Below are 52,792 nucleotides of genomic sequence, written 5' to 3'. Positions count from 1 at the left end.
GGGCCGCCCGCGCGGGCCGGCGGCGTCCTGCGGGGGGCGGGCCTGCCGCGGCCCTGCCGGCTCACCGGCGCTCCGCCGCGGCCGCGGCGCGGGTCATCGGGGTCCACGGGCGCGCAGACTACCGCCCGCCGGCCGGTGACGCGCCCGCGCGCGGGCCGCTCACTGACCGGTCCTTCCGCCGGAAGCCAGGTCGAGCCGCCCGTAGAGGAAGTCGGCGGCGTTCTCGATGACGAGGCTCACGTCGATCATCTCGTTGAGCGAGGCGGGCTGCGCGCCGCCGGCCCGCTCCACCCACGTGATCACGGCGTAGTGGCCGTAGGTCTTGGCGTAGGCGGCGCTGAACCCCTGCCCGAACGCGGGGACGTCCGGCGCCTTCAGCGGCGTCACCCAGCCGGCGCCGGTCGCCGGGTCGAGGTCGCGGAGGACCTGCTTGACGCCGTCCTCGGTCGCCATGTTCAGCACGATGAACTGGCCGACGTGCTTCTTGTCGCCGCTCACGTAGGCGGCCCGGACCAGCTGGCTGCACTGGTACTTGGCGAGGTCGCCGTGCAGGCGCGCGCCCCACGTGCCGGTCTTGCAGTCGTTCGACAGCTCGGACGCGGCCAGCGTGAACGCGTACTTGCCGGTCTTGAGGCTCTTGGCGCCGAACGCCTCGCCCTCGGTGATCGCGCGGCCGTCGGCGGTGCGGGCCGCGATCTGGGCGAAGCCCTCGCCGAGGTAGTCGGGCGTGTAGGCGGTCGGCGCCGCCGTCTTCGCCGCGGACTCCTCGCTCCCGCCGCCGGTCAGCAGCACCGCGGCCACGGCCGCGACGATCACCACGACCAGCGCGGCGGCGCCGCCGAGCAGCAGCTTCGGACTGGGGCGCTTGCGGCCGGACTTCTCCTCCGGCCAGAAGTCCTGCCCGCCGCCCTTCTGCGCGGCCTGGGCGGAACCTGGGTCACGAGCCTCGATCACGCCCCGGAGCTTAGCGGGCCGGGTCGCCCTCGCGCGCCCAAAAGGGCTTTTCGTCCAGATTCCTTCGAGCTACAGGCCGTTGGTCCCGATCAGCGCGCCGACGCCGTAGGTGATCCCGGCGGCGGCGGCGCCGAACAGCAGCTGCCGCGCCCCGCCGAACCACCAGGGGCGGGTCGTGATCCGCGACACCAGCGCCCCGGCGAGGAACAGGCCGAGGCCCGCGACGATCGCCGCAGGCCACAGCGACGTGGCGCCCAGCAGGTACGGCAGCACCGGCAGGATCGCGCCGACCGCGAACGACAGGAACGACGAGCCCGCGGCCAGCACCGGCGACGGCAGGTCGCCCGGCGTCACCCCGAGCTCCTCCCTGGTGTGCACCTCCAGGGCCTCGTCGGGGTCGCGCGACAGCTGCCGCGCGACCTCGGCGGCCGTGTCCGGGTCCACGCCGCGCGCCTCGAAGACCTCGGCCAGCTCGCGCTCCTCGGCGACCGGGTGCCGGGCGAGTTCCAGCCGCTCGACCTCGATCTCCGCCTCCGCCAGTTCCGACTGGGAGGCCACCGAGATGTACTCCCCCGCCGCCATGGAGAACGCGCCCGCCGCCAGGCCCGCGAGACCCGCCAGCAACACCACCTGCTGCTCCGCCTGGCCGCCCGCGACACCCGCGATCAGCGCGAAGTTGGACACCAGCCCGTCCATCGCGCCGAACACCGCGGGCCGCAGCCAGCCGCCCGTCACATCGCGGTGCCGATGGTGCTGCTCGGACGTCCCGCTCGTCTTCTCACTGGTCATCTCGCCCCCGCGTTCCCCCGCCGCCGCCTGCCTCATTTCCCATCGGGGATGGGCTCCCCCTTGGCCGGCCGGGTGAGCTCGGCGGTGCCGTCCTCCTCGGCCGCCCTCTCGGCCTTGGTCCCGCCGCCGGCCTTGGTCTGGTCGTCGGCCTTGGTCTGGTCGTCGGCCTTCGTCTCGGGTGCGGCCTCGGGCTCAGCCTCGGTCTCGGAGTCGGCCTTGCTCTCGGGTTCCGTCTCGGCCTCGGGCCCCGCGGCGTCCTCGGGGACGTCCGCCGGGGCATCCTCCGCCCGGGCGGCCGCTTCGGGGCCTGCCTCCAGTTCGTCCGCGTCCTGCGCGTCCTCGGCGGCGGAGACGGGCTCGTCGTCCGCGGGTCCGGCTGCGTCCGCGGCGGTGTCGGAGGCTCCCGGCTCGCCCTCCGCCCCGCCCTTCGTCTCGGCCTCGGTCCCGGCCGTGCCGGGGACGGAGCCCGCGCCGCCGGAGGCCGCCTCCGCGGGGATGCCGACGTTCTCCGGGCCGGTGCTGTTCCGGGCCAGGTACAGGTACGCGACCGCGCCGAGGAACAGGACGATCGACGTCCAGTCGTTCAGCCGGAGGCCGAGGATGTGGTGGGCGTCGTCGATGCGCAGCGCCTCGATCCAGCCGCGCCCGACGGTGTAGGCGGCGACGTAGAGGGCGAACGCGCGGCCGTGCGTGAGCTTGTAGCGGCGGTCGGCCCAGATGACGAGGACCGCGACGCCGACGCACCACAGCGACTCGTACAGGAACGTCGGATGGTACGTCGCGATGTCGGCGTACTTCGGGTCGAGCGCGGGCCCGCCGTCCAGCATCGGCCGGTGGTTCTCGTCGATCTTCAGCGCCCAGAAGGCGTCCAGCGGGCGGCCGTACAGCTCCTGGTTCCAGTAGTTGCCCCAGCGGCCGATCGCCTGCGCCAGCGCGATGCCGGGCGCGACCGCGTCGCCGAGCGCCAGCACCGAGATGCCGCGCCGCCGGCAGCCGATGACCGCGCCGACCGCGCCCAGCGCGACGGCGCCCCAGATGCCGAGGCCGCCCTTCCAGATCTCCAGCGCCCGGACGGGGTCGCCGTCCTCGCCGAAGTACCGCTGGTAGTCGGTGATCACGTGGTAGAGCCGACCGCCGACCAGGCCGAACGGCACCGCCCACACGGCAACGTCGACGATCACGCCAGGCGTGCCGCCCTTGGCCGCCCAGCGCCGCTCGCCCAGCCAGACCGCGGCGACGATGCCAAGAATGATCATGATGGCGTAGGCGCGCACCGGGACGGGCCCGAGGTGCCAGACGCCCTGCGAGGGACTCGGGATGGAGGCGAGCTGGTGCATGACCGTTGACGTTACCGCCTCCCGGGCGCGGTGCGCGCCCTCTCTACGACCGAGATGGAACCGCCGTCCCCGGTGCGCCGCCGGACCGGTCGGCGGCGGTGCCGCTCGACCGCGTGCCGGTGGGCGCGGGCGTGCTCCCGCCCGCTTCGGCGACGGCCTTCCTGAGGTCGTCGGGCGAGCCCAGGACGTCGTTCCCGACCTTCTCGCCGTCCAGCGCGAGGAACGGGGTGGAGTCGACGCCGGCCTTGCCCGCCTGGATGCTCGCCTGGTCGACGGCCTTCATCTTCTGCTCGCCGTTGACGCAGGCGGCGAAGGACGGGTCGGTCACGCCGAGGTCGGCCGCCCACGCGATGAGGTCCTTCGGGAGGAACCCGTCGTCGCCCTCCACGGGCTGCTCGGCGTAGAGCCGGTCGTGATACTCGACCCAGTGGTCGGCCGGCATGCAGGCGGCGGCGTTCGCGGCCCGCCGCGAGTTGGACATGAGCGGCTCCTGCTGGAACAGCTGGAACGGCCGGTAGACGACCTTGAGCCTGCCCTCGGCCGCGAGCTGCTTCATCGTCCCGCCGAGCCGCGCCTCCATCGTCTTGCAGGCGGGGCACTGGAAGTCCTCCCAGACGTCGAGGACGGGCGCGCTCACCCCCGGCTGCGCCATCGCGACCGAGCCGTCCTGCTGCCGGGTGGCGGGGGCGAGCGCCCCCTTGTAGCCGTCGATCGCGGGTTCGGTCCCGTCCCGGGACATCAGCACCACGACAGCGACGACCGCGACCGCCGCCAGCGCGACGGCGCCGAGGACGACCAGCAGCGCGCGCTGCCGGCGTCCCCGGGCCGCCGCCCGTGCCCGTTCGTCCGCGAGGCGCCGCCGCGCGGACGGACCCCTCCCCTGCTCGCTCATCGATCCCCCGATCGCCACCGTGCGTGCTCTGAGCTATCACGAGCGTAGCGGTGACGGCCGGGGAGGTCCTCAAGAAGCGCCGGGGGCCGGTCTCACTCGCCGCCTGTGCGGGCAGGCGTCACTTGCCCGCCGCCGCGGCGGCGTCGATGGTGGCCCGCAGGGCCGCCGGGTTCATGAACTGGGTCTGGTCGAGCTTCTGGCCGTTCAGGAAGACCGTCGGGGTGCCGTCCACGCCGCGCTGCTGCAGGGCGTAGTTCGTCATCTGGTCGACCTGGGGCTTCTTCTGCTCGTCCCGGACGCACTTCTCGAAGTTCGCGTCGGTGATCCCGATGTCCTTGCCCCACTTCACGAGGTCGTCGGGCGAGAAGCCCTCCGAGCCCTCGGCGGGCTGGAACTTGAAGAGCGCGTCATGGTAGGAGATCCACTTGTCGGCCGGGACGCAGAGCGCCGCCTCCGCCGAGCGCAGCGAGTTGATCTTGATCGGGTCCTTCTGCTGCCCGAACAGGTGGAACGGCCGGTAGACGACCTTGACCTTGCCCTCCAGCGCGAGCTTCTCGACCGTCTCGCCGGTGGCCTCCTCGAACTGCTTGCAGATCGGGCACTGGAAGTCCTCGAAGATCTCCAGCTCCGGCTTGGTCACCCCGGCCTTGGCCATCACGATGGAGCCGTCGTCCTGGCGGCTGAGGGGGGCCAGCGCGCCCTGGTGGACCTCGGCCCGGCCGTTCTTGTCCTTCTGGTCGATGACGAGGACGGCGCCGACCACGATCACCGCCACGGCCACCACGGACCCGATGACGATGGCGAGCAGCCGCCGCTGCTTCTCCCGCGCCGCCTGCCGCTTGCGCTCGGCGGCCAGGCGCTCCCTCGCGGACCGCTCTCGTGCGGCCTTGCTCATTGGTTCTCCTAGTGCGTGCGGACCCGGCGCCGCCGTCGCGCGGCGCGGTAACGGGAGGTTAGTCGACCTGACCGATACGTCGGAATTCGTCGGCCAGGACGAGGAGGAACAGCAGGACGGTGACGACGTGGACCCCGGTGCACCACAGGCAGATCTTGTGCAGGACCGCCAGCTCGACGGTGACCAGGTAGACGACCATGAGCACGCCCACCGAGACGGCCGCCACCCGGCCCCAGCGCAGCGGCGGCCACGTGGCGCGCAGCGCCCACGGCGTCAGCAGCGCGCCGAACCCGACGAAGAACGCCAGCCCCAGCAGCGGCATCGGGATGCCGAGCAGGGCGGAGTACTCGCTCGTCGTGACCGCGTGGCAGTCGATCGTCGAGGTCGCCGAGCACACCAGCGCGCCCTCGTCGTAGTGGCTGATCGTCAGGTAGACCGAGATCCCGAGCCCGGCGATCGTCAGCAGCCAGGCCGGGATCTGGAACCACGCGGGCGGCAGCGGCGGCGACGCCGCGTCGACCCGGTCATCGGCCGTCATCTCTTGCGTCATCGTGATCCTTCCGGGACCGCCTGCGCCGGCTCGGCCGGCGAACACACCCTATTGGAGAGCGGCGGTACCACAAGCATGAACTCGGCGGGGCCCGGCCGGAGTTCCCGGCGTACGGCAAAGCCCGCGCGGAAACGGCTCCGCCGCGATCCGCGCGGGCCCGGCGGACACGTCCGGAACGCTCAGCGGCCGGCGCGGACGCCCGCCGCGAGCTCCTCGGTGAACGACCGGACGGCGGCCACCCCGGACGCGAGGTCGGGGGCCTCCAGGACGCGGCGGACGAACGCCGACCCGACGATCACGCCGTCGGCGAAGCCCGCGACCTCGGCGGCCTGCGCGCCGGTGCCGACGCCGAGCCCGAGGCCGACGGGCAGCCCCGTGCCGGCCTTGTCGATGATCGCCCGGGTCCGCTCCACCAGGCGCGGGGCGCCGGTGTCGATCGCCGAGCGGGCACCGGTGACGCCCATCAGCGACGCCGCGTACACGAAGCCCCGGCACACCCCGGTGACCTTCTCGATGCGCTCGTCGGTGGAGCTGAGCGCGACGAGGAACACCCGGTCGAGGTCGTGCGCCTCGGACGCCTCCAGCCACTCGCCGCCCTCCTCGGGCGTGAGGTCCGGCGTGATCAGCCCGGCCCCGCCGGCGGACGCGAGGTCCCGCGCGAACCGGTCGGCGCCGTAGTGGTCGACGGGGTTCCAGTACGTCATGACGAGGACCGGGGCGCCGGTGGCGGCGACGGCCTCGACCGTCCGGAACACGTCGGCGACGCGGGCGCCGCCGACGAGCGCCTGGTGGACGGCGTCCTGGATGACGGGGCCGTCGATCATCGGGTCGCTGTAGGGCAGGCCGAGCTCGATGACGTCGCAGCCCGCGTCCACCATGGTCCTGGCGACCTCGGCGGCGCCGTCGACGGTCGGGAACCCGACGGGCAGGTAGCCGACGAGCGCGGCCCGCCCCTCGGCCTTGGCCTTGTCGTACGCGGTGCGGGCGCTCACTCGCCCTCTCCTTCCGGCATCAGGCCGAAGAAGGCGGCGGCCGTGTGCATGTCCTTGTCGCCGCGCCCGGACAGGCACACGACGATCGTGGCGTCCGGGCCCAGCTCCCTGCCGACCTTGAGCGCGCCGGCGAGCGCGTGCGCGGACTCGATGGCCGGGATGATGCCCTCCGTCCGGCACAGCAGCGCGAACGCGTCCATCGCCTCCGCGTCGGTGATCTCGCGGTACTCGGCGCGCCCCGTCTCGTGCAGCCACGAGTGCTCGGGGCCGACGCCCGGATAGTCGAGCCCGGCCGAGATCGAATGGGTCTCGAGGGTCTGGCCGTCGTCGTCCTGGAGCAGGTAGGTCCGCATGCCGTGGATGACGCCGAGCGAGCCGCCGACGAGCGTCGCGGCGTGCTTGCCCGAGGCGACGCCGTCGCCGCCCGCCTCGAACCCGTACAGCCGGACGGACTCGTCCGGGACGAAGGCGTGGAAGGTGCCGATCGCGTTGGATCCGCCGCCGACGCAGGCGACGACCGCGTCCGGCAGGGCGCCCGTCATGTCCAGGCACTGCCGCCGCGCCTCGACCCCGATGACGCGCTGGAAGTCGCGGACCATCATCGGGAACGGGTGCGGGCCCATGACCGAGCCGATGCAGTAGTGGGTGTCGTCGACGGTGGCGACCCAGTCGCGGAACGCCTCGTTGCAGGCGTCCTTGAGGGTGCGGCTGCCGGTCCGCACCGGGATCACCTCGGCGCCGAGCATCCGCATCCGGGCGACGTTGAGGGCCTGCCGCTCGGTGTCGACCTCGCCCATGTAGACGGTGCAGGTCAGGCCGAGGAGCGCGGCGGCGGTCGCGGTGGCGACGCCGTGCTGCCCGGCGCCGGTCTCGGCGAGGATGCGGGACTTGCCCATCCGCTTGGTGAGCAGCGCCTGGCCCAGCACGTTGTTGATCTTGTGCGAGCCGGTGTGGTTGAGGTCCTCGCGCTTCAGCAGCACCCGGGCGCCGCCCGCGTGCTCGGCGAAGCGCCTCGCCTCCGTCAGCAGGCTCGGACGTCCCGCGTAGTTCGCGAGGAGGTCGTCCAGTTCGGCGGTGAACCCGGGGTCGCGCTTCGCGGCCTCGAACTCGCGGGTCAGCTCGTCCAGCGCCGCCATCAGCGCCTCGGGCGCGAACCGGCCACCGAAACGTCCGAAATGGCCTGTGGCGTCGGGTACGGCTCCAGCACCGCGCGCGGCGGTGTCCATGGTCATGGGAAAACGCGTCCTGTCATGGGAGAAGGGAACGGGGTCAGTGGGGTCCTGGACTAGCCCCGCCATCGCTCCCGGAGCGGTTCGACCTGCATAGCCGCCACCCTATCGAGCGGTCAGCCGCTCTGGCGCAGCGCCGGATGGGCGCCCGCCGCGACCAGGTCCGCGACCGCGGCCCGCGGGTCCCGGCCGATGACCAGGCTCTCCCCCACGAGCACGGCGTCCGCCCCGCTGGAGGCGTACGCCAGCAGGTCGTGCGGGCCCCGCACCCCCGACTCCGCGATCTTCACGACGTCCTTCGGGATCGTGGGCGCGACCCGGGCGAACACCCCGCGGTCCACCTTCAGCGTCCGCAGATCACGGGCGTTCACGCCGACGACCTTCGCGCCCGCCTCCACGGCCCGCGCCGCCTCCTCCTCGGTGTGCGCCTCCACCAGCGGCACCAGCCCGATCGACTCGGCCCGCTCCACCAGCGACACCAGGGCGTCCTGCGGCAGCGCCGCGACGATCAGCAGCACCATGTCGGCGCCCGCCGCCCGCGCCTCCCACAGCTGGTACGAGGTCACGACGAAGTCCTTGCGCAGGACGCAGACGCCGACGTTGGCGCGGACCTCCGCCAGGTCCGCCAGGCTGCCGCCGAACCGGCGCCGCTCCGTCAGCACGCTGATCACCTTCGCGCCGCCGGCCTCGTAGTCGCGGGCGAGCGCCGCGGGATCCGCGATCGCGGCGAGCGCCCCCTTGGACGGGCTGCTGCGCTTGACCTCGGCGATGACCGACACACCCGGACCCCGCAGCGCCGCCAGCGCGTCCCGCGCGGCCGGGGCCGCCGCCGCCTTCTCCTTGAGGGCGTCCAGCGGGACCTCGCGCTGCCTGTCGGCGAGATCGGCCCGGACGCCTTCGATGATCTCGTCCAAAACGCTCAAGGTCGCAGGCCCCCTATTTCAGGTCGTTCCGTGCACTATATCTATCGGGGGGGCGACCCCCCGAACCCCCCGTCAGCGACGCACGCGATCCTCACGACGCGTTTCGGTTTTTGTGCGTGTTGCTGTTTGTGCGGCGTCGCTGCGGTCGCGTGCGTCGGCGGGCATGCCCGCTCCGGGCGCTGGAGCGCCCTCCGCGTGCCTGCCCGTGCCGTCGGCTGGGGTTCAGACCACCGGGGGGGCCGGGGTCATGGTGCCAGGGCTTGGGCCGCGGGGAGGTTGCGGACTATCCAGTAGACGATCACCAGGCCCAGGAACGAGTAGACCACCGGCTGTTTGAAAAGGACGGTCCGCATCGGCAGGCCCCTGGCCGTCCTGACGGTCCAGAGGACGTAGAGGTAGCCGAAGACCGGCAGGAGTACGAACAGCAGCGGATTGAGGCCGAAGGCGACGCCCACGTCGCCGTGCGTCAGGGCGTAGACGAGCCGCGTCATGCCGCAGCCCGGGCAGTAGTACCCGGTCAGCGCCAGGAACGGGCAGCCGGGATAGTGCCCCGCCTCATTCGGATCGCCCCGGAACGCCACGACAAGGGCCCCCGCGACCACCCCGCCGAGCACCGCCGCCTGGGGTAGCAGCCCCCGCACACCCCTTTTGGGCGCGCACGAATGCTCCTGCGAAGGAACGCCTACCCGAGTCACACGTCCACGATAGGCCGCGAGGGCACCCCTGGCGCCGCCACCAAGGTTCGCCGGGTGCGTTGATCTGCGGCGTGTTGTTGGTATGAGCGCGCCGGAAGCAACAACACGCCGCAGCTCAAGGGCTTAACAGTCCAGTACGTAGCCGATGCCTCTGACTGTTCTGATGGGGCTGGCTTCGCCTAGTTTCGCGCGCAGTTGGGCCACGTGGACGTCGACGGTGCGGCTGCCAGCGCCGGCGCCGGGGCCCCAGGCGGCGTCGAGGAGTTGTTCGCGGGTGAAGACGCGTCCGGGGTTGGCCATGAGGAATTCGAGGAGGTCGAACTCGGTGACGGTGAGGGTGACGCGGCGGTCGCCGGTGGCGGCGGTGCGGTCGTGGGGGTCGAGGGCGATCGAGCCGGCGCGGAGGGGGGCGGGCGGGACGGCGGCGGGGGCGCCGCGGCGGAGGGCCTCGGCGACGGCGGCGACGAGGACACGGGGGCCGAAGGGGCGCTCGACGCGGTGGTCGCCGAGCGGGCGGGCGGCGGCGGAGTCGAGAGGGCCGGTGACGGCGACGACGGGGGCGGGGCGGGCGGCGTCGGCGACGCGGCGGTGCAGGTCGGCGGGCAGCGCGGCGGTGGACAGGTCGAGGACGACGACGTCGGGGCGGGCGCGCTCGGCGGCGGCGGGCGCGCGGGCCGGGTCGGGTTCGATCTCGACGTCGTAGCCCTCGCGGGCCAGGTAGCGGCGCTGCAGTTCGGCGACGGCGGGGTCGTGCTCGACGACGAGCACGAGTCCGCCACCGTCGGCGGTCATGCGCGCCCGCTCCGCCGGGCGGTCGGGTCCTCGCCGCGGTCGAGGGACCGCCACATCGCGGACGGGTCGTCCGCCCGCTGCTGAGCGGCGGGGCCTTCCCGCTCGTAGCGGGACGACATGGCGGGCCAGCGCCCGCCGCGGACCGCGGTGAGGACGCCGGCGGCCACCAGGAGGACGCCGCCGGCGACGGAGACCAGCCACCACAGGTTCGCCTGGAGGGCCGGGTCGGCGCCGAGCCTGATCAGGGCGCTCTTGTCGGCGGCGGCGTCCAGCACGTTCGAGCGCCGGACGGCGGACGCCGACGCGTAGGCGATCCCGGCGCCGAACAGGGCGATGAGGACGCCGACGGCGGCGCGGACGCGGCCGCGGGTGGCGAACAGGGCGGCGAGGCCGGCGAGGCCGGCCCAGCCGAGGGCGCCCGCGGCGCCGCCGAGGTCGCCGCCGGTGAGCGTCTGGGTGAACGGCGTGATGGCGTCCTCGGCCTTGACGGCGGCCCAGGTGCGCCCGGCGGCGAGCAGGGCGAGGCCCGCGCCGGCGGCGCACAGCAGCGCCGCCAGGGCGCGTTCGCGCCCGGGCGTCATGCGCCCTGCTCGGGGCGTTCCCCGACGGCGGCGTCGAGGACGTCGGCGTCCCAGCAGGTGCGGTCGCCGGTGTGGCAGGCGCCGCCGACCTGGTCGACCTTCACCAGGACGGCGTCGGCGTCGCAGTCGAGCGCGACCGACTTGACCCACTGCTGGTGGCCGGAGCTCTCGCCCTTCACCCAGTACTCGCGCCGGCTGCGCGACCAGTAGGTGCAGCGGCCGGTGGTGAGGGTGCGGTGCAGGGCCTCGTCGTCCATCCAGCCGAGCATGAGCACCTCGCCGGTGTCGTACTGCTGGGCGATGGCGGGGACGAGGCCGTTCGGGTCGCGCTTCAGCCGCGCCGCGATCTTCGGATCCAGATTGGACGCTGGTACGGGCATGCCCGAAGTTTATTGCGCCCCGGGCCCGCCATGAACGAATGGGCCCGCGCCCTGGCGGAGGGAGCGGGCCCAGACGTACGACTACGGGTGTTACAGGGGGACGACCTGGTCGGCCTGCGGACCCCGGTTACCCTGCGTCACCTCGAACTGGACGCGCTGGTTCTCGTCCAGAGTGCGGTATCCGGAGGACTGGATGGCCGAGTAGTGCACGAAGACGTCCGGACCGCCGCCGTCGACGGCGATGAATCCGAAGCCCTTCTCGGCGTTGAACCACTTCACGGTGCCCTGCTGGGGCATGTCTTTCTCCTTGCGGCAAAACCTGGGCCCACACCTCGCGGGCCCGTGCGGTCGCTGCGGAACGCTCTCGCCTCCCGGTACGGTCCCGGAAAAGCCAAAACGCCCGCTGCCATCAGTCCGCGGGCGTCTGCACGATCGAGAACCACGACTGCAACCGACGGGCCCACAGTATCACCGCTTCCGCGTAAAGCGGAGGAGCCGCAAGGCACGTGATTCTCCTCCCGGCGAACCGTGCCGTTACCTGCCCGTTAAAGACTCCAACCGGTCTCGGTCAGGCTCTTGACAGCGTCCGTCGCCCCGGTGAGGCGGACGTCGGCGACGTCCCGGCGGCCCAGTGCCCACAGGACGAGTTCGCCGACCGGGCCGTGCACGCGGACGGCTCCGCGGGCGTTCCGGCGGGCGTCCCGGCCGCGGGCCGGCACCCGGAGGGCACGCCCGTCCGGTTGCACGAGCGTTACCTCGACCTGAACTTTTCTTAGGACAAAGCGGGCAATTTTTATCCGTCGCCACAGCACTTCACCGAGTTCCGGCGAGATCTCCCGCGGCTCCCAGTCGGGACGCGCGCGCCGGACGTCCTCATGGTGAACAAAGAACTCGACGCCGTTCGCGTTTTTGTCAACTCCCGGAAGCGCGTACGGGGAGAACTTCGCCGGACCGTCCCGAAACCGTTCGACGAGGCGGTCGAACGGCACGGCGCTCGCCGTCCGGCGCCGGACGCGCTCGGTGTAGAAGGAGAGGGGGGACAGCAGTATTCCCGGGGCGGCGTCGGGGCGGTTCTCCCGGACGACCAGATGGGCGGCCAGGTCGCGGGCGGTCCAGCCCGCGCATTTCGTGGCCGCGTCCGGCCCCGCCTCCGCCAGCGCGGCGGCGAGCAGCAGCCGCTCGCGCCGGACGGGGCCGGGATCGGCCGGACCGGCCTCGGGTGTGGTCATCGCCCGATCGTAAGCCGTGCCGGGATCGCCGGGAATAACCGCCGTGGCCGCATGGTAGGCAATGTGCAGGCCCGCAGATCCCCGCGCCGCGGTCGCGGGGGGTTGCGGGCATCGCCGTGAGAACGAGGAGTAGCCGTGCCACCTGGGTCCAGACGCGTCAGCCCGCATGTGCTCAGGGAGGGCATGGGCGTGCTGTGGGTCGCGGTCAGGGCGGAGCCGCGGGTGTTCACCGTGTCGGTGCTCGCCAGCGCCCTGTACGCCGCGATGACCGTGGCGACCGCGGGGGTGCTCGGCTGGGCGACGGAGGAGGTCGTGCTGCCGGCGTTCGCGTCGGGGAGCACGACGGCCGGGAAGCTGGCCGGCGCCGCCGCGCTCGTCATGGGGGTGGCGCTGCTGAAGGCGCTCGGCGTCGCCGGGCGCCGGTTCTACGCGGGCCTCATGCAGTACCGGTTGCAGGCGTCCTACCGCCGCGCGGTGACCCGCCAGTACCTGCGGCTGCCGCTGGCGTGGCACCACCGGCACCCGACCGGGCAGCTGCTGTCGAACGCCAACGCCGACGTCGAGGCGGTGTGGGCGCCGATCGCGCCGCTGCCGATGGCGGTGGGCGTGGTGTTCATGCTGCTGATCTCGGCCGCGTCGATCCTGGTGACGGACGTGGTCGTGGCCGCGGTCGGCTTCCTGGTCTTCCCCGCCGTCGCACTGATCAACGTCGTGTACCAGCGCCGGCTGTCGCCGGTCGCGACCCGCGCGCAGCAGCTGCGCGCCGAGGTGAGCGAGGTGGCGCACGAGAGCTTCGAGGGCGGCCTGGTGGTCAAGACCCTCGGCCGGGAGGCGGCCGAGACCGGGCGGTTCCGGGAGCGCGCGGAGGCGCTGCGGGACGCCAACATCGCCGTCGGCCGGATCCGCGGGCTGTTCGACCCGGTCCTGGAGGCGCTGCCGAACCTCGGCGTCCTCGCCGTCCTGCTGATCGGGTCGCTGCGGCTGGAGTCCGGCGCGATGTCGCCGGGCGACCTGGTGAACGTCGCCTACCTGTTCACGCTGCTGTCGTGGCCGATCCGGGCGCTCGGCTGGGTGCTCGGCGAGGTGCCGCGCAGCGTCGTCGGATGGCAGCGGGTCCGCGGCGTGCTGGACGCCAGCGGCTCCCTCCCGTACGGGGACGGCGCTCTGGACGGCTCCGGCGCGGCGACCGAGCTGGAGGTCCGCGAGATCCGCTTCGCCTATGAGACCGAGTCCGACCGGCACATCCTGCACGACGTGTCGTTCGCGGCGACCCCCGGCCGGACGATCGCGGTGGTGGGCCCGACGGGCTCCGGCAAGTCGACGCTGACGTCGCTCCTGGTCCGGCTCGTCGACCCGGCGGACGGCTCCGTCCTGCTGGACGGCGTCGACCTGCGGGACGTCCGGCGCGGCGGGATCGCGGCGACGGCGGCGCTCGTCCCGCAGCAGACGTTCCTGTTCGACGACACCGTGCGCGGCAACGTCACGCTCGGCCTGGACGTGCCGGACGAGCGGGTCTGGGAGGCCCTCCGCCTCGCGCAGGCGGAGGGTTTCGTCGCGGCGCTCGCCGACGGCCTCGACACGAAGGTGGGCGAGCGCGGCGCGACGCTGTCGGGCGGGCAGCGGCAGCGGCTCGCGCTGGCCCGCGCCCTGGTGCGGCGGCCCCGCCTCCTCGTCCTGGACGACGCGACGTCCAGCGTCGACCCGCAGGTGGAGGCCCGCATCCTGCGGAGCCTGCGGGAGGCGCAGGCGGACGCGGCGGGCGGCGCCACCGTCGTGGTCGTCGCCTACCGCAAGGCGACCATCGCGCTGGCCGACGAGGTGGTCTACATGGAGCACGGCCGCGTCGTCGCGCGCGGCGCCCACGCCGACCTGCTGGAGGGCTCGGAGGGCTACCGCAACCTCGTCAACGCCTACGAGCGGGCCGAGGCGGAGCAGGAGGCGGCCGAGCAAGAGGCGGTCGAAGGCGGCGAGGAGGCCCTGGCATGACGGTCCTGGACAGCACGTCGACGACCGAGGGCGCGCTCAGCACGCTCAGGCGGGGGCTGCGCCTCAGCCCGGAGTTCCGGGCGGGCCTCGCCGGGACGCTCGCCCTGGCCCTCGTGTCCACGGCGGGACGCGTGGTGGTGCCCATCGCCGTCCAGCAGACGATCGACAAGGGCCTCGGCCGGAACGGCGGCCCCGACATCGCCTTCATCCGGACGGCGGTGCTGCTGTGCGCGGCGGCCGTGCTGGTGACGGCCGTGTGCGCGTACCTGATGAACGTGCGGCTGTACAGGACGTCCGAGGGCGGCCTCGCGGCGCTGCGGGTGAAGGCGTTCCGGCACGTCCACGACCTGTCGATGCTCACCCAGAGCGGGGAGCGGCGCGGCGCGCTGGTGTCGCGCGTGACGAGCGACGTCGACCAGATCAGCCAGTTCATGCAGTCCGGCGGGCTGATGTTCATCGTGTCGATCGGGCAGCTGCTCGTGGCGAGCGTGCTGATGCTCGTCTACTCGTGGCAGCTGGCGCTGCTGGTGTGGGCGGCGTTCCTGCCGCTGGCGTTCGCGCTGCGCCGCTTCCAGCGGGTCCTGTCGGGCGCCTACTTCCGGGTGCGGGAGCGCATGGGCGACCTGCTCGCCGCGGTCGGCGAGTCGGTCGTGGGCGCGCCGGTCATCCGCGCGTACGCGTCCGAGGAGCGCACCGGCCGCCGGGTGGACGAGACCGTGGACGCCTACCGCTCGGCGCAGACCCGCGCGCAGGTCATGGTCGCGCTGACGTTCCCGGTCAGCGAGCTGGTCGCGGCCCTGGCGACGGCCGCCGTCGTCATCGCCGGCACCCTGCTCGGCATCGCCGGCGAGGTGTCGGCCGGCCGGCTGATCGCGTTCCTGTTCCTCGTCACCCTGTTCGTCAGCCCGATGCAGACGGCCACCGAGGTGCTGAACGAGGCGCAGAACGCGATCGCGGGCTGGCGGCGGGTGCTCGGCGTGCTGGACACCGTGCCGGACGTCGCCGACCCGGGCGACGCGGGCACGGCGCTGCCGCGCGGGCCGATCGAGGTGCGGTTCGAGTCGGTCGGGTTCGCCTACCCGGGCGGCCCGCGCGTCCTGCACGACGTGAACGCGGAGATCGCGCCCCGCAGCCGGGTGGCGATCGTCGGGCAGACCGGGTCGGGCAAGACGACGTTCGCCAAGCTCCTGACCCGCCTCATGGACCCCGTCTCCGGCCGGGTCCTCGTAGACGGAGTGCCGCTGACCGACGTCCGGTTCTCGTCCCTGCGCGAGCGGATCGTGATGGTGCCGCAGGACGGCTTCCTGTTCGACGCGTCCCTGGGCGACAACATCCGCTACGGCAGGCCCGGCGCGTCCGACGAGGAGCTCGTCCTCGCGCTCACCGAGCTGGGCCTCGCCGACTGGCTGGAGGGGCTGCCGCAGGGCCTCGGCACCCCGGTCGGGCAGCGCGGCGAGTCCCTGTCGGCGGGCGAGCGCCAGCTCGTCGCCCTCGCCCGCGCCTACGTCGCCGACCCGGACCTCCTCGTCCTGGACGAGGCGACGTCGGCCGTCGACCCGGCCACCGAGGTCCGCATCCAGCGGGCCCTGGACGGGGTGACCCGGGGCCGCACGGCGATCGCCATCGCGCACCGGCTCTCCACCGCCGAGGCGGCCGACGAGGTGATCGTCCTCGAGGCGGGCCGCATCGTCCAGCGCGGCCCGCACGCCGATCTGGTCGCCGAACCGGGCGTCTACGCCGACCTGCACGCCTCCTGGGCGGCCCAGCGGAGCCTGTAGACGGACATGACCACCTGGGGTAAAGCACTTGCCCGTTATCTGGTCTAGTGCGCATTCTGGCGGGGTGAGCAACGAGGTCGTCTTGGAATCGGCGGGCACGCTGCACGGTCAGCTGCAGCGGGGACTCGGAAGGGCCGCGCGGCGCGCGGCGGACAGGCCGGGGGCGGGCGAGTACGTGTACGCCTGCGTCCGGCGCGATCCGCGGTGGGACCGCCAGTGCGAGTCACGGCGGCTGTACTACGCCCGGTTGATGGTGGATCTGGAGTTGCCGGCCGGGCCGGTGGCCGAGCACCTGTTCGACCCGTCCGACCACACCGATCCCGACGACTGGCGGGTGGACCTGGCTTTGGGCGTGCTCGCGGACCTGGTGCGGCTGAGCCGGCGCGAGGCGGCGGCACCGCTGCGGCGGTACGCCGAGGAGGGCGCGCAGTGGTTCGACGCGGTGGCGGAGCTCATCGACCTTGAGGACCCGTCACTGACGACCGGTTTGGACGAGCTGGTGGCGGCGCGGTGCGACGACGCCGACCTGGCGCTGCTGATCCCCGGCGGGCGCAACCCGGTGGTCGAGGCGTGGGCGGCGCGGCAGCCGCGGGTGGCGCGGGCGCTGGAGCGGCAGCGGGAGGCGGGCCGGGCGGCGCGCCGCGCGATGGTGGCGGCCCCCGGGCGGGACGCGCAGAGCGAGGCGGAGCTGCTGGAGCTGGCGCGGCGGCGCGGCGAGGGCGCGATCGCGGCGATCTTCGAGCTGGGGCGGCGGCGGACGCCGGCGCTGCTCGACCTGGCCGAGGAACTGCTGCCGCAGCGGCCGAGCAGGTTCGGCGGCGCGGTGTGCCGGGCGCTGCGGGAGTACGGGCCGGAGACGCTGCCGCGGGCGCGGGCGTGGGCGGCGCAGCGGGGCGGCTGCGCCGACATGGGGCTGCGCATCCTCGCCAGGTACGGCACCCGCCAGGACATACCGCTGCTCATGGACGAGCTGCGCGGGGCCGTGGCCCGGCGCGAATGGGGCGGCGCCGCCGGCCCGATCGAGGGACTGGGACGCCTGCGCGCCGGCGAGGCCGTCCCGCTGCTGAAGACCGCTTGGAGCGAGTCGCCCTACGCCTATCTGAGACCCCGCATACTGACCGCGTTGACGAGAACGGCGCCGCACACGGCCGAGTCCTACGCCGTCGAAGGGCTGTGGGACTGCGAGGAGGGCGTCCGCGCCGAGGCGGCGAGGTCCGCGCCGCTGACCCGCGAGACCGGGTTGCGGCTGCGGCGGCTGCAGCAGGACGGCGCCGAGGAGCCCGGCGTCCGAGCCGCGGCGGGCGCCCGGCTGATGACCTGACCCGGCGGGCCGGGCCGGTGAACCCCGCCGGGGCGGGGCGCGTATTCACCCCTCGAATCGCGCATCTCACCCCGGAGAGGAATGGCGATGGGTTCCCGACACCCCCTCGGCCCGATCACGCTGCCGCGACCACGGACGGCGCTGCTGTGCGCGGCGGCGCTCGCGCTGCCGCTCGCGGCGGGCTGCTCCGCGAAGTCCGACGCCTCCGACGGGAAGGCCGCGAAGCCGGCCAGCCTCCAGGAACTGGCCCAGCAGACCGACTGCAAGGTGACCGGCACGCGCAAGGTCAAGGACCTGGAGCAGGGGAACTGCAAGACCTCGCTCGGACGCTACGTCCTGCTCAGCTTCACCACGGACGGCGGCATGGACTCCTGGCTGCACGAGGCCAAGCCGTGGGGCGGGTGGTACCTGGTCGGGGCCCGCTGGATCGCGGTCAGCGAGAAGCCGGTGCTGGAGTCGCTGCGCAAGGAGCTCGGCGGCGAGATCGTCCAGGGCGACCACCACGGCGGCGGAGGCCAGCACGGCGGCGGGCACGGCTGAGCCGCGGTCAGCCGGCGGCGCCCCCGCCGGCGTCCCCGCCCGCGTCCTCGGCGGCGCGCACCAGCAGGACGCTCCAGCGCTCCAGGGCCGGGCCGACGCGGGCGAGGACGCGCCGCGCGGCCAGCCCGCGGCCGACGATGCCGGGATGCCACAGCGGATGCCCGGGGCCGTCGACGACGACCCGGACGCCCGCGACCGGCAGCCCGCGCGCCCGCGCGGCGACGATGGCCGACTCCATGTCGGCGACCCGCGCGCCCTGCGCGGCCAGCACGGCGCGCTCCGCGCCGCGGACGACGTGGTCGGTGGTGACGAGGGGGCCGACCTGCGCGCTCAGGCCGTCCCGGATCAGCTCCCCGGCGAGCAGGCGCGGCGCGGCGCACGGCACCGCCGTCCCGCCGGGACCGCGGATCTCGTCGGCGACGAGGACGTCGCCCGGCCGCAGCCGCCCGTCGAGCGCGCCGCCGAAGCCGACGGTGACGAGGGCGGCGCAGGCGCCCGGGAGCCGGGCCGCGTCCCGGGCGCGGTAGCCGACGACCACGACCGGCGTCCGGCTGAGCCCGCGCCTGACCGCGCGGGCCTCGATCCGCAGCGCGGCGCACACGACGGGGCCGAACACCGGCGACTCGGCGGCCCCCTCGCCGCGCACCGGGGCGCTGTCCGTACTCACCCGCCCAGCGAAGCACGGCGTCACCGGGGAGATCCAGCCGCGTCACCGTGCGGTACCACATTCGTCGCGGGCGGATCCGCCCGAGGGAGGGCACCGGCGGCCCGGCGGGGCCCATAGACTCCCCGGCATGACCTCCTTTCCCCTCCGGCGGAAGCTGGCCGTAGTCCCGTTCGCCCTGCTGCCGCTGGGCGCCCTGGCCGCGTGCGGCGGCGAGAACAGCAAGACCTCCTGCGACGTCAACTCCTGCACGGTGACCTTCGACCGCGGCGTGGACGCGAGCGCGTCCGTCCTCGGCGTGAAGGCCGAACTGGTGAAGGTCCAGGGCGAGATGGTGACGCTCAAGGTCGCCGGCCAGACGGTGACCGTGCCGGTGGGCGACGGCGAGCAGGCCGAAGGGTTCAACATCTCGGTCCAGTCGGTCACCCAGGACAATGTGGTGGTGAAGATCTCCAACGCCGGGTGATCCGGTCTAAACTTCGTACATGCGTTCGATTACCGCGGCGGAGCGCCGGGCCCGGCTCGCGCTCCGCCATCGGCTCGCCCCCCAGGCCAGGACCGGCGACGTCCTCGACATCGCGCGGTCCATGGTGGTGCTGCACGCGACCGATCCGGCCACGGTGTTCCTGTCGGTCGCGGCCCGCAGCACCGGCGCCGTCCCCGCGGCGGTGGAGCGGGCGCTGTACGACGACCGCACACTGCTGCGGATGCTCGCGATGCGCCGGACGATGTTCGTCGCGCCCACCGAGCTGGTGCCGGTGCTCCAGGCGTCCACGGCGAACGCGCTGGCGGCCAAGCAGCGCGCCGTCTACGCCCGGATCATCGAGCGCGGCAGCGACATCACCGACGCCGCGTCGTTCTTCGCCGAGGCCGAGGAGGCCGCGCACAAGGCGCTGCTGGCGCGCGGGGAGGCGACGGGCGCGCAGCTCGGCGCCGACGTCCCGCTGCTGCGGACGCAGGTCGACCCGGCGCCCGGCAAGTCCTACTCCCGTCCCACGAACGTCACCACCTGGATCCTCGTCACGCTCGGCTGCGAGGGGCGCATCGTGCGGGGGCGGCCGAACGGGTCGTGGATCAGCAGCCAGTACCGGTGGTCGCCCGTCGAGGCGTGGCTGCCCGGCGGCATCGCGGAGATCCCGGCCGCCGAGGCGCGCGCCGACCTGGTCCGCCGGTGGCTGCGCGCGTTCGGCCCCGCCCCGGTCACCGACATCAAATGGTGGACGGGCTGGAACGCCGGCGACGTCAAGAAGGCGCTCGCGCTCCTGGACGTCACCGAGGTCGACCTCGGCGGCGGCACCGGCGTCGTCCTGTCCGACGACCTGGAGCCCGCGCCCGCGGCCGAGCCGTGGGCGGCGCTGCTGCCCGCGCTCGACCCGACGCCGATGGGCTGGCGGGAGCGCGGCTGGTTCCTCGGCGGCCACGGCCCGGCGCTGTTCGACCGGAACGGCAACATCGGCCCGTCGGTCTGGTGGGACGGGCGGATCGTCGGCGGCTGGGCGCAGCGCCCGGACGGGGAGATCGCCGTCCGCGTCCTGGAGGACGTCGGCGCCGACGCCGAGGCCGCGATCGAGCGGGAGGCGGCCCGCATGGCGGACTGGTACGGCGACGTGCGCGCCGTCCCGCGCTTCCGCACCCCGCTGGAGCGCGAACTCACGTCCTGACCGGCCGGCCGCTCGGCCGGCCCGGCGGTGGGCCGCCGTGCCTGGTTCGCGCCGAGCGCCTGCCGCCACGTCGTCCGGTCGACGATCCTCAGGGTGCCGTACAGCGTCGGGGTTCTCAGTGGCCGGACGGGGCCGCTGCGGCGCGCCGCCTGGCGGCGCCGCGGCGCAGGAAGGTGACCGCGAAGCTGAGGACCGCGAGCCCGCCGAGCCCGGCGGCGGTGAGGAAGGCGAAGCCCAGGTACTCGTCGACGGTGTCGTCCGGCGCCACCAGGATGGGGCCGTCGGTGCCCCGGCAGGTCAGCCGCGCCGTCCCGGACACCGGCGCGTGGAACGTGGCCGTGTACCGGTAGGCGGGGCGCTCGGACGCGCTCCAGGAGTTCTTCCGCGTCAGCCGGACGGGCCCGGACCGCGCGCCCACCTGGACCCCGCACGCGTAGGGCGAGGTGCCGCCGGCGCGGACGTAGAGGAAGTAGCCGTACCCCTCCGACAGCCGGACCCGCACCCCCGCGACCGGGTCGCCGGACGCCGCCGCGCCGTCCGCGACCCGGGAGTCGTCCCACAGCAGCGCGAACAGGGTCGAGAAGCCCACCACGGCCGCGAACACCAGGGCGACGGGCAGCGCGTACCAGCCCGCGCCCGGCAGGACGCGCCGCTCCGGGACGGGGGAGGGCGCCACCCTGCCCGGCTCCATGGGCGGCGGTCCGAGCGGCGGGTTCGACCCGGGCCACATGTCGTGTTCTCTCCCTGAGGTCGCGGTGTAAGAGGGCAACGATTCCAGAGAAGTCCGCCGCCCGCCAAGGACGGGCCCGGGTAAGGGCCCGCTGACCGGCGTCCGGGGGCACGTCGGTAACGTCGCCCTGAGACCGAGGAGGCGCACGTGGTCACACCGTCCGAGCTGGAGCCGGGAACGTTCCCGCCGCAGGCCGCCGAGTTGCGGGCGCGGGTCCGCGAGTTCCTGGCGGAGACGCCGTTCACGGCCCGCTGCGACAGCTGGCTCACCGGCGCGGACCCCGCGTTCAGCCGGCGGCTCGGCGAGCGCGGCTGGCTCGGCATGACGCTGCCGGAGCGGTACGGCGGGCACGGGCGCTCGCCGCTGGAGCGGTTCGTCGTGATCGAGGAGCTGCTGGCCGCCGGGGCGCCGGTGGGCGCGCACTGGATCGCGGACCGGCAGACGGGGCCGGGCATCCTCGCCAACGGCACCGAGGAGCAGAAGACGCGGTTCCTGCCGGCGATCGCGCGCGGCGAGTGCTTCTTCGCGATCGGGATGAGCGAGCCGGACTCCGGGTCGGACCTGGCGTCCGTCCGCACCCGCGCCGACCGCGCCGACGGCGGCTGGCGCCTGCACGGCACCAAGGTGTGGACGAGCGGCGCCCACATCGCCCACGCGATCCTGGTGCTGGCCCGCACCGGGCCGAGGTCGGACGACCGGCACGCGGGGCTGACCCAGTTCATCGTCCCGCTGCCGGACGAGCGGGTGGCGGTCCGGCCGATCCGGGGCCTGTCCGGCGAGCACCACTTCAACGAGGTGGTGTTCGACGGCGCGTTCGTCCCGGACGCGATGGTGCTCGGCCGCCCCGGGGACGGCTGGCGGCAGGTCACCGCCGAGCTGGCCTACGAGCGCAGCGGCCCGGAGCGGCTGCTCAGCACGTTCATGCTGATCCGGCTGCTGCACGGCCGGGCGGACGGCCCGGCGGCGCGGCGCGCGCTCGGCCGGCTGACCGGGCGGCTGTGGTCGCTGCGGCAGGCGTCCCTGGCGGTCGCCGGCGCGCTCGACGCCGGGCAGGCCCCCGATGTGCCCGCGGCGCTGGTCAAGGACCTCGGGACGCGGTTCGAGCGCGAGGTCATCGAGGTCGTGCGGGAGCACGCGGGCGTGGAGCCCGACCTCGCCTCCCCCGACCCGCTGGCCCGCGCGCTGGCGGAGTCCGTCGTCCAGGCGCCCGGGTTCACGCTGCGGGGCGGCACCAACGAGATCCTGCGCGGCATCGTCGCGCGCGGCCTGGGAGTGCGCTGATGGAACTGCTGGAAGAGACCGCGAACGACGTCCTGGCGCGGGACGAGCCGTGGGCGGCGCTGGCCGAGTCGGGGCTCGCGCTGGTCGGTGTGCCGGAGGAGGCGGGCGGCAGCGGCGGGAGCCTCGCCGACGCCGCCGTCGTCCTGCGCGCCGCCGGGCGCCGCGCCGTCTCCGTCCCGCTCGCCGAGACGGGGTGGCTCGCCGGGCGGCTCCTCGCCGAGGCCGGGCTGCCGGTCCCGTCCGGGGTGCTCACCGCCGCGTCCGGCGAGGCCGGGATCGACGGGCGGACCGTGCGCGGCACGCTGCGGCGCGTCCCCTGGGGCCGCTCCGCGCACCGGATCGTCGTCGTGGCGGACGGGGCCGTCGCGGTCGTCGACCCGGCGCGCGCGCAGATCACCGAGGGGGCGAACGTGGCGGGCGAGCCCCGCGACGACGTCGTGCTGTCCGGGGTCGAGGCGGAGGCCGTGGCGCCGTGCGCGGTGGACGCGGCCGAGCTGCGGCGGCGCGGGGCGCTGGCGCGGGCCGTGCAGCTGACCGGGGCGATGGGGCGGGCGCTGGACCTGTCCGTCCGGTACGCGCGCGAGCGGGAGCAGTTCGGGCGTCCGCTCGGGCGATTCCAGGCCGTCCAGCAGATGCTCGCCGAACTCGCCGGGGAGGCCGCCGTCGCGGACGTCGCGGCGCGCGCCGCCGTCCGCGCCCCGGACGACCCGGCCGCGGTGGCCGCCGCCAAGGCGAACGCCTCGCGCGCGGCGGGCACGGTCGCGGCGATCGCGCACCAGGTGCACGGCGCGCTCGGGGTCACCGAGGAGCACGTCCTGCGGCAGGTCACGCTGCGGTTGTGGTCATGGCGGGACGAATACGGAAACGAGACGGCATGGGCGGATGAACTGGGCGCCGCGGTCGCCGCCGCACCCGACCCGTGGGCGTTCATCACCGGCCCCTGACGATTGCGGCGCCCGTCCGCGGTTACCGTGCTTGGTAGTGGACGACCTGACGCGGAGGCGGCATGGCTCTTGGGCTCCCTCGCCACCGAGGGCTGACGCGCTACACCGTCGAGCGCGACCTGCCGGTGGTCATGCCGGACGGGGTCGCGCTGCTCGCCGACCGGTACGTCCCCACCGGCGTCGAGCGCCCGCCCACCATCCTGGTGCGGACCCCCTACGGCCGCCGCGGGCCCGCCGCCCTGGCCAACGGGCTGCCGTTCGTCCCGTTCGGCTTCCAGCTGGTCGTGCAGAGCGCGCGCGGGACGTCCGGCTCCGGCGGCGAGTTCGACCCGCTCGGCAGCGAGCGCGACGACGGGCTCGCCACCGTCGAATGGCTGAAGCGGCAGCCCTGGTTCCACGGCGCGTTCGCCATGTTCGGCCCCAGCTACCTCGGCTACTCGGCGTGGGCGATCGCGGCCGAGGCCGGGCCCGAGCTGAAGGCGATGTCGCTGCAGATCACCGCGTCCTCGTTCCGCGACGCCGCCTACGTGGGCGGGTCGTTCGCCCTGGAGTCGGCGCTGACCTGGACCGACCTCACGCACCGGCAGCGGCGCCCGCTCGGCATGCTGACCGCGCCGCTGACGTCCCGGCGCCGCGCCGTCCGCGCCGCCCGGTCCGGCCGCCCCCTCGCCGAGCTGGACGTGCTGGCCGGCGGCGCGCCGATGCGCTTCTACCAGGACCTCCTCGCCAACCACGCCGTCCCGCACGGCTACTGGGACCGCCGCGACTTCAGCGGCACCGTCGGCAGGGTCGCCGCGCCCGTCAGCCTCCTCGGCGGCTGGTACGACGTGTTCCTGCCGTGGCAGATCAGGGACTACCTGGCGCTGCGCTCCGCAGGGCACGCCCCGTACCTGACCATCGGGCCCTGGTGGCACACCGACGCCCGGCACGGCCTGCCGGGCATCCGCGAGTCGCTCGCCTGGTTCCGCGCCCACCTGCGGGGCGACCCGTCCGGGCTGCGCCCCGACCCCGTCCGCCTCTACGTCACCGGCGCCCGCGAGTGGCGGCACTACCGCGACTGGCCGCCGCCCGGCGGCCGGCAGGTGCGCTGGCACCTGCACGCCGGCCGCGGCCTCGGTGAGGACGGCCCGCAGGACCACCCACCGAGCGCCTACACCTTCGACCCGGCCGACCCGACGCCCGCGCTCGGCGGCCCCACCCTCCTCGGCAGCTCCCGCCCCGTCGACAACCGCCCGCTGGAGCGGCGCCCGGACGTCCTGGCGTTCACCTCCCCCGCCCTCGCCGCCGACCTGGAGGTCATCGGCCCGGTCGGCGCCGACCTGTTCGTCCGCTCCGACCGCGAGCACACCGACTTCGTCGTCCGGCTCTGCGACGTCGCCCCGGACGGGACGTCCCGCAACGTCTGCGAGGGCGGCCTCCGCCTGCCCTCCACCGCCGAGAAGCCCGTCGGCACGGACGGCGTCCGCCGCATCGCCGTCGACCTGTGGCCCGCCGGCCACCGCTTCGCGCGCGGCCACCGGATCCGCGTCCACGTCACCAGCGGAGCCCACCCCAAGGTCGCCGCGAACCCCGGCACCGGCGAACCCCTCGCCACGGCCGCGACCCGCATGCTCAAGGCCCGCCAGGAGGTCTTCCACGACCCCGACCACCCGTCCGCGATCATCCTTCCGATCGCCGGGCGCTCCCCGGAGACCGCCGTCCCGGCGCCCGAGGAGGACCCGGCCTAGAGCCGGGCGGCGATCGCCTCGGCGAAGCGGCCGGCGCTGCCGGGGCCGTGCTGCAGGTAGAGGTTCGGCTCGGTGAGCTCGAGTTCGATGATGAGCGGCGCGCCGTCCGGGCCCGGGACGAGGTCGACGCGGGCGTAGAGGAGGTCGCCGCCGCCCGGGACGGCGGCCAGGGCGCGTTCCGCGACGTCCAGTTCCGCGCCGGTCGCCGTGGCGGCCGTGACCCGGCCACGCGCCGAGTCGCCGCGGACGGGGCCCTCGATCCCCGCGCCGGCGGTGAGGATGCGGGCCTTGCGCCCGGCGTGGCTGAACTCGCCGTCGCAGAAGACCAGGGCCGTCTCGCCGGCGGTGTCGACCGCGGACAGGTACGGCTGGACCATCGCCGTGCGGCCCGCCTCGCGCAGGGAGCGCAGGTGGGCGCGGGCCGCGTCCTCCTCGCCGGGGCCCCAGCGGGCCGTGTCGCCGGAGCCGATGGACACGGCCGGCTTGATCACGTACTCCGGCCACCCGGCCGGGATGTCGTCGGGGTCCCAGAGGGTCGGGACGACGGGCAGGCCGGCGGCGGCGAGGTCGCGGAGGTAGCGCTTGTCGGTGTTCCACCGGATGATCCCGGCGGGGTTCAGGACGCGCGGCAGGCTCTGCGCCCACGCCGTGAACGCCTCGCGCCGGGACGTGTAGTCCCAGGTGGAGCGGACGACGACCAGGTCGTAGGCCGGCCAGTCGGCGTCGCCGTCCCAGACCACGGGCTCGGCGCCGACGCCCAGCGCGGCGCAGGCGGCGATCAGGGCCTGGACGTCGTCGCTCCCCTCGGGCAGCAGCGAGCACGTCGCGAACGCGACGGTCATGCCGGGGTCACGTCAGGGGTCATGTGGGGGGTCATGTGGGGGGTTCCCTCTTCAGCGGACGGGGTTGCCGGCCTCGCGCAGCGCGGCCTTGACCTCGGAGATCTTCAGCTCCCCGAAGTGGAAGACGCTGGCGGCGAGGACGGCGTCCGCGCCCGCGTCCACCGCGGGCGCGAAGTGCTCCACGGCCCCGGCGCCGCCGCTGGCGATCACCGGCACCGTCACGGTCTCCCGGACGCGGCGGAGCATCTCCAGGTCGAAGCCCGCCTTGGTGCCGTCGGCGTCCATCGAGTTCAGCAGGATCTCCCCGACGCCGAGCTCCTCGCCGCGGCGCGCCCACTCGATCGCGTCGATGCCGGTCCCCTTGCGGCCGCCGTGCGTGGTGACCTCGAAGCCGGACCCGGTGCCCGGCCCGCCGGGCTCCACGACCCGCCGGGCGTCCACCGACAGGACGACGCACTGCGAGCCGAACCGGTGCGCGGCCTCCCGCAGGAACTCCGGCCGCGCGATCGCGGCCGTGTTGATCGAGACCTTGTCGGCGCCCGCGCGCAGCAGCCGGTCGACGTCCTCGACGGTGCGGATCCCGCCGCCGACGGTCAGCGGGATGAACACCTGCTCGGCGGTGCGGCGCACCACGTCGTAGGTGGTGGAGCGGTCGCCGCTGGACGCGGTGATGTCGAGGAACGTCAGCTCGTCGGCGCCCTCGGCGTCGTAGCGGCGTGCCAGCTCCACCGGGTCGCCGGCGTCCCGCAGGTTCTGGAACTTGACGCCCTTGACCACGCGCCCGGCGTCGACGTCCAGGCACGGGATGACCCGCACGGCCACGGTCACTTCACGGCCTCCAGCGCCTCTTCCAGCGTGAACGCCTGCGCGTACAGGGCCTTGCCGACGATCGCGCCCTCGACGCCGTCCGGCACGAGGCCCGCCAGCGCCCGCAGGTCGTCGAGCGAGGACACGCCGCCGGACGCGACGACGGGCTTGTCGGTCTTCGCGCAGACCTCGCGGAGCAGCCCGGTGTTGGGGCCGCGCAGCGTCCCGTCCTTGGTGACGTCGGTGACGACGTAGCGGGGGCAGCCGTCGTCCTCCAGCCGGGCGAGGACCTCCCACAGGTCGCCGCCCTCCCGCGTCCAGCCGCGCGCGGCCAGGGTCGTGCCCCGCACGTCCAGCCCCACCGCGATCCTGTCGCCGTGCGAGGCGATGATCTTGCGGCACCAGGCGGGGTCCTCCAGGGCGGCGGTGCCGATGTTGACGCGGGCGCACCCGGTGGACAGCGCCGCCTCCAGCGAGGCGTCGTCGCGGATGCCGCCGGACAGCTCCACCTTCACGTCCAACCGCCCGGTCACCTCGGCGAGCAGCTCCCGGTTGGAGCCGCGCCCGAACGCCGCGTCGAGGTCGACGAGATGGATCCACTCCGCCCCCGCCCGCTGCCAGGCGAGCGCCGCGTCGAGGGGGGCGCCGTAGGAGGTCTCGGTGCCGGCCTCGCCCTGCACCAGGCGGACCGCCCGGCCGTCGGCGACGTCGACCGCGGGAAGGAGCGTCAAAGTCATGCGGAAACCCTATCGAGGCAGATGGGACGGGTGATCAGGCGAATCTCTCAGGCGAGCGTGTCTCTCAGGCCAGCGTGCCGAGCCAGTTGCGCAGGAGATGGGCGCCGGCGTCGCCGGACTTCTCCGGGTGGAACTGGGTGGCGCACAGCGGGCCGTTCTCGACGGCGGCGACGAAGCGGTCGCCGTGCTCGGCCCAGGTGACCAGCGGCGGCTGGATGGTGCCGGTCGGGTCGGGCTCCAGGTCCCAGCTGCGCGCGGCGTAGGAGTGGACGAAGTAGAACCGCGCGTCCGCCAGGCCGGCGAAGAGGGCCGAGCCCTCGGGGACGTCGACCGTGTTCCAGCCCATGTGCGGGACGACCGGCGCGTTCAGCCGGTCGACCGTGCCCGGCCACTCGCCGCAGCCCTCGGTGGTCACGCCGTGCTCGATGCCCTTGGCGAACAGGATCTGCATGCCGACGCAGATGCCGAGGACGGGGCGGCCGCCCGCGAGGCGGCGGCCGATGATCTGGTCGCCGCGGACCGCGCGCAGGCCCGCCATGCAGGCGGCGAACGCGCCGACGCCGGGAACGACCAGGCCGTCGGCGTTCAGCGCGGCGTCCCAGTCGGCGGTGACGGTCACGTCGGCGCCGGCGCGGGCCACGGCGCGCTCGGCCGAGCGCAGGTTGCCCGAGCCGTAGTCGAGGACGACGATCCGCGTCACAGCCACATCACTCCCCCGGCGAAGGCGAGCCCGGCGAGGACGAGCAGGATCAGCGCACCGATCTTGATGCCCTGCTTGACGAAGCTGTAGACGCCGGCCAGCAGGAACACCGCGACCGCGAAGACCGCGACGTTGCCGTAGGTGAAGTGCAGGTCACCGATGTCCACGGCTACAGGGCCCCCTTGGTGGACGGGATGCCGTGCACCTTCGGGTCGAACGCCACCGCGTCGCGCAGCGCGCGGGCGAGCGCCTTGAACTGCGCCTCGACGATGTGGTGCGCGTTCCGCCCGTACGGGACGTGGACGTGCAGCGCGACCTGCGCGTTCGACACGAACGACTCGAAGATGTGCCGGGTCATCGTGGTGTCGTACTCGGGGCCGATCATGGGCGCCATGCCGTCCGGCTCGACGTGCACCAGGTAGGGGCGGCCGGAGACGTCGACCGTGACCTGCGCGAGCGCCTCGTCGAGCGGAATCGACGCGTCGGCGAAGCGGCGGATGCCGGCCTTGTCGCCGAGCGCCTCGCGGAACGCCCGGCCGAGCGCGATGGAGGTGTCCTCGATCGTGTGGTGGCTGTCGATGTGCAGGTCGCCGGAGGTCTTGACGGTCAGGTCGAACGACCCGTGCTTGCCGAGCTGGGCCAGCATGTGGTCGAAGAACCCCACGCCGGTCGCGACATCGACCTGCCCGGTCCCGTCGAGGTCGATCTCGACGAGGACCTGGGTCTCCCTGGTCCCGCGCTCGACTCGTCCCTTGCGCGTCACAGACTCTCCTCACTGTTCCCGGCGAAGCCGGCCGGGGGCGTGCGGGGGGTCGTCCCCCCTCGGACTTGCTGGAGTGCGGTGCGGAAGGCGGCCATCTCCCCGGGGGTGCCGACGCTGACCCGCAGCCACTCGGGCGGTCCCACCTCCCGGATCAGCACGCCCCGTCCGAGCAGGCCCTCCCAGACCTTCCGGCGGTCCGGGAACGTCCCGAACAGGACGAAGTTGGCGTCGGAGTCGGCCACCCGGAACCCCTCGGCGCGCAGCCATCCGACGACCGCGTCGCGCTCGCGGCGCAGGGCCTCGACGCCGCCGAGCAGCTCCTCGCCGTGGGCGAGGGCGGTGCGGGCGACGGCCTGGGTGACGGCCGACAGGTGGTACGGCAGCCGGACGAGCAGCAGCGCCTCGATCACGGCCGGGTCGGCGGCCAGGTAGCCGAGCCGGGCGCCGGCCATGGCGAACGCCTTGGACATCGTCCGGGTGACGATCAGCCGCGGGTGGCCGTCCAGCAGCGTCAGCGCGGACGGCGTCCCGGCGCGGCGGAACTCCGCGTACGCCTCGTCGACGACGACCACGCCCGGCGCCGCCGCCAGCACCGCCTTGATCGCGTCGAGGGGCAGCGCGGTGCCGGTCGGGTTGTTCGGCGAGGTGAGGAACACGACGTCGGGGCGGTGCTCCTCGACCGCCGCGACGGCGCGCTCGGGTTCGAGGCCGAAGTCCTCGTCGCGGAAGGCGTTCACCCAGCGCGTCCCGGACACGGCGGTGATGATCGGGTGCATCGAGTAGGACGGCTCGAAGCCGAGCGCGGTGCGGCCCGGCCCGCCGAACGCCTGCAGGATCTGCTGGATGATCTCGTTGGAGCCGTTCGCCGCCCACACCCGCTCGACGGTGAGGCCCGCGGCGGGCGTGTCGGTGTTCAGGAACGCGGCGAGGTCGGCGCGGAGCGCGACGGCGTCGCGGTCGGGGTAGCGGTTCAGCGTCCCGGCGACGCCCATGGCGGCCTCGCCGATGGCCTTCACGAGCCGCTCGGACGGCGGGTACGGGTTCTCGTTGGTGTTCAGCGCGTACGGGACGTCGAGCTGCGGCGCGCCGTAGGGCTCCCGGCCGCGCAGGTCGTCCCGCAGCGGCAGGTCGTTCAGCGAGGTCACGAGGGGATCCCCCAGTCGAAGCGGGCCTTGAGGGCGGCGCCGTGCGCGGGCAGGTCCTCGGCCTCGGCGAGCGCGACCACGCGCCCGGTGGCCGCGGCGAGGGCGTCCCGGTCGTACTCGACGACGTGGACGCCGCGCAGGAACGACTGCACCGACAGCCCGGACGAGTGGCAGGCGCACCCGCCGGTCGGCAGGACGTGGTTGGACCCGGCGAGGTAGTCGCCGAGCGACACCGGCGCGTGCGGGCCCACGAAGATCGCCCCGGCGTTGCGGACGCGCGCGGCGACCGCCGCCGCGTCGGCGGTCTGGATCTCCAGGTGCTCGGCGGCGTAGGCGTCGACGACCCGCAGGCCGTCCTCCACGCCGTCCACGAGGACGATGCCGGACTGCCGCCCGGCGAGCGCCTCGGTGATCCGCTCGGCGTGCCTGGTGCGGGCGACCTGCGCCTTCAGCTCGGCCTCGACCTCGTCGGCGAGCCGGGCCGAGTCGGTGACGAGGACGGCGGCGGCGAGCGTGTCGTGCTCGGCCTGGCTGATCAGGTCGGCGGCGACGTCGACCGGGCTCGCGGTGGCGTCGGCGAGGATCGCGATCTCGGTCGGGCCGGCCTCGGCGTCGATGCCGATCACGCCCTTGAGCAGCCGCTTCGCCGCGGCGACGTACACGTTGCCGGGCCCGGTGACCAGGTCGGCGCGGGGGCATTCGGCGGTGCCGTAGGCGAACATCGCGATCGCCTGCGCGCCGCCGGCGGCGTGCACCTCGTCCACGCCGAGGAGCGCGCACGCGGCCAGGATCGTCGGGTGCGGCAGGCCGCCGAAGTCGCGCTGCGCGGGCGAGGTCACGGCGAGCGAGCCGACCCCCGCCTCCTGCGCCGGGACGACGTTCATGACCACGCTGGACGGGTACACGGCGCGCCCGCCCGGCACGTACAGGCCGACGCGCCCGACCGGGATCCACTTCTCGGTCACGGTGCCGCCCGGCACGACCTGCGTCGTCACGTCGGTGCGGCGCTGCGCGCGGTGCACGGCGCGGGCGCGGCGGATGCTCTCCTCCAGCGCGTCCCGGACGGCGGGGTCGAGGTCGGCGAGGGCCTGGTGGACGGCCTGCACCGGCACCCGCGTGCTCTCCAGGTCGACGCCGTCGAACGCCTTCGTGTGCTCCCGTACCGCGTCCGAGCCGCGATGGCGCACGTCCTCGCAGATGGGCCGCACCTTGTCCAGGGCGGCCTCGACGTCGAGTTCGGCGCGGGGCAGCACGGAGCGCAGGTCGCCGGGGAGCGAACCGCGCAGGTCGATACGGGAGATCACGCGTCCAGTCTACGGAGTGCCCCCGGCCCCTCGCGCATCGTCTCACCTCCCGAGACGCTCGCGCGTCAGGTGGTGAAGGCGCCGTCCAGCACGGTGCGGGCCGTGCCGGACAGGGCCACGCGGTCGCCGCGCAGGGCGGTGCCGACGCGTCCGCCGCGCGCCGACGCCTGGTAGCCGGTCAGCGTGTCGCGGCCGAGGCGCCCGGCCCAGTAGGGGGCGAGGGCGGTGTGCGCGGAGCCGGTCACCGGGTCCTCGGCGTCGCCGGGCAGGACGCGCGGGGCGAAGAACCGGGACACGAAGTCGTAGTCGCGGCCGGGGCCGGCCGCCGCCGTGACGATCACGCCGCGCGCGTCGATCCGGCCGAGCGCCGCGATGTCGGGGGCGGCCGCGCGGACGGCCGCCTCGTCCGCGACCTCCGCGAGCAGGTCGTTCTGGACGTTGCGGCCGGCGCGGAGCACCTCCGTGCCGAGCGCGGCGGCGAGCCCGCCGGGGACCTCGGCCGGCTCGGCCGGGCAGGCCGGGAAGTCCATGGACAGCGACCCGCCGTCCTCGCGGGTGACGGTGAGGACGCCGCTCTTCAGCGTCCGGAACCGGATCGGGCGGTCCGGCGCGACCGTCCCGGTCTCGTAGAGGGCGTGGGCGGAGCCGAGGGTGGCGTGCCCGCAGAGGGCGACCTCCGTCACGGGGGTGAACCAGCGCAGCTCGTAGTCCGCGCCCGGCTCGTCGACGGGACGCACGAACGCCGTCTCCGAATGCTTCATCTCAGCGGCGACGCGCTGCATCCAATCCGGGTCGGCGGCGTCCTGGAGCAGGCAGACGCCGGCCGGGTTGCCGGTGAACGGGCGGTCGGCGAAGGCGTTGACGACGAGCATCCTCATGGCGCCGACGCTACCGGCCGCCCACCGGCCCGGCTCAGGGCCAATCACCGGAAAGTGGCCCGCCGCCCCGGCCGCGATGACTCCGGCTTCACAGTGTGAAAAATCCACCCTTACCAAGATCATCGATATCGACGTACCCTGGCGGCGAGGGCGTCTTCCCGGCGGCGCCCAGGAGCGCGGGAGTGAGAGTGTGACCGAGCGGCTCGCCCTGTTCCCCCTGGGCACCGTGCTGTTCCCGGGGCTGGTCCTCCCCCTGCACCTGTTCGAGGACCGCTACCGCCGGCTGATCGGCGACCTGCTCGAACGGCCCGAGCCGCGCGGGTTCGGCGTCGTCGGCATCCAGCTCGGCCACGAGGTCGGCGAGGGTGCCGCGCACCGGCTGGCCGAGGTCGGCTGCGTCGCCGAGCTGCGCGAGGTGTCCCCGCACCCGGACGGCCGGTTCGACGTCGTGACGGTCGGGGCCCGGCGGTTCCGGGTCAAGGAGCTGGACAGGTCCCGGCCCTACCTGCAGGGCGAGGTCGAGTTCCTGCCGGAGGAGGCCGGGGCCGACCCGGGCCCGATGGCGGCGCGGGTCCGGCGGCTGTTCCGGGTGTACCGGCACCGGCTCGGCGCCGCCGGCGCGGGCGCGTTCGAGGACGTCGCGGCACCGGACGACCCGGTCGCGCTGTCCTACCTGATCGCGGCGTCGCTCGTCCTGGACGGGCACGACAAGCAGCGGCTGCTGGAGTGCGAGGACGCGGCGCTGCGGCTGGCCGCCGAGCGGGACCTGCTGGCCCGGGAGAACCGCATCCTGACCATGCTGCCGATGATCCCCGCCGGGCAGTTCCTGGACGGCTCGTTCGCGCCGAACTGAGCACCGCCCGGACCGAGCACCGCCCCAACCGAGCAGCGCCCCAACCGAGCACGCCCAACCGAGCACGCCCAACCGAGCACCGTCCGGACCGCGCACCGCCCGCGCCGGCACGGCAGACTGCCCCCATGAGCACCAAGGGCGCCAAGGCGGGCAGGGCGGGCAGGGGCGGCAAGGGGACCCCGGCGACCGTCGCCGCCGCCCGGGCGGAGATCGAGTACACGCTGCACGAGTACGAGGCGGATCCGGACGCCGAGTCCTACGGGGAGGCCGCCGCCGACGCCCTCGGCGTCCCGTACGGGCGGCTCTTCAAGACCCTCCTGGCGGAGGTGGACGGCCGGCTCACGGTCGGGATCGTCCCGGTGTCGTCCAGCCTGGACCTCAAGGCGCTCGCCGCGGCGGCGGGCGGGAAGAAGGCCCGGATGGCCGACCCGAGGGACGCCGAGCGCGCCACCGGGTACGTCGTCGGCGGGATCAGCCCGCTCGGGCAGCGCCGGCGGCTGCCCGCCGTGATCGACGCGTCGGTGTCAGGGCTCGCGACCGTCTACGTCTCCGCCGGCCGGCGCGGACTCCAGATCGAGCTCGTCCCCGCCGACCTCGTCCGGCTCACCGGCGCCCGCGTCGCCGCGATCGCCCGCGGGTAGCCGCCGGACGGCCAGCTCCAGCAGACCGTAGGCGGCCACGGCCGACACCGGCCAGAACATGAGGACGCCCCTGGCCCGCAGGTCGGCGACGCCGGTGACGGTGGTGCCGTCGCGCGCGTGCCGGACCGCGTCCTGGAAGTCGGCCAGCCCGATCATGTGGCCGGTCCGCCAGGCGAGGACGGCGGCGGCGCATCCCCCGGCGGCCAGGCCGAGCAGCAGCGCGACGTCGTTGCCGCGCCCGCCCGCGAGGTAGGCGGCGGCGCCGCACAGGATCCCGGCGGCGAGGGCGATCAGGGCGAACCGCGCGTCGATGCCGATCGGGCCCTGCCCTTCCGGCTCGGCCAGAAGCGGCTCACCCTGCACGATCACATAGGTCACCGCGGGGGAGGTCCAGGCCCACAGCAGGCCCGCGAGCGGCCCGAGCAGCGCGCCGGCGGCGGCGACCGCGGCGCCCGTCACCCAGAGCCTCGTCACGAAGAGCCTCCCGGTGGGTCGCCGCACCTCGTACGCTCCTAGATGTGAGTGCTCTGACAGCGAAAGCCTAGCCTGCCCGGTTCGGCCGATCGACTCTCGAAGGGTGTCCGATTCCCGCCCACGACAGCCCCGATTACTGGGATAATGTGCCCGACATGTCCGGATTCAGTCCTGCGTTCGAACGCCTCGGCGCCGCGCGTGCGGCCGTCGTCCTGCAGCAGCAGGAGACGCTCGCCGAGTTCCTCCCGCGCGAGGACTGGAGCGCCGACCTGACCGCCCGCACCTACGCCAGCGGCGGCGTCACGGTCCGCGTCTCGCTGCTCGGCAGCTACGCGGCGCGCGAGCGCACCTGGCTGTGGGGGTGGGCGAACCCCCAGTTCGGCGACGCGCATCCCGCGGTCACCCCGACGCTGGTCATCCGCGCGATCGGGGAGCGGCTCGGCATCGCCGAGTTCACCACGCCCGAGGTCGACCTGTCGTGGTACGAAGGCCCGGCCGGGCACGGCGGCGAGCTGATCGCCATGGCCGCCGGGGGCGTCCTCGGCGGCGCCGGCTACATCGGGGCCGGCTACGACGGCGGCTCGGCCTACCTGCACGTCGACGACCCGCAGGTCCCGCACGCGCACTGGGACCCGGTCCCGCTCCCCCGGCTCCTCGCCAACGCCGCGAGCCTGTTCCCGCACGAGCCCCGGCTGACGCTCGCCGGCCTCCTCTCCCACCACCGCGTCCCCTACCGGCAGACCGACCTGCTGACCGAGGTCATGCCGCCCGGCGGCGGCAGCGCCCGCGCCACCTTCGACGGCCTGGGCCGCTTCGTCAACTGGAAGGCCGACCTGACCCCGGCCGCCCTCGCGACCTGACGCCCCGCACCCCACCGCCCCGCACCCCACCGCCCCGGTGCGGGCGCCTCGCAGCAGCGGGCGGCCACCGCCTCAGCCCAGGCAGGACGGGCCGAGGAGCTGCTTCAGGTCGCCCATCAGGGCCGGGGACGGGGCCACGCGGAGCTTGTCGTCCAGCCGGACGACCGTGGTGCGCGGGCCGTTCTGCAGGTGCAGGTGGACCTCGGCCGTGCCGGGATGGGTGATCAGCACCTCCTTCAGCCGCGACACCGTCGGCGGCGTGCAGCGGCCGAGCGGCATCGTGACCGAGAACGGGCCGTGCGCGTCGGTGATGGTGAGGTCGGGCTGCGTGACCTCCATCGCGATGATCTTCGCGACGTCCTCCCGGCGGTCGACGCGCCCCTTCACGACGAGGATCGCGTCCTCGGCGAGGAGCGTCGAGCACAGCTGGTAGGACGACGGGAAGCACATCACCTCGATGGAGCCCGCGAGGTCCTCCAGCTGGAACATCGCCCACGAGTTGCCCTGCTTGGTGACCTTGCGCTGCAGGCCGGAGAGCAGCCCCGCCACGATCACGACCTGGCCGTCGGGGCGCTCGCCCTCGTTGAGGGACGCGATGGTGCAGTCGGCCTCGCGCTCCAGGATGTGCTCGACGCCGAGCAGCGGGTGGTCGGAGACGTACAGGCCGAGCATCTCCCGCTCGAACGCGAGGAGGGTGGTCTTGTCCCACTCCTCGCCCTCGGGGATCGCGACGGTGAACGCGTCCTCGCCGCCGTCGTCCTCCAGGGCGCCGAACAGGGAGTCCTGGCCGATGGCCTCCTTGCGCTTGATGTCGATGACCGAGTCGATGGCCTGCTCGTGCACCATCAGCAGGGCCTTGCGCTGGTGGCCCAGCTCGTCGAACGCTCCGGCCTTGATGAGCGACTCCACCACCCGCTTGTTGCACACCTGCGGCGGGACCTTGCTCAGGAAGTCGTTGAAATCGGTGTAGGCGCCCTTCTCCCTGCGGGCGGCGACGATCCCGTCCACCACGTTGTGGCCGACGTTGCGGACGGCCGACAGCCCGAAGCGGATCTCGGTGTCGCCCAGCGGGGTGAAGTCGGCCTCGGACGTGTTGACGTCCGGCGGCAGGACCTTCAGCCCCATCCGGCGGCACTCCGACAGGTAGAGCGCGCTCTTGTCCTTGTCGTCGCCGACGGACGTGAGCAGCCCCGCCATGTACTCGGCCGGGTAGTTCGCCTTCAGGTAGGCCGTCCAGTAGGAGACCAGGCCGTACGCGGCGGAGTGCGCCTTGTTGAACGCGTAGTCGGAGAACGGGACGAGGATGTCCCACAGCGTCTTCACGGCCTCCTTGGAGAAGCCGTTGTCGATCATCCCCTGCTCGAAGCCGACGAACTGGGCGTCCAGCTCGGCCTTCTTCTTCTTGCCCATAACGCGGCGGAGCAGGTCCGCCTTGCCGAGCGTGTAGCCCGCCACCTTCTGCGCGATCGCCATGACCTGCTCCTGGTAGACGATCAGGCCGTAGGTGGTGTCGAGGATCTCCTTGAGCGGCTCCTCCAGCTCCGGGTGGATCGGGGTGATCTCCTGCTGGCCGTTCTTGCGGAGCGCGTAGTTGGTGTGGGAGTTCGCGCCCATCGGGCCGGGCCGGTACAGGGCGCCGACGGCGGAGATGTCCTCGAAGTTGTCGGGCTTCATGAGCCGCAGCAGCGACCGCATCGGTCCGCCGTCGAACTGGAACACGCCGAGGGTGTCGCCCCGCGCGAGCAGGTCGTAGGTCGGCTGGTCGTCCAGCGGGAGGCCGAGCAGGTCGACGTCGACGCCCTTGTTCTTCTTGATCCCCTTGAGCGCGTCGTCGATGATCGTCAGGTTCCGCAGGCCGAGGAAGTCCATCTTCAGCAGGCCGAGCGTCTCGCAGGTCGGGTAGTCGAACTGCGTGATGATCGCGCCGTCGGCGTCCCGGCGCATGATCGGGACGTGGTCGGTGATCGTCTCACCGGACATGATGATCCCGGCGGCGTGCACGCCGGTCTGCCGGATCAGCCCCTCCAGGCCCTGCGCCAGGTCCATGATCTGCTTGACGTCGGTCTCTTCCTCGTACAGCTTGCGCAGCTCGCCCGCCTCGCCGTGGCGCGGGTGCTTGTCGTCGAAGATGCCCGACAGCGGGATGTCCTTGCCCATGACGGCGGGCGGGAACGCCTTGGAGATCCGGTCGCCGAGCGCGTACGGGAAGCCGAGGACGCGGCCCGCGTCCTTGATCGCGGCCTTCGCCTTGATGGTGCCGAACGTGGCGATGAAGGAGACCTTGTCCGCGCCCCACTTCTCGGTCGTGTACTTGATGACCTCGGCCCGCCGGTCTTCAGGGAAGTCGATGTCGATGTCGGGCATGGACGCGCGCTCGGGGTTCAGGAACCGCTCGAAGATCAGCCCGTGCGGGATCGGGTCGAGGTCGGTGATGCCCATCGCGTACGCGATCAGTGACCCCGCGGCGGACCCGCGGCCCGGCCCGACGAGGATGCCGTTCTCCTTCGCCCACATGATGAAGTCGGCGACGACGAGGAAGTAGGACGGGTACCCCTTGCCGAGGATGACGCCCATCTCGTACTCGGCCTGCTCCTTGTACCCGTCCGGGAGGCCGCCGGGGAAGCGGCGCTCGAGGCCCTTCCAGACCTCCTTGCGGAACCAGCTCTCCTCCGTCTCGCCCTCGGGGACGGGGAAGCGGGGGCTGAGGTCGCGGTACTCGAACATGCCCGCCGGGTCGACCTTCTCCGCGATGAGCAGGGTGTTCTTGCAGCCCTCGAGCCAGATGTCGGACGCGTCTATGCCACGCATCTCGTCCGCGGTCTTCAGGTAGTAGCCGGACCCGTCGAACCGGAACCGGTCGGGGTCGGCGAGCTGCTTGCCCACCTGGACGCAGAGGAGCGCGTCGTGCGCGGTGGCCTCCGACTCGTGCGTGTAGTGCGAGTCGTTCGTGACGACCGGCGGGATGTTCAGCTTCTTGCTGATCTCGATGAGGCCGTCCCGGACGCGGCGCTCGATGTCGAGCCCGTGGTCCATCAGCTCCAGGAAGTAGTTCTCCTTGCCGAGGATCTCCTGGAACGTCGCCGCCGCCTTGAGCGCCTCGTCGAACTGGCCGAGCCGCAGCCGCGTCTGGATCTTGCCGGACGGGCAGCCGGTCGTGCCCATCACGCCGTCGGCGTGCTCGGCGAGCAGCTCCTCGTCCATGCGCGCGTACTTGAACACGAAGCCCTCGGTGTACGCGCGGCTCGACAGCTTGAACATGTTGTGCAGGCCGGTCCTGTTCCGCGCCCACAGCGTCATGTGGTTGATCAGCCCGCCGCCGGAGACGTCGTCGCGCTTCTGGCTCGGCTCGCCCCACTGCACCTTCTTCTTGTGGTACCGCGACTCCGGCGCCATGTACGCCTCGATGCCGATGATGGGCGTGACCCCGGCCGCCGTCGCCTGCTTGTGGAAGTCGTAGGCGCCGTGCATGTTGCCGTGGTCGGTCATGGCGATCGCCGGCATCTTCTGCCGGTCCACCTCTTCGAACATCTGCTTCAGCCGGGCGGCTCCGTCCAGCATGGAGTACTCCGTATGAACGTGCAGATGAACGAAAGAGTCGGCCATGTGCGCTGCGCCTCCTGCTCGTCGCATGCGACCGCCCACGTGCCTGGCCGGTACGTGGTGGCGATATCGGTCCCGGGGGAAGATCGTCGACCCGGGCGGACGCCGGGAAGACGCGGTCCTGAGAGCCTAACCCGCCCCGGAGGTCCCAGGCGCCCCAACGCGCCCGACACTTCGAATGTCCCGGCGGCCGGACGTCTCAGCAGGCGGGACGGCCGTCCGGAGTTTGGCACGCGGACGCCGCAGCGCCTACCCTGGCCGCATGCATCGTCCCTTCGGGTTTACGCGGCCGGCTCCGGGCGAGCCGGTCGCCACCGCGACCTGAGCGACGACCCCGGAGCCGGCCGGAGGCGCGGCCCGTCCCGGGCGCGCCTCTTGCGCTGACCAAGCCGAACCAGGCGCGGCCCCGGGCACCCTCCCTTCCCCTGCGCGGCCCGCCGCAGCACGAGAGGGAACCCCACATGCCCGATCAGGTGATCGACTCCGCGGAACTGCGCGTCGCGCTGCCGGACGCCGCCGCCATCGCCACCCTCGGCGAGGCGCGCACCGCGATCGACGGCCTCGACGCCGCGCTCGCCGTCCTGCTGGAGCACCGCGCCGCCCTGTCCGCCGTCGTGCAGCGGCTGAAGCCGGTCGGCGGCTTCGCGGGCCGCGACCCCGCCCGGGAGCGGGAGATCGTGGCGGCCATGGCCGAGCGCGCCCCGTCCATCGGCGCCGACCGGCTCGCCCCCATCGTGAACGCGATCATCGAGGCCGGCCTGGCCGCCGCCGAACCGCGCCGATGAGCGCGGTGGACACGGCCCCGGACGGGCCCGCACCAGACGAGCACCCGCCGGAGGAGCACCCCTCTGGCGAGCGCGCGCGGGCGGCGGCCGTCCGGGACGGGCTGAGCGTGGGCATCGCCGTGGGCGTGTCCGGGGCCGCGTTCGGCGCGGCGGCGGTCACCGCCGGCCTCACGATCGCGCAGGCGTGCGTGCTGAGCCTGCTGGCGTTCACCGGCGCGTCCCAGTTCGCGCTGGCCGGCGTGATCGGCGGGGGCGGCGGGCTGGTCGCCGGGACGCTCGGCGCGGTGCTGCTCGGCGGTCGCAACGCCCTGTACGGGATGCGGCTCGCCGGGACGCTCAGGGTGCGCGGCTGGCGGCGGCTCGTCACCGCGCACGTCGTCATCGACGAGACCGCCGCCGTCGCGACCGCGCAGCGCGACCCGGCGGCGGCTCGCGCCGGGTTCTCCACCACCGCGATCAGCCTGTACCTGGCGTGGAACGCCACCACGCTCGTCGGCGCCGCCGGCACGTCCCGCCTGGGCGATCCCGGCGCCGTCGGCCTGGACGTCCTGGGCCCGGCCGCCTTCCTGGCGCTGCTCTGGCCGCGGCTGACCGGCGGCGGAGGGGCGGCGCGGGTCGCCGTCGCGGCGGCCGTGATCGCGGTGGCGGCGACGCCGCTGCTGCCGCCCGGCGTGCCGGTCATGCTGGCCGCCGCCGCCGCGCTGCCCGCCCTCCTCGGGCGGAGGGGGACGCCGTGAGCGTGTGGATCGCGGTGATCGCCACCGGGCTCGGCTGCTACGCGCTGAAGCTCGCCGGGCTCGTCACCCCGCGGCGGGTGCTGGACGGCCCGCGCGTGCGGCGGTTCACCGAGCTGGTGCCGGTGGCGCTGCTGACCGCGCTGATCGCCGTCCAGGCCCTCGCCGACGGCAGGTCGCTGGACGTCGACCCCGCGCGCCTGGCGGGACTCGGCGCGGCCGTCGCCGCGCTGCTGCTGCGCGCCCCGTTCCTCGCGGTGCTGGCCGTCGCCGCGGCGGTCACCGCCGGGCTGCGGCTGCTCGGCCTGTAGCGGAGCCGGGAGCCGGGCCGGGAGCGGAGCCGGGTGCGGGGCCCGCGGCGGTCAGGACTCCGCTTCGACGATCTTCAGGGCGTGGGCCAGGTCGTCGGGGTAGGGGCTCTCGAACTCCACCCACTCGCCCGTGCCCGGGTGCTCGAACCCCAGCCGGACGGCGTGCAGCCACTGCCGCTTCAGGCCGAGCCTCGCCGCCAGCGTGGGGTCGGCGCCGTAGGCCATGTCGCCCACGCACGGGTGCCGGATCGCGGACATGTGCACCCGGATCTGGTGGGTGCGCCCCGTCTCCAGGTCGATGTCGAGCAGCGTCGCCGCGCGGAACGCCTCCACCGTGTCGTAGTGCGTGACCGACGGCTTGCCGCCCGCCACGACCGCGAACCGCCCGTCGCCGGACGGATGCCGGTCGATCGGCGCGTCGACCGTCCCCCGGAAGGGGTCGGGATGGCCCTGCACCAGCGCCTGGTACCGCTTGTCGATGCGGCGCTCCTTGAACGCGCGCTTCAGCCGCGAGTACGCGACCTCGCTCTTCGCCACGACCATCGCGCCGGTGGTGTTGGCGTCCAGCCGGTGCACGATGCCCTGCCGCTCGGACGCGCCGCTGGTCGCGATCGTGTGCCCGGCGCCGAGCAGCCCGCCGAGGACGGTCGGGCCCGTCCAGCCGGTGGTGGGGTGGGCGGCGACGCCGATCGGCTTGTCGACCACGACGATGTCGTCGTCCTCGAACAGGATGCCCATCCCGGGGACGGGCTCGGCGACCGGCGCGGGGGGTGCGGGCGGCGGCGGGAGCGTGACCTCCAGCCACGCCCCGGCGTGCAGCCGCTCGGACTTGGTGGCCACCTCGGCGCCGTCCAGCAGGACGTCGCCCGCGGCGATGATGTCGGCGGCGCCGCTGCGCGACAGGCCGAACAGCCGCGCCAGTGCGGCGTCGACCCGCTCGCCCTCCAGGCCCTCGGGCACGTGGAGGCTGCGCACCTCGCCCATCACGCCTTCTCCTCCGGGGCCGTCTCCGGCTCCTCGGCCCCGGCCCTCGGCACGGGCTTCGACACGGGCTGCGACACGGGCTTCGACTCGGCCCTCGACTCGGGCGCGGCCTCGGCTTCGGGCTCGCGCGGGGGCTCGGGCGGATCCTCGTCGCCGTCGCCGCTGATGCGCGTCCCGTCGACCTGCAGGCCGCGCGCCGCGAGCAGCACGGCGAGGACGCCGCCGCACACGATCGCCGAGTCGGCCAGGTTGAACACCGGCCAGTGCGGCAGCTGGATCCAGTCGACGACGTGGCCCTTCAGCGGCGCCGGCTCGCGCAGCAGCCGGTCGATCAGGTTCCCGATCGCGCCGCCGAGCAGCAGGCCGAGGCAGACCGCCCACGGCACGCTGCGCAGGTTGCGGGCGGTGCGCAGGATGGCCACCACCACGCCGCAGGCGATCACGGTGAACACGATCGTGTAACCGGTGCCGATCGAGAAGGCGGCGCCGCTGTTACGGGTCTCGCGCAGCGTCAGCAACCCGCCGAGCAGCCGGACCGGCTCCCGGTCCTGCAGCGTCGCCACCACGATGATCTTGGACACGATGTCGGCGGCGAGCGCGGCCAGGGCCACGGCGACCAGCACGCCGACGCGGCGCGGCCGAGGAGATCCCGTGGATTCCCCGGCCTCGCGCTCTGGGTTCGTTGAGTCGCTCAGCGACGTTCCTCGCGTTGTTTGCATGTCACACACAGGGTCGCACGAGGGAAGACCTGGAGTCTCGCCTTGCCGATCGGCTTGGCGCAGGACTCGCAGGTTCCGTACGTGCCGGCGTCCATCCGCTGGACGGCCCGCTCGATCTGGGCGAGCAGGTCCTGTGAATTGTAGGCCAGGGCCAGCTCATGCTCGCGCTCGTAGGTCTTGGCGCCCGCGTCGGCCTGGTCGTCGCCGGCCCCGTCGCTGCCGTCGCCCTCGGCGATCTGGCTGGCGGACGCCGCGATCTCGGCCCGCAGGCCCTCGATCTGCTCTTGCAGCCCGGCCCGCACCTCGGCGAGCTCGGCGGGCGTCCACCGGTGCTCGCCCTCGCGCACCGGCAGCTCGGCGGCCTTGGCCGCCTTCCCCGCCTTCCCCGGCTTCCCCTGCTCGGCCGGCTTGGCCGGCTTGGCCGCCTTCGCCGGGGCGCGCCCGCCCCGCGGCTTCGCCGCCGGCCGACCCGGTTTCCCGGCGGGACTCTTGGCCGCGGGCGCCTTCCCCCGGGTCTTGCCTGCGGCGGGCTCCGCAGCGGGCGTCGTGCCCTTCGTCGCGCCGGCCATGTCGGCCTCCCTCGCGGTGGTCGCCTCGACGGGCAGTGCGGGCAGCATTGGTCCCCTCTCTCGGGCGCGGTAAACAACCTTCGCCGTGGTACCGACCGCTTATGCCCGCCCGCCGATCGCCCGGAAACCCCCGTTCGGCGCACGAGATCGCAAAGGAACGGCACCCCGCCCGCCGGGCCGGGCCGCGGGGGGCCGAGCCCGTGCACGAGGCGGGCGGGTGAACGGGCGGCGGGTAAAGGGGAAGAGCGCGGCCCGCGCGTGCGTTAAGGTTCAGGAGAGCAACTTTCTTGGCAGGCCCTGATGGGGACACCTGCCGCCGAACGCGGCCAAGAGCGACCCGGGGACGGTGCGAGCCCGGGGGCGAGCCCGGCGGTCTGATCACCCCGGAGCCGCCGGAAGAACCGCCCCCGGACCCGGTCCGCGGGCGCAGTAGACCCGGCAGCCGAGACTCGAACGAAGCGGGCCGTGCCGGCGGGCGCGGTCAAGGAGGGTGGTACCGCGGGGCCGCGCGCCTCGTCCCTCCGGTCAACGTGGTCACGTCGATCCGGAGGTCCGCCATCGTGAGCCGAGGTTTTCGGCCGCTTCCCGCGCAGGTCGATCTGCCCGCCCTGGAGCGGGACATGCTGCGCCGCTGGCAGAAGGACAAGGTCTTCGAGCGGTCGCTGGAGCGCACCGCGTCGGGCGAGCCGTGGGTGTTCTACGAGGGGCCGCCCACCGCCAACGGCATGCCGGGCGTCCACCACGTCGAGGCCCGCGTGTTCAAGGACGTCTTCCCGCGCTTCAAGACCATGAAGGGCCACCACGTCCCGCGCAAGGCCGGCTGGGACTGCCACGGCCTGCCCGTCGAGGTCGCCGTCGAGAAGGAGCTCGGTCTCACCGGCAAGAAGGACATCGAGGAGTACGGCGTCGCGGAGTTCAACGCCCGCTGCCGCGAATCGGTCCTGCGCCACGTGGACGCGTTCGAAGAGATGACCGAGCGCATGGGCTACTGGGTCAACACCGACCAGGCCTACCGGACGATGGACCCCGACTACGTCGAGGCCGTCTGGTGGTCGCTGAAGCAGGTGTTCGACAAGGGCCTGCTGTTCCGCGACTTCCGCATCACCCCGTACTGCCCGCGCTGCGGGACGGGCCTGTCCGACCACGAGCTGGGCCAGCCGGGCGGGTACGAGACGGTGTCCAGCCCGTCGGTGTACGTGCGGATGCCCGTCACGTCCGGCCCGCTCGCCGAGATGGGCGCCGCGCTGCTCATCTGGACGACGACCCCCTGGACGCTGGTGTCCAACACCGCCGTGGCCGTCCACCCCGACGTCACCTACGTCGCGGCCCGGCCGCAGGGGTCGGACGAGGTGCTCGTCGTGGCCGAGCCCCTGGTCGACCACGTCCTCGGCGAGGGCGCCGAGCGGCTCGCCGCCTACCAAGGCACCGAGCTGGAGCGGACCACGTATCAGCGGCCGTTCGACCTGGTCGACATCCCGGACGCGCACTACGTCGTGCTCGGCGACTACGTCACGGTCGAGGACGGCACCGGGCTCGTCCACCAGGCGCCCGCGTTCGGCGGCGACGACATGACCGTCTGCAAGCGGTACGGGATGCCGATCGTCAACCCGATCGGCCCGGACGGCCGCTTCCTGCGCGAGGTCCCGCTCGTCGGCAACACGTTCTTCAAGGACGCCGACGAGCCGCTGACCGACGACCTGCGGGCGCGGGGGCTGCTGTTCCGCGGCGGGCACTTCGACCACAGCTACCCGCACTGCTGGCGCTGCCACACGCCGCTGCTCTACTACGCGCTCCCCGCCTGGTACATCCGCACCACGCAGATCAAGGACCGGCTGCTGGAGGAGAACGAGAAGACCAACTGGTTCCCCGAGACGGTCAAGCACGGCCGGTACGGGGAGTGGCTGCGCAACAACGTCGACTGGTCGCTGTCCCGCAGCCGCTACTGGGGCACGCCCCTGCCGCTGTGGGTCTGCGGCGACGACGAGGACCACATCACCTGCGTCGGGTCGCTCCGGGAACTGGGCGAGCTGGCCGGGCGGGACCTGTCCGCGCTCGACCCCCACCGGCCGTACGTGGACGACGTGGCCTTCCCCTGCCCGCGGTGCGGGACGGAGGCGCGCCGCGTGCCCGACGTCATCGACGCCTGGTACGACTCCGGGTCGATGCCGTTCGCGCAGTGGGGCGCCCCCCACCGCAACAACGAGGTCTTCGAGAACTCCTACCCGGCCCAGTACATCTGCGAGGCCCAGGACCAGACACGCGGCTGGTTCTACTCCCTCATGGCCGTCGGGACGCTGGTGTTCGACCGGTCGTCCTACGAGAACGTCGTGTGCCTCGGCCTCATCCTCGCCGAGGACGGCCGGAAGATGAGCAAGCACCTCGGCAACGTGCTGCGGCCCATCCCGCTGATGGACGAGCACGGCGCCGACGCGGTGCGCTGGTTCATGGCCGCGAGCGGGCTGCCCTGGGCGTCCCGCCGCGTCGGGCACGGCGCCCTGGAGGAGATCGTCCGCAAGGTCCTCCTCACGTACTGGAACACCGCGTCGTTCTTCGTCCTGTACGCGAACGCCGCGGAGTCGCAGGGCCGCGCCTGGACGCCGGACCGGCTGGCCGAGGCGCCCGCCCCCGCCGACCGGCCGCTCCTGGACCGCTGGGCGCTCGCCGAACTGCACCGCACCGTCCGCGAGGTCGACACCGCCTTGGAGGAGTTCGACACCGCGCGCGCGGGCCGGTGCCTGTCGCAGTTCGTGGACGACCTGTCGAACTGGTACGTCCGGCGGTCCCGGCGCCGCTTCTGGGAGGGCCCTGAGACGCCGGAGGGCTCGGCCGCGTTCGCCACGCTCTACGAGTGCCTGGAGACCCTCACCCGGCTGATGGCGCCGATCGTCCCGTTCATCACCGACCACGTCTGGGACGTCATCCGGCCCGAGGACGGCCCCGAGTCGGTTCATCTGGCCGACTGGCCGGCCGTCGACGAGAGCCTGCTGGACGAGGCGCTGACCGCGCAGATGGCGCTCGTCCGCCGGCTGGTGGAGCTCGGCCGGTCCGCGCGATCGGCGAGCGGCGTCCGGACCCGGCAGCCGCTCGGCCGCGCCCTCGTCGGCGCCGCCGGCTGGTCCGCGCTGCCCGAGCAGCTGCGGGCGCAGATCTCCGAGGAGCTGAACGTCCTCGGCTTCGAGGAGCTGTCCTCGATCGGCGGCGACCTCGTCGAGTACGAGGTCAAGCCGAACTTCCGCGAACTCGGCAAGCGCTACGCCAAGGACACCCCGAAGGTGGCCAAGGCGATCACCTCCGCCGACGCGGCGGAGCTCGTGCGGGCGGTGCGGGCGGGCGAGGCGCGGGTGGAGGCCGACGGCCTCGGCACGGTCGCCCTGTCGGCCGACGACGTGATCGTCACCGAGCGCCCGCGCAGCGGCTGGGCGGTGGAGAGCGCCGCCGGCGAGACCGTCGCGCTCGACCTCACCGTCACCCCCGAGCTGCGCCGCGCCGGCCTGGTGCGGGAGGCCGTCCGGCTCGTCCAGGAGGGCCGCAAGGCCGCCGGGCTGGAGGTCACCGACCGCATCGAGCTGTGGTGGGAGGCGACCGGCACCGACCTCGCCGAGGCGCTGCGCGCGCACACGGCGGAGGTCGCCGCCGAGGTCCTCGCGACCGCGGTGAGCGAGGGCCGTCCGGCCGGCGTCCCGGCGAACCGCGAGGAGGACCTCGGGCTCACCTACTACCTCCGCAAGGCGTGAGCCCCGCGTCCGCGAGCCGTGAGGCGCCCGTCCGGGGTGACGGCGTGCGGTGAGTGCGGCGACCTGAGGCGGAGGAGTTCTCCGCCGCGTCCGGCCGGATCCGGGCGCGGCGGAGAACTTTTCCGTCATGGGGTTCATCGCGACACATCTCGTTTGCGATGATGGTCCGGTGAGTCTTCCCGAGCAGCCCGCCGGCCCCGACCGCCCGGCCCCACCGTCACCCGCGAGCATGCGCGCGTCGGACGCCGACCGCGACGAGGTCGCCGACCGCCTGCGCGAGGCCCTGGCGGAGGGGCGCATCACGGCGGAGGAGCACGCCGAGCGCATCGACGCCGTCTACAAGGCCAAGACGTACGCCGACCTGGAGCCCGTCCTCAGCGACCTGCCGTCGGAGCAGGCGCCGCGGCCGCGGGTCGACCTGCGCAAGGAGCCCGCCCTCGCGCCGCCCCCGCCGCAGTCGCCCAACATCGTGGCGATCTTCGCCGGGGCGGAGCGCAAGGGGCGCTGGCTGGTCGAGCCCACCACCAACGTCTCCTGCGTGTTCGGCGGCGTGGAGCTCGACTTCCGGCAGGCCGTCCTCAGCAGCGCCGAGGTGACCGTCAACATCACCTGCGTGTTCGGCGGGGTGGACATCACCGTCCCGCCGGGCGTCCGCGTCGCGGGCTCCCCCACCGCGGTCTTCGGCGGAAGCGACCTGCCGGAGGACGACACCGTGGCCCCGGACGCACCCGTCATCCGGTTGACCGGGATGGTGCTGTTCGGCGGCGTCTCGGTGAACCGCCGCGCGGCCGGCGAGAAGAAGGGCCGCCGCGACCGGCACGGGGACATGCACCAGTTGCACCGCAGGCACCACGACGAGATGCGGGAGCTTCACCGCGAGCACCGGGACGCCCGCCGGGAGCGCCTGCGGGAACTGCGCGCGGAGCGCCGCCGGGGCCGCTGAGCCGAGGGCCGCCGCCCGGTCCCGCCGGGCGGCCGCCCCTCCGGCCCGCGGACGTCAGTCGCGGGCGTGTTCGCGGTCGGGCTGGCAGACCAGGCAGGGCGTGCAGCCCCGGGACTTGGCCTCGGCGCGGGACAGCGACTCCAGGTCGTCGGCCTCGTCGCCGATGTCCTCGATGAGGGCGCAGTCGACGCGGTGGTAGCGCTTGGTGCCGCTCAGGATGCGGACCTGCGGGCCCTCGCCCGCGGGCTCCGGCGCGGACTCGCCGCCGGACGGCGCCCGCCCGGCCTCCGCGGCCGGCTCCGGCTCCGCCGCGAAGGCGGCGTCCTCCCGGGCGGGCTCGGCGGCCTCGCCGCCGGTCCCTTCGTCGGCGCCCTCGTGGGCGTGCCGCGGCTTCGGGGCGCCCGCGTCCGCGCCGGCGCGCGGGGACGGGCCGAGGTCGGCGGTCACGTCAGGGGACGCGGACGGGGCCTCAGCGGGCCGCTCCCACACGGAGCGGGCCTCCGGCTCCCGGGCGGCCGGCTCGGGCTCCTCGGCCGTCTCCGGCACGCTGGGCGCCTCCCCGGCGGCCGCCGTGCCGAACAGACCGCTCGCGGGCATGTCGGTCAGTGTCGGCCCGGCCGGGTCTCCGGCGGGCCGCTCGGGGGCGGGCTCGTCCGCCCGCGGGATCTCGGCCGTCCGGTCGAACGCGCCCGGACGCTCGAAGGAGCCGGGCCCGTCGAACGACACGGGAGTGTCGAAGGAGGTGGGCGCGGCGTGGGCCGCCGGTTCGGCGAGGCCCGCCGGGCCGCTCTCGGGGCGCTCCGCGCCGGGCTCGCGGGCCCCCTTCGCACCGCGCGCGTCGCCGCCGTCTCCGGGGGACGCCGGCACCGAGGCCGCGGCGCGCGCCGCCAGTGCGGTGTCGGGCATGCAGGCGGTGCAGGGGCTGAACCCCTCCTCCTTGGCCTCGGCGTAGGTCAGCTCCTCGGTGTCGCGCCCGGCGAGCTGCCGGCACGTGTCGAGGTGGTAGCGCTTGCGCCCGCGGACGACGAACACCGTCGCGTCGTCGGGGACGTCGGCGGGCGGAGCGGGCATCTCCGGCTCGTCGCCGTCCGGGCCCGCGGCCGGCACCGCCGCCGGGACGCCCGTGGCGCCCGCGGCGTTCCTGGCCGGCGCCGGGGGCGCGGCCTTCTTGCGCTTGTCCTTCTTGGCCTTGGCCTTCTTGCTCGTGCGGGCCGGTGACGCCGAGGCCCCGGGACCCCACAGCTCCTTGCGCCGCAGGAACACCCCGATGGCCAGGCACAGTGCCGAGACGATGCTGACGGCGATCGATATGTAGATCACCACCAGCGCGTCCAGGCCGAAGACCTGTGCGCTGTCTCCGTTACCCGCGACGATTCCCGCTACCAGCAGGGCGATCGCCACCACCACGAGAACGCCACTCAGGATGATCACAGGGTCTCTCCCACTCGTTCGGACCGCTCGGCTGCGTGCCGCGCGAAGGGCCCGGTGGCCGTCCCGCACGACCGCCCGGCATCACCGGGGTGGCGCCGCCGCCACCCCTGGCGCGGGCATCGGGACGACACTATCGCCTGCGGCGGCCGCGTCAGCGCCTGTCGTGCGGCGGGTTGTCACCGCCGGCGTGGAACGCGCCCGTGGCCGAGTGCTGGACCTGCTGGCCGTGCTCGGCGGGCTGCGGGAACGTGCCCGGCGCGGGCGACGGACCGCCGGCGGCGCCGTTGCGGTTCTCCGGGTGCGGCAGGCTGGTCTGCGGGCCGGTCTGCGGACCCTGCGGCGCGCTCGGCTGCGACTGGACGGGAGCCGCGCCCGGGACGGCGGCGAACGCGCCCGTCTCGGTGCTGCCCGCCTCCAGGTCGCGGAGCTGCCCCTCCAGGTACACCTTCAGGCGGCTGCGGTACTCGCGCTCGAAGGCGCGCAGGTTGTCGACCTCGCGCTCGAGCTCCTCGCGCTGCTGCACGAGCGAGCCCATGACCTGGCGGTGCCGCTCCTGCGCGTCGCGGTCGAGGGCCTCGGCGCGCGAGCGGGCCTCGCTGACGATCTGGTCGGCCTGCCGGCGGGCCTTGCCGAGGATCTCCTCGGCCTCGCGGCGGGCGCGGCCGAGCGTCTCGTCGGCCTCCCGGCGGGCGTCGGCGATCGCCTGGTCGGCGGTCTGCTGCGCGAGCGCGAGGACGCGGGCCGCGGTGTCCATGTTGTCCTCGCCGGTGGGCGCGGACGCCATGCCGAGACCGCCGAGGACGGGCTCCGGCTCGGGCTGCGGCTCCGGGCGGGGCGGCTCGGGGATCTTCTGGACGTCCGGCTTCGGCTCCACGATGGGCGCGGCCATGGCGGGGACCTTGCCGCGCAGGCATTCGGCCAGCTTGGCGCGCAGCTCCTCGTTCTCCTGGATGAGGCGGTCGAGCTCCGCCTCGACCTCGTCGAGGAAGGCGTCCACCTCCTCCTCGTCGTACCCCGGCCTCAGCCTGGTGGTACTGAACTGCTTGTTCCGCACATCGGCGGGTGTCAGCGGCATGTCTCGTCTCCTTGGCGCGCTTGGAGTCTGTCCCTGAAGGACGGTATCCGATCGATCTAGGGACCACCGAATATGGAGCCAATGACCATGATCAGGATCCAGACCACAAGGATGAGCACGGTGAAGCTGAGGTCCAGTGCAACGTTACCCAGCCGGACCGGCGGGATGAAACGCCTCAGCAGTTTCAGTGGCGGATCGGTGACGGTGTAGGTCGCCTCGGCGATCACCAGCACCACCCCGGACGGCTTCCATTGGCGGGCGAACGACTGCAGGACCTCCAGCACCAGCCTCCCGATCAGGAAGAGGAGGAAGAAGTACAGAAGGTACGTCAGCACCTGTCCAGCGATGTTCACGGATACTCTCGCTTGTGACTGTCAGCTCTGGTTGAAGAACCCACGTTCCGCCATCCGGGCCTTGTCCTCCGCCGTCACCTCCACGTTGGCGGGCGACAGGAGGAACACCTTGTTCGTAACACGCTCGATGCTCCCGTGCAGGCCGAATACGAGACCCGCCGCGAAGTCGACCAGACGCTTGGCGTCGCTGTCGACCATCTCGGTCAGGTTCATGATCACCGGCGTGCCCTCCCTGAAGTGCTCCCCGATGGTCCGTGCCTCGTTGTAGGTCCTTGGATGCAGAGTAGTGATACGAGCGAGGTCGGTGGTACCGGACTCGTAGAGCGCCACGGAGCGTCGCTCTATGGTCGACGTGGAGTGATGGTCGCGATCCCGGTCCGCGGTCTCCTCCGCTCGGGTAAGCTGACCGCCGGATTCGTCCTCGCGGCGACGGGTCTGACCGGGGTCGGTCTCTTCGTCGTAGACCTCGTACTCGTCGTAGTCGCCGTACTTGTCGTCGTACCGGTCGTCCTCCACAAGGCCGAGGTAGACCGCCATCTTGCGCATCGCGCTGGCCATACGCCCCTCCGTGTCCCTGTGGTGGCGGCTCCGGGCGCGTCCGGCGCCGCCGGTGGACTGTTCCGTCGTGGCGACCCGCGTACCGGCAGGTACCACTCGGGGGACATTACCTGACGATTGCCCGTCGGCCGCCGAGCAACGCCGTACCGACCCGCAGGTGTGTCGCGCCGCACGCGATCGCCTGTTCCAGATCGCCGCTCATACCCGCACTGACGATCCGGGCGTCCGGATGGTTCCGCCTGATCTCCGTCGCGATACGGGCAAGCCGGGTGAAGGCGGGCACCGGGTCGGCGCCGAGCGGCGCGACGGCCATCACGCCGCCGAGCCGCAGGCCGGGGGCCCCGGCGATCTCGTCGGCCAGCCCCGGCACCGCGTCCGGGGCCGCGCCGCCCCTCCCTTGCGCCGCCTCCTCCTCGTCGAGCGAGACCTGGACGAGGCAGCGCAGCGTCCGGCCGCCGCGGACGGCGGCGTCCGACAGGGCGGAGACCAGCCTGGAGCGGTCCACCGAGTGGACGACGTCGGCGTAGCCGGCGACCGCGCGGGCCTTGTTGGTCTGCAGCCGGCCGACGAAGTGCCAGGTGAGGGGGAGGTCGGCGCATTCGGCGGCCTTCGGCCGGGCCTCCTGGTCGCGATTCTCGCCGACCTCGGTGAGGCCGAGTCCGGCCAGTAGCCGCACATCGGAGGCGGGGAAGGTCTTGGTCACCGCGATGAGCGTGATCTCGCGCTCGTCCCGGCCGGCGGCGGCGCAGGCGGCGGCGATGCGGGCGCGGACGGCGGCGAGCGCCTCGGCCAGCTCCGCCGTCCGCTCCCGCGGAGCGGCCCCACCGGCGGTCACGCGTCTTCCTTGAGCCAGACGTATCCGGCGAAACGGCCGGTGCGCCCCTCGCGGCGATAGGAGAAGAGGCCGGCGTCCTCGATGGTGCAGCGCGGGTCGGCACCGACGGCGGTCACCCCGGCGGAGGCGAGCTGCGCGGCGACGCCGGCGCGGATGTCGAGGCCGGGCGTGCCCTTCGACGTCGTGGCGTACGCGGCGGGGACGACGGCGGCGACCTCGTCCCGCATCTCGGCGGGGACCTCGTAGCAGCGGCCGCACGCGGCGGGCCCGATCGCGGCGGTCATCCGCGCGGGGTCGGCGCCCCGCTCGCACATGGCCTTCACCAGGGCCGGGACGACCCCGGCGGCCGTGCCGGGGCGGCCGGAGTGGGCGGCGCCGACGACGCCGGCGGCGGGGTCGGCCAGCAGCACCGGGGCGCAGTCGGCGACGAGGACGGCGAGGGCGAGGCCCGGAACGGTCGTGACGACCGCGTCGACGGGCCCGGGGACGTCGGGGGCCGTGACGAACGCGACGTCGGCGCCGTGCACCTGCCGCATGAAGACGGTGCGGCCGGGGTCGACGCCGAGGGCTTCGGCGGCGCGCCGCCGGTTGCCGAGCACGGCGGCGGAGTCGTCACCGACCGCGCCGCCCAGGTTCAGGGAGTCGTAGGGGGGCCCGCTCACGCCGCCGGCGCGGCCCGTGAAGGCGGCGCCGACGCCGTCGCCCAGGGCGACGGGGGTGATCACTTCAGGAAGTCGGGGACGTCGAGGTCGTCGTCCTCGTCGAACACCACGGGACGGCGGCGCTGCCCGGAGGAGGCGGGGCCGCCGTCGTTCTCCCCCGTGTGCACGCGGGAGGAGGACTGCTCGGCGGGCTGGCGCGGCGCGGGGGCGCGCGACCCGGCGGACTCGCCGGAGCCGCCGGCGTCCCGGTCGCCGGGCGGCCCGGCCGGGGCGCCCTCCGCCCGGGCGGGCTCGGTGCGGCCGGCCTCCCGGTCGTCGTGCCGCCGCTCGTGGTCGGCGCCGGACCGCGCCGGCGGGGCCGGCGCGGACGGCGGCGTCTGGGCGGGCGGGTGCGGCGCGGCGGCGGCCTGCGCCACCGACGGCTGCGCGCCCTGCCGGCCGGCCGGCTGGGCGCCCGCCGGCTCGGACCGCCCGACCCGGCTCGGGATCGGGTTGGCCGGCGCGGACGCGGGCGGCGGCACCGGGCGGGGCGGAGGCGGGGGCAGCCGCTTGCTCTCCGGCTCGGGGACCGGCTTCGCAGGGCGCCCCTCGTCAAAACCCGCCGCGATCACCGTGACCCGCACCT

Annotated in this window: 55 protein-coding genes (1 of these 55 running past the window's edge); 17 read left to right on the top strand and 38 right to left on the bottom strand. The window is 74.0% G+C overall.

What is annotated here, in order from left to right:
* Window positions 1–159 precede the first annotated feature (159 nt).
* The 15 genes from SM611_RS25380 to SM611_RS25310 all read right to left on the bottom strand — a co-directional run bounded on the left by SM611_RS25380 (window position 160) and on the right by SM611_RS25310 (window position 12,238).
* A complete protein-coding gene (locus SM611_RS25380) occupies window positions 160–954 on the bottom strand; it encodes a hypothetical protein (RefSeq protein ID WP_371952413.1) in 795 nt (264 codons plus the stop codon).
* A 69-nt stretch (window positions 955–1,023) separates the two neighbouring features.
* Entirely contained in the window at window positions 1,024–1,743 is a 720-nt protein-coding gene (locus SM611_RS25375; RefSeq protein ID WP_371952412.1) for a VIT1/CCC1 transporter family protein, read from the bottom strand.
* 32 nt (window positions 1,744–1,775) lie between these two features.
* Window positions 1,776–3,080, bottom strand: coding sequence for a prolipoprotein diacylglyceryl transferase (lgt, locus tag SM611_RS25370; RefSeq protein ID WP_371952411.1), 1,305 nt, complete (start codon window positions 3,078–3,080; stop codon window positions 1,776–1,778).
* A gap of 43 nt (window positions 3,081–3,123) precedes the next feature.
* Window positions 3,124–3,972 carry a DsbA family protein gene (locus SM611_RS25365; protein ID WP_371952410.1) on the bottom strand — a complete coding sequence of 283 codons (849 nt, stop codon included), beginning with the start codon at window positions 3,970–3,972 and terminating at the stop codon, window positions 3,124–3,126.
* A gap of 118 nt (window positions 3,973–4,090) precedes the next feature.
* Entirely contained in the window at window positions 4,091–4,867 is a 777-nt protein-coding gene (locus SM611_RS25360) for a DsbA family protein (RefSeq protein ID WP_371952409.1), read from the bottom strand.
* A gap of 58 nt (window positions 4,868–4,925) precedes the next feature.
* Complete coding sequence (locus SM611_RS25355; RefSeq protein ID WP_371952408.1) at window positions 4,926–5,417, bottom strand: vitamin K epoxide reductase family protein; 492 nt, start codon at window positions 5,415–5,417, stop codon at window positions 4,926–4,928.
* A gap of 179 nt (window positions 5,418–5,596) precedes the next feature.
* Window positions 5,597–6,409: a tryptophan synthase subunit alpha gene (trpA, locus tag SM611_RS25350; protein ID WP_371952407.1), complete on the bottom strand. Its 813-nt coding sequence runs from the start codon at window positions 6,407–6,409 to the stop codon at window positions 5,597–5,599.
* Entirely contained in the window at window positions 6,406–7,641 is a 1,236-nt protein-coding gene (gene trpB, locus SM611_RS25345) for a tryptophan synthase subunit beta (RefSeq protein WP_371952406.1), read from the bottom strand. The genes trpA and trpB overlap by 4 nt, the downstream gene beginning before the upstream one ends.
* 113 nt (window positions 7,642–7,754) lie before the next feature.
* The gene (trpC, locus tag SM611_RS25340; protein WP_371952405.1) at window positions 7,755–8,561 is read right to left on the bottom strand and encodes an indole-3-glycerol phosphate synthase TrpC; all 807 of its coding nucleotides are present in this window, start codon (window positions 8,559–8,561) and stop codon (window positions 7,755–7,757) included.
* Window positions 8,562–8,806: 245 nt separating this feature from the next.
* The gene (locus tag SM611_RS25335; RefSeq protein WP_371952404.1) at window positions 8,807–9,202 is read right to left on the bottom strand and encodes a DUF2752 domain-containing protein; all 396 of its coding nucleotides are present in this window, start codon (window positions 9,200–9,202) and stop codon (window positions 8,807–8,809) included.
* 177 nt (window positions 9,203–9,379) lie between these two features.
* Window positions 9,380–10,048: a response regulator transcription factor gene (locus tag SM611_RS25330; protein ID WP_371952403.1), complete on the bottom strand. Its 669-nt coding sequence runs from the start codon at window positions 10,046–10,048 to the stop codon at window positions 9,380–9,382.
* On the bottom strand, window positions 10,045–10,629 hold the full coding sequence (locus SM611_RS25325) for a TIGR02234 family membrane protein (RefSeq protein ID WP_371952402.1): 585 nt from the start codon (window positions 10,627–10,629) through the stop codon (window positions 10,045–10,047). The genes SM611_RS25330 and SM611_RS25325 overlap by 4 nt, the downstream gene beginning before the upstream one ends.
* Complete coding sequence (gene hisI / locus SM611_RS25320; RefSeq protein ID WP_371952401.1) at window positions 10,626–11,009, bottom strand: phosphoribosyl-AMP cyclohydrolase; 384 nt, start codon at window positions 11,007–11,009, stop codon at window positions 10,626–10,628. The genes SM611_RS25325 and hisI overlap by 4 nt, the downstream gene beginning before the upstream one ends.
* Before the next feature lie 90 nt (window positions 11,010–11,099).
* Window positions 11,100–11,306 (bottom strand): cold-shock protein, encoded by a 207-nt coding sequence (locus SM611_RS25315; protein ID WP_018657218.1) that lies wholly within the window; start codon window positions 11,304–11,306, stop codon window positions 11,100–11,102.
* 248 nt (window positions 11,307–11,554) lie between these two features.
* The gene (locus tag SM611_RS25310; RefSeq protein WP_371952400.1) at window positions 11,555–12,238 is read right to left on the bottom strand and encodes a TIGR03085 family metal-binding protein; all 684 of its coding nucleotides are present in this window, start codon (window positions 12,236–12,238) and stop codon (window positions 11,555–11,557) included.
* A 183-nt stretch (window positions 12,239–12,421) separates the two neighbouring features.
* Between SM611_RS25310 and SM611_RS25305 the strand changes: the two genes are divergently transcribed.
* The 4 genes from SM611_RS25305 (at window position 12,422) to SM611_RS25290 (ending at window position 17,863) form a co-directional block, all read left to right on the top strand.
* Complete coding sequence (locus SM611_RS25305; protein ID WP_371952424.1) at window positions 12,422–14,224, top strand: ABC transporter ATP-binding protein; 1,803 nt, start codon at window positions 12,422–12,424, stop codon at window positions 14,222–14,224.
* Window positions 14,221–16,002, top strand: a complete 1,782-nt coding sequence (locus SM611_RS25300) for an ABC transporter ATP-binding protein (RefSeq protein ID WP_371952399.1) — start codon at window positions 14,221–14,223, stop codon at window positions 16,000–16,002. The genes SM611_RS25305 and SM611_RS25300 overlap by 4 nt, the downstream gene beginning before the upstream one ends.
* Before the next feature lie 64 nt (window positions 16,003–16,066).
* Window positions 16,067–17,323, top strand: a complete 1,257-nt coding sequence (locus tag SM611_RS25295) for a hypothetical protein (protein WP_371952398.1) — start codon at window positions 16,067–16,069, stop codon at window positions 17,321–17,323.
* Window positions 17,324–17,410: 87 nt separating this feature from the next.
* Window positions 17,411–17,863: a hypothetical protein gene (locus SM611_RS25290; RefSeq protein WP_371952397.1), complete on the top strand. Its 453-nt coding sequence runs from the start codon at window positions 17,411–17,413 to the stop codon at window positions 17,861–17,863.
* 7 nt (window positions 17,864–17,870) lie between these two features.
* Here SM611_RS25290 and SM611_RS25285 read toward each other — a convergent pair whose 3' ends face one another.
* Window positions 17,871–18,530: a phosphorylase family protein gene (locus tag SM611_RS25285; RefSeq protein ID WP_371952396.1), complete on the bottom strand. Its 660-nt coding sequence runs from the start codon at window positions 18,528–18,530 to the stop codon at window positions 17,871–17,873.
* Between the two features lie 127 nt (window positions 18,531–18,657).
* Here SM611_RS25285 and SM611_RS25280 point away from each other — a divergent pair, with 127 nt between their 5' ends.
* Both SM611_RS25280 and SM611_RS25275 read left to right on the top strand, forming a co-directional pair.
* Window positions 18,658–18,993, top strand: coding sequence for a hypothetical protein (locus SM611_RS25280; protein WP_371952395.1), 336 nt, complete (start codon window positions 18,658–18,660; stop codon window positions 18,991–18,993).
* A 19-nt stretch (window positions 18,994–19,012) separates the two neighbouring features.
* Window positions 19,013–20,188 (top strand): winged helix DNA-binding domain-containing protein, encoded by a 1,176-nt coding sequence (locus tag SM611_RS25275; RefSeq protein ID WP_371952394.1) that lies wholly within the window; start codon window positions 19,013–19,015, stop codon window positions 20,186–20,188.
* Window positions 20,189–20,303: 115 nt separating this feature from the next.
* Here the strand turns inward: SM611_RS25275 and SM611_RS25270 are convergent, their stop codons facing one another.
* A complete protein-coding gene (locus SM611_RS25270) occupies window positions 20,304–20,918 on the bottom strand; it encodes a hypothetical protein (RefSeq protein ID WP_371952393.1) in 615 nt (204 codons plus the stop codon).
* A gap of 147 nt (window positions 20,919–21,065) precedes the next feature.
* Between SM611_RS25270 and SM611_RS25265 the strand changes: the two genes are divergently transcribed.
* The 3 genes from SM611_RS25265 to SM611_RS25255 all read left to right on the top strand — a co-directional run bounded on the left by SM611_RS25265 (window position 21,066) and on the right by SM611_RS25255 (window position 24,870).
* Window positions 21,066–22,199 (top strand): acyl-CoA dehydrogenase family protein, encoded by a 1,134-nt coding sequence (locus tag SM611_RS25265; RefSeq protein ID WP_371952392.1) that lies wholly within the window; start codon window positions 21,066–21,068, stop codon window positions 22,197–22,199.
* Window positions 22,199–23,143, top strand: a complete 945-nt coding sequence (locus SM611_RS25260; RefSeq protein ID WP_371952391.1) for an acyl-CoA dehydrogenase family protein — start codon at window positions 22,199–22,201, stop codon at window positions 23,141–23,143. Before SM611_RS25265 ends, SM611_RS25260 begins: the two co-directional genes overlap by 1 nt.
* Before the next feature lie 62 nt (window positions 23,144–23,205).
* Window positions 23,206–24,870, top strand: a complete 1,665-nt coding sequence (locus SM611_RS25255) for a CocE/NonD family hydrolase (RefSeq protein ID WP_371952390.1) — start codon at window positions 23,206–23,208, stop codon at window positions 24,868–24,870.
* On the opposite strand, the gene SM611_RS25250 is transcribed toward SM611_RS25255, so the two are convergent.
* From SM611_RS25250 to SM611_RS25210, 9 genes are all read right to left on the bottom strand, one after another.
* Window positions 24,867–25,712, bottom strand: a complete 846-nt coding sequence (locus SM611_RS25250; protein ID WP_371952389.1) for an ATP-grasp domain-containing protein — start codon at window positions 25,710–25,712, stop codon at window positions 24,867–24,869. The two genes, SM611_RS25255 and SM611_RS25250, sit on opposite strands and share 4 nt — an antisense overlap.
* Window positions 25,713–25,763: 51 nt before the next feature.
* The gene (gene hisF / locus SM611_RS25245; protein WP_371952388.1) at window positions 25,764–26,540 is read right to left on the bottom strand and encodes an imidazole glycerol phosphate synthase subunit HisF; all 777 of its coding nucleotides are present in this window, start codon (window positions 26,538–26,540) and stop codon (window positions 25,764–25,766) included.
* Complete coding sequence (gene priA, locus SM611_RS25240) at window positions 26,537–27,256, bottom strand: bifunctional 1-(5-phosphoribosyl)-5-((5-phosphoribosylamino)methylideneamino)imidazole-4-carboxamide isomerase/phosphoribosylanthranilate isomerase PriA (protein ID WP_371952387.1); 720 nt, start codon at window positions 27,254–27,256, stop codon at window positions 26,537–26,539. The genes hisF and priA overlap by 4 nt, the downstream gene beginning before the upstream one ends.
* Window positions 27,257–27,320: 64 nt before the next feature.
* A complete protein-coding gene (gene hisH, locus SM611_RS25235) occupies window positions 27,321–27,956 on the bottom strand; it encodes an imidazole glycerol phosphate synthase subunit HisH (protein WP_371952423.1) in 636 nt (211 codons plus the stop codon).
* Window positions 27,953–28,123 (bottom strand): CG2302 family histidine operon protein, encoded by a 171-nt coding sequence (locus SM611_RS25230; protein ID WP_371952386.1) that lies wholly within the window; start codon window positions 28,121–28,123, stop codon window positions 27,953–27,955. The genes hisH and SM611_RS25230 overlap by 4 nt, the downstream gene beginning before the upstream one ends.
* A gap of 2 nt (window positions 28,124–28,125) precedes the next feature.
* Window positions 28,126–28,719, bottom strand: coding sequence for an imidazoleglycerol-phosphate dehydratase HisB (gene hisB / locus SM611_RS25225; protein ID WP_371952385.1), 594 nt, complete (start codon window positions 28,717–28,719; stop codon window positions 28,126–28,128).
* Window positions 28,716–29,864 (bottom strand): histidinol-phosphate transaminase, encoded by a 1,149-nt coding sequence (locus SM611_RS25220; protein WP_371952384.1) that lies wholly within the window; start codon window positions 29,862–29,864, stop codon window positions 28,716–28,718. Before SM611_RS25220 ends, hisB begins: the two co-directional genes overlap by 4 nt.
* Window positions 29,861–31,168 (bottom strand): histidinol dehydrogenase, encoded by a 1,308-nt coding sequence (gene hisD, locus SM611_RS25215; protein WP_371952383.1) that lies wholly within the window; start codon window positions 31,166–31,168, stop codon window positions 29,861–29,863. The genes SM611_RS25220 and hisD overlap by 4 nt, the downstream gene beginning before the upstream one ends.
* Window positions 31,169–31,233: 65 nt before the next feature.
* Window positions 31,234–32,046, bottom strand: coding sequence for a PhzF family phenazine biosynthesis protein (locus SM611_RS25210; RefSeq protein WP_371952382.1), 813 nt, complete (start codon window positions 32,044–32,046; stop codon window positions 31,234–31,236).
* Window positions 32,047–32,236: 190 nt separating this feature from the next.
* On the opposite strand from SM611_RS25210, the gene SM611_RS25205 reads away from it, so the two are divergent.
* Together SM611_RS25205 and ybaK are read left to right on the top strand one after the other, a co-directional pair.
* Window positions 32,237–32,899 carry an LON peptidase substrate-binding domain-containing protein gene (locus SM611_RS25205; RefSeq protein WP_371952381.1) on the top strand — a complete coding sequence of 221 codons (663 nt, stop codon included), beginning with the start codon at window positions 32,237–32,239 and terminating at the stop codon, window positions 32,897–32,899.
* A gap of 125 nt (window positions 32,900–33,024) precedes the next feature.
* On the top strand, window positions 33,025–33,540 hold the full coding sequence (gene ybaK / locus SM611_RS25200; RefSeq protein WP_371952380.1) for a Cys-tRNA(Pro) deacylase: 516 nt from the start codon (window positions 33,025–33,027) through the stop codon (window positions 33,538–33,540).
* Here the strand turns inward: ybaK and SM611_RS25195 are convergent.
* A complete protein-coding gene (locus SM611_RS25195) occupies window positions 33,424–34,014 on the bottom strand; it encodes a hypothetical protein (protein ID WP_371952379.1) in 591 nt (196 codons plus the stop codon). The genes ybaK and SM611_RS25195 overlap by 117 nt on opposite strands.
* Window positions 34,015–34,169: 155 nt before the next feature.
* Between SM611_RS25195 and SM611_RS25190 the strand changes: the two genes are divergently transcribed.
* Window positions 34,170–34,874, top strand: coding sequence for a DUF6882 domain-containing protein (locus tag SM611_RS25190; RefSeq protein WP_371952378.1), 705 nt, complete (start codon window positions 34,170–34,172; stop codon window positions 34,872–34,874).
* Window positions 34,875–34,946: 72 nt separating this feature from the next.
* Here the strand turns inward: SM611_RS25190 and dnaE are convergent, their stop codons facing one another.
* The gene (dnaE, locus tag SM611_RS25185) at window positions 34,947–38,477 is read right to left on the bottom strand and encodes a DNA polymerase III subunit alpha (RefSeq protein WP_371952377.1); all 3,531 of its coding nucleotides are present in this window, start codon (window positions 38,475–38,477) and stop codon (window positions 34,947–34,949) included.
* Window positions 38,478–38,935: 458 nt separating this feature from the next.
* On the opposite strand from dnaE, the gene SM611_RS25180 reads away from it, so the two are divergent.
* From SM611_RS25180 to SM611_RS25170, 3 genes are read left to right on the top strand one after another with little or no spacing between them, the layout of a single operon-like run.
* Entirely contained in the window at window positions 38,936–39,259 is a 324-nt protein-coding gene (locus SM611_RS25180) for a chorismate mutase (RefSeq protein ID WP_371952376.1), read from the top strand.
* The gene (locus SM611_RS25175) at window positions 39,256–39,996 is read left to right on the top strand and encodes an AzlC family ABC transporter permease (protein ID WP_371952375.1); all 741 of its coding nucleotides are present in this window, start codon (window positions 39,256–39,258) and stop codon (window positions 39,994–39,996) included. The genes SM611_RS25180 and SM611_RS25175 overlap by 4 nt, the downstream gene beginning before the upstream one ends.
* Entirely contained in the window at window positions 39,993–40,304 is a 312-nt protein-coding gene (locus tag SM611_RS25170; RefSeq protein ID WP_371952374.1) for an AzlD domain-containing protein, read from the top strand. Before SM611_RS25175 ends, SM611_RS25170 begins: the two co-directional genes overlap by 4 nt.
* A gap of 51 nt (window positions 40,305–40,355) precedes the next feature.
* On the opposite strand, the gene SM611_RS25165 is transcribed toward SM611_RS25170, so the two are convergent.
* The 3 genes from SM611_RS25165 to SM611_RS25155 all read right to left on the bottom strand — a co-directional run bounded on the left by SM611_RS25165 (window position 40,356) and on the right by SM611_RS25155 (window position 42,360).
* Window positions 40,356–41,288 (bottom strand): RluA family pseudouridine synthase, encoded by a 933-nt coding sequence (locus SM611_RS25165; protein WP_371952373.1) that lies wholly within the window; start codon window positions 41,286–41,288, stop codon window positions 40,356–40,358.
* Entirely contained in the window at window positions 41,288–41,911 is a 624-nt protein-coding gene (gene lspA / locus SM611_RS25160; protein WP_371952372.1) for a signal peptidase II, read from the bottom strand. Before lspA ends, SM611_RS25165 begins: the two co-directional genes overlap by 1 nt.
* Window positions 41,912–41,979: 68 nt before the next feature.
* Window positions 41,980–42,360 carry a TraR/DksA family transcriptional regulator gene (locus SM611_RS25155; protein WP_371952422.1) on the bottom strand — a complete coding sequence of 127 codons (381 nt, stop codon included), beginning with the start codon at window positions 42,358–42,360 and terminating at the stop codon, window positions 41,980–41,982.
* A 776-nt stretch (window positions 42,361–43,136) separates the two neighbouring features.
* Between SM611_RS25155 and ileS the strand changes: the two genes are divergently transcribed.
* A complete protein-coding gene (gene ileS / locus SM611_RS25150; RefSeq protein ID WP_371952371.1) occupies window positions 43,137–46,310 on the top strand; it encodes an isoleucine--tRNA ligase in 3,174 nt (1,057 codons plus the stop codon).
* 169 nt (window positions 46,311–46,479) lie between these two features.
* Window positions 46,480–47,253 carry a DUF1707 SHOCT-like domain-containing protein gene (locus tag SM611_RS25145; protein ID WP_371952370.1) on the top strand — a complete coding sequence of 258 codons (774 nt, stop codon included), beginning with the start codon at window positions 46,480–46,482 and terminating at the stop codon, window positions 47,251–47,253.
* A 54-nt stretch (window positions 47,254–47,307) separates the two neighbouring features.
* On the opposite strand, the gene SM611_RS25140 is transcribed toward SM611_RS25145, so the two are convergent.
* The 7 genes from SM611_RS25140 to ftsZ all read right to left on the bottom strand — a co-directional run.
* A complete protein-coding gene (locus tag SM611_RS25140) occupies window positions 47,308–48,684 on the bottom strand; it encodes a hypothetical protein (RefSeq protein WP_371952369.1) in 1,377 nt (458 codons plus the stop codon).
* A gap of 151 nt (window positions 48,685–48,835) precedes the next feature.
* Entirely contained in the window at window positions 48,836–49,759 is a 924-nt protein-coding gene (locus SM611_RS25135; protein ID WP_371952368.1) for a DivIVA domain-containing protein, read from the bottom strand.
* 56 nt (window positions 49,760–49,815) lie between these two features.
* On the bottom strand, window positions 49,816–50,112 hold the full coding sequence (locus SM611_RS25130) for a YggT family protein (RefSeq protein ID WP_067631098.1): 297 nt from the start codon (window positions 50,110–50,112) through the stop codon (window positions 49,816–49,818).
* Window positions 50,113–50,133: 21 nt separating this feature from the next.
* The gene (locus SM611_RS25125) at window positions 50,134–50,670 is read right to left on the bottom strand and encodes a cell division protein SepF (RefSeq protein ID WP_371952367.1); all 537 of its coding nucleotides are present in this window, start codon (window positions 50,668–50,670) and stop codon (window positions 50,134–50,136) included.
* Window positions 50,671–50,776: 106 nt separating this feature from the next.
* On the bottom strand, window positions 50,777–51,505 hold the full coding sequence (locus SM611_RS25120; protein ID WP_371952366.1) for a YggS family pyridoxal phosphate-dependent enzyme: 729 nt from the start codon (window positions 51,503–51,505) through the stop codon (window positions 50,777–50,779).
* Window positions 51,502–52,230: a peptidoglycan editing factor PgeF gene (gene pgeF, locus SM611_RS25115; RefSeq protein WP_371952365.1), complete on the bottom strand. Its 729-nt coding sequence runs from the start codon at window positions 52,228–52,230 to the stop codon at window positions 51,502–51,504. Before pgeF ends, SM611_RS25120 begins: the two co-directional genes overlap by 4 nt.
* Window positions 52,227–52,792: the 3' end of a cell division protein FtsZ gene (ftsZ, locus tag SM611_RS25110; RefSeq protein WP_371952364.1), read on the bottom strand. The gene runs 904 nt beyond the window's last position; the window shows 566 of its 1,470 coding nt (coding positions 905–1,470); its start codon lies beyond the right edge, outside the window; it ends in the stop codon at window positions 52,227–52,229. The genes pgeF and ftsZ overlap by 4 nt, the downstream gene beginning before the upstream one ends.

Source organism: Actinomadura monticuli, from assembly GCF_041463655.1.
In the GTDB taxonomy this organism is placed as follows: Bacteria; Actinomycetota; Actinomycetes; order Streptosporangiales; family Streptosporangiaceae; genus Spirillospora; species Spirillospora monticuli.
This window is presented reverse-complemented; position numbering and strand designations above follow the sequence as displayed.

Bases quoted from the DNA above. Each gene is read 5' to 3' on its own strand.
- SM611_RS25365 (WP_371952410.1), bottom strand. From the start codon at position 3,972: ATGAGCGAGCAGGGGAGGGGTCCGTCCGCGCGGCGGCGCCTCGCGGAC.
- SM611_RS25260 (WP_371952391.1), top strand. From the start codon at position 22,199: ATGGAACTGCTGGAAGAGACCGCGAACGACGTCCTGGCGCGGGACGAG.
- SM611_RS25255 (WP_371952390.1), top strand. From the start codon at position 23,206: ATGGCTCTTGGGCTCCCTCGCCACCGAGGGCTGACGCGCTACACCGTC.
- SM611_RS25315 (WP_018657218.1), bottom strand. From the start codon at position 11,306: ATGCCCCAGCAGGGCACCGTGAAGTGGTTCAACGCCGAGAAGGGCTTC.
- priA (WP_371952387.1), bottom strand. From the start codon at position 27,256: ATGACTTTGACGCTCCTTCCCGCGGTCGACGTCGCCGACGGCCGGGCG.
- SM611_RS25135 (WP_371952368.1), bottom strand. From the start codon at position 49,759: ATGCCGCTGACACCCGCCGATGTGCGGAACAAGCAGTTCAGTACCACC.
- SM611_RS25270 (WP_371952393.1), bottom strand. From the start codon at position 20,918: ATGTGGCCCGGGTCGAACCCGCCGCTCGGACCGCCGCCCATGGAGCCG.
- dnaE (WP_371952377.1), bottom strand. From the start codon at position 38,477: ATGGCCGACTCTTTCGTTCATCTGCACGTTCATACGGAGTACTCCATG.
- SM611_RS25305 (WP_371952424.1), top strand. From the start codon at position 12,422: ATGGGCGTGCTGTGGGTCGCGGTCAGGGCGGAGCCGCGGGTGTTCACC.
- SM611_RS25355 (WP_371952408.1), bottom strand. From the start codon at position 5,417: ATGACGCAAGAGATGACGGCCGATGACCGGGTCGACGCGGCGTCGCCG.
- SM611_RS25290 (WP_371952397.1), top strand. From the start codon at position 17,411: ATGGGTTCCCGACACCCCCTCGGCCCGATCACGCTGCCGCGACCACGG.
- SM611_RS25330 (WP_371952403.1), bottom strand. From the start codon at position 10,048: ATGACCGCCGACGGTGGCGGACTCGTGCTCGTCGTCGAGCACGACCCC.
- SM611_RS25175 (WP_371952375.1), top strand. From the start codon at position 39,256: ATGAGCGCGGTGGACACGGCCCCGGACGGGCCCGCACCAGACGAGCAC.
- SM611_RS25275 (WP_371952394.1), top strand. From the start codon at position 19,013: ATGCGTTCGATTACCGCGGCGGAGCGCCGGGCCCGGCTCGCGCTCCGC.
- SM611_RS25325 (WP_371952402.1), bottom strand. From the start codon at position 10,629: ATGACGCCCGGGCGCGAACGCGCCCTGGCGGCGCTGCTGTGCGCCGCC.
- lgt (WP_371952411.1), bottom strand. From the start codon at position 3,080: ATGCACCAGCTCGCCTCCATCCCGAGTCCCTCGCAGGGCGTCTGGCAC.
- SM611_RS25125 (WP_371952367.1), bottom strand. From the start codon at position 50,670: ATGGCCAGCGCGATGCGCAAGATGGCGGTCTACCTCGGCCTTGTGGAG.
- SM611_RS25165 (WP_371952373.1), bottom strand. From the start codon at position 41,288: ATGGGCGAGGTGCGCAGCCTCCACGTGCCCGAGGGCCTGGAGGGCGAG.
- SM611_RS25250 (WP_371952389.1), bottom strand. From the start codon at position 25,712: ATGACCGTCGCGTTCGCGACGTGCTCGCTGCTGCCCGAGGGGAGCGAC.
- SM611_RS25180 (WP_371952376.1), top strand. From the start codon at position 38,936: ATGCCCGATCAGGTGATCGACTCCGCGGAACTGCGCGTCGCGCTGCCG.
- SM611_RS25210 (WP_371952382.1), bottom strand. From the start codon at position 32,046: ATGAGGATGCTCGTCGTCAACGCCTTCGCCGACCGCCCGTTCACCGGC.
- hisI (WP_371952401.1), bottom strand. From the start codon at position 11,009: ATGCCCGTACCAGCGTCCAATCTGGATCCGAAGATCGCGGCGCGGCTG.
- SM611_RS25280 (WP_371952395.1), top strand. From the start codon at position 18,658: ATGACCTCCTTTCCCCTCCGGCGGAAGCTGGCCGTAGTCCCGTTCGCC.
- SM611_RS25190 (WP_371952378.1), top strand. From the start codon at position 34,170: ATGTCCGGATTCAGTCCTGCGTTCGAACGCCTCGGCGCCGCGCGTGCG.
- SM611_RS25300 (WP_371952399.1), top strand. From the start codon at position 14,221: ATGACGGTCCTGGACAGCACGTCGACGACCGAGGGCGCGCTCAGCACG.
- trpB (WP_371952406.1), bottom strand. From the start codon at position 7,641: ATGACCATGGACACCGCCGCGCGCGGTGCTGGAGCCGTACCCGACGCC.
- SM611_RS25375 (WP_371952412.1), bottom strand. From the start codon at position 1,743: ATGACCAGTGAGAAGACGAGCGGGACGTCCGAGCAGCACCATCGGCAC.
- SM611_RS25310 (WP_371952400.1), bottom strand. From the start codon at position 12,238: ATGACCACACCCGAGGCCGGTCCGGCCGATCCCGGCCCCGTCCGGCGC.
- SM611_RS25360 (WP_371952409.1), bottom strand. From the start codon at position 4,867: ATGAGCAAGGCCGCACGAGAGCGGTCCGCGAGGGAGCGCCTGGCCGCC.
- ybaK (WP_371952380.1), top strand. From the start codon at position 33,025: ATGAGCACCAAGGGCGCCAAGGCGGGCAGGGCGGGCAGGGGCGGCAAG.